This is a genomic window from Comamonas sp. UBA7840 (assembly GCF_002501455.1).
Lineage (GTDB): Bacteria > Pseudomonadota > Gammaproteobacteria > Burkholderiales > Burkholderiaceae_C > Comamonas > Comamonas jiangduensis.
In genome coordinates this window covers 156,788-214,100 of the sequence record NZ_DLTI01000026.1, presented here as the reverse complement: position 1 = coordinate 214,100, position 57,313 = coordinate 156,788, and the positions used below count along the sequence as shown (strand labels likewise).

49 protein-coding genes, 4 tRNA genes and 2 pseudogenes (1 of these 55 only partly in view) are annotated in these 57,313 nt (G+C 58.4%); 21 read left to right on the top strand and 34 right to left on the bottom strand.

The window, feature by feature from the left end; all coding sequences use genetic code 11:
- On the bottom strand, positions 1–796 hold the 5' portion of the coding sequence (locus tag B3R00_RS10420) for an amidase (protein WP_286998950.1). It extends 521 nt beyond the left edge of the window; the window shows 796 of its 1,317 coding nt (coding positions 1–796); the start codon lies at positions 794–796; its stop codon lies off the left edge, out of view.
- A 420-nt stretch (positions 797–1,216) separates the two neighbouring features.
- On the opposite strand from B3R00_RS10420, the gene B3R00_RS10415 reads away from it, so the two are divergent.
- The 5 genes from B3R00_RS10415 (at position 1,217) to B3R00_RS10395 (ending at position 8,037) form a co-directional block, all read left to right on the top strand.
- Positions 1,217–2,155 (top strand): LysR family transcriptional regulator, encoded by a 939-nt coding sequence (locus tag B3R00_RS10415; RefSeq protein ID WP_286998949.1) that lies wholly within the window; start codon positions 1,217–1,219, stop codon positions 2,153–2,155.
- A gap of 90 nt (positions 2,156–2,245) precedes the next feature.
- Positions 2,246–3,670, top strand: a complete 1,425-nt coding sequence (gene tcuA / locus B3R00_RS10410) for an FAD-dependent tricarballylate dehydrogenase TcuA (RefSeq protein WP_286998948.1) — start codon at positions 2,246–2,248, stop codon at positions 3,668–3,670.
- 3 nt (positions 3,671–3,673) lie between these two features.
- On the top strand, positions 3,674–4,894 hold the full coding sequence (gene tcuB, locus B3R00_RS10405) for a tricarballylate utilization 4Fe-4S protein TcuB (protein ID WP_376747692.1): 1,221 nt from the start codon (positions 3,674–3,676) through the stop codon (positions 4,892–4,894).
- Between the two features lie 40 nt (positions 4,895–4,934).
- Complete coding sequence (locus tag B3R00_RS10400) at positions 4,935–5,912, top strand: Bug family tripartite tricarboxylate transporter substrate binding protein (RefSeq protein WP_286998947.1); 978 nt, start codon at positions 4,935–4,937, stop codon at positions 5,910–5,912.
- Between the two features lie 199 nt (positions 5,913–6,111).
- A complete protein-coding gene (locus B3R00_RS10395; protein WP_286998946.1) occupies positions 6,112–8,037 on the top strand; it encodes a B12-binding domain-containing radical SAM protein in 1,926 nt (641 codons plus the stop codon).
- A gap of 184 nt (positions 8,038–8,221) precedes the next feature.
- Here the strand turns inward: B3R00_RS10395 and B3R00_RS10390 are convergent, their stop codons facing one another.
- The 3 genes from B3R00_RS10390 to B3R00_RS10380 form a co-directional block, all read right to left on the bottom strand.
- Complete coding sequence (locus tag B3R00_RS10390; protein WP_286998945.1) at positions 8,222–9,598, bottom strand: cytochrome c; 1,377 nt, start codon at positions 9,596–9,598, stop codon at positions 8,222–8,224.
- 18 nt (positions 9,599–9,616) lie between these two features.
- Positions 9,617–11,296 (bottom strand): GMC family oxidoreductase, encoded by a 1,680-nt coding sequence (locus B3R00_RS10385; protein WP_286998944.1) that lies wholly within the window; start codon positions 11,294–11,296, stop codon positions 9,617–9,619.
- An 85-nt stretch (positions 11,297–11,381) separates the two neighbouring features.
- Positions 11,382–11,924, bottom strand: a complete 543-nt coding sequence (locus B3R00_RS10380; RefSeq protein WP_286998943.1) for a sugar dehydrogenase complex small subunit — start codon at positions 11,922–11,924, stop codon at positions 11,382–11,384.
- A 386-nt stretch (positions 11,925–12,310) separates the two neighbouring features.
- On the opposite strand from B3R00_RS10380, the gene B3R00_RS10375 reads away from it, so the two are divergent.
- A complete protein-coding gene (locus tag B3R00_RS10375) occupies positions 12,311–13,216 on the top strand; it encodes a LysR family transcriptional regulator (RefSeq protein WP_286998942.1) in 906 nt (301 codons plus the stop codon).
- Positions 13,217–13,401: 185 nt separating this feature from the next.
- Here the strand turns inward: B3R00_RS10375 and B3R00_RS10370 are convergent, their stop codons facing one another.
- A complete protein-coding gene (locus B3R00_RS10370) occupies positions 13,402–15,615 on the bottom strand; it encodes a hypothetical protein (RefSeq protein ID WP_286998941.1) in 2,214 nt (737 codons plus the stop codon).
- 177 nt (positions 15,616–15,792) lie between these two features.
- On the opposite strand from B3R00_RS10370, the gene B3R00_RS10365 reads away from it, so the two are divergent.
- The gene (locus B3R00_RS10365) at positions 15,793–17,094 is read left to right on the top strand and encodes an SPOR domain-containing protein (protein ID WP_286998940.1); all 1,302 of its coding nucleotides are present in this window, start codon (positions 15,793–15,795) and stop codon (positions 17,092–17,094) included.
- Positions 17,095–17,183: 89 nt separating this feature from the next.
- Positions 17,184–17,516: an I78 family peptidase inhibitor gene (locus B3R00_RS10360; protein ID WP_286998939.1), complete on the top strand. Its 333-nt coding sequence runs from the start codon at positions 17,184–17,186 to the stop codon at positions 17,514–17,516.
- Between the two features lie 131 nt (positions 17,517–17,647).
- On the opposite strand, the gene hemW is transcribed toward B3R00_RS10360, so the two are convergent.
- The 4 genes from hemW to B3R00_RS10340 form a co-directional block, all read right to left on the bottom strand.
- Positions 17,648–18,898, bottom strand: a complete 1,251-nt coding sequence (hemW, locus tag B3R00_RS10355; RefSeq protein ID WP_286998938.1) for a radical SAM family heme chaperone HemW — start codon at positions 18,896–18,898, stop codon at positions 17,648–17,650.
- 5 nt (positions 18,899–18,903) lie between these two features.
- Positions 18,904–19,506, bottom strand: a complete 603-nt coding sequence (rdgB, locus tag B3R00_RS10350) for an RdgB/HAM1 family non-canonical purine NTP pyrophosphatase (protein WP_286998937.1) — start codon at positions 19,504–19,506, stop codon at positions 18,904–18,906.
- A 152-nt stretch (positions 19,507–19,658) separates the two neighbouring features.
- Positions 19,659–20,579, bottom strand: a complete 921-nt coding sequence (locus B3R00_RS10345) for a PP2C family protein-serine/threonine phosphatase (protein WP_286998936.1) — start codon at positions 20,577–20,579, stop codon at positions 19,659–19,661.
- Complete coding sequence (locus B3R00_RS10340; protein ID WP_286998935.1) at positions 20,576–21,589, bottom strand: serine/threonine protein kinase; 1,014 nt, start codon at positions 21,587–21,589, stop codon at positions 20,576–20,578. Before B3R00_RS10340 ends, B3R00_RS10345 begins: the two co-directional genes overlap by 4 nt.
- 90 nt (positions 21,590–21,679) lie before the next feature.
- Between B3R00_RS10340 and B3R00_RS10335 the strand changes: the two genes are divergently transcribed.
- From B3R00_RS10335 to B3R00_RS10320, 4 genes are all read left to right on the top strand, one after another.
- Positions 21,680–22,573: a YicC/YloC family endoribonuclease gene (locus B3R00_RS10335; protein WP_286998981.1), complete on the top strand. Its 894-nt coding sequence runs from the start codon at positions 21,680–21,682 to the stop codon at positions 22,571–22,573.
- Positions 22,574–22,642: 69 nt separating this feature from the next.
- Positions 22,643–23,263 carry a guanylate kinase gene (gene gmk / locus B3R00_RS10330; RefSeq protein ID WP_286998934.1) on the top strand — a complete coding sequence of 207 codons (621 nt, stop codon included), beginning with the start codon at positions 22,643–22,645 and terminating at the stop codon, positions 23,261–23,263.
- A gap of 19 nt (positions 23,264–23,282) precedes the next feature.
- Entirely contained in the window at positions 23,283–23,486 is a 204-nt protein-coding gene (gene rpoZ / locus B3R00_RS10325) for a DNA-directed RNA polymerase subunit omega (protein WP_219162602.1), read from the top strand.
- Between the two features lie 110 nt (positions 23,487–23,596).
- Positions 23,597–25,861: a RelA/SpoT family protein gene (locus B3R00_RS10320; RefSeq protein ID WP_376747691.1), complete on the top strand. Its 2,265-nt coding sequence runs from the start codon at positions 23,597–23,599 to the stop codon at positions 25,859–25,861.
- 743 nt (positions 25,862–26,604) lie between these two features.
- Here B3R00_RS10320 and greB read toward each other — a convergent pair.
- The 6 genes from greB to serS form a co-directional block, all read right to left on the bottom strand.
- Positions 26,605–27,168, bottom strand: coding sequence for a transcription elongation factor GreB (gene greB / locus B3R00_RS10315; RefSeq protein WP_286998933.1), 564 nt, complete (start codon positions 27,166–27,168; stop codon positions 26,605–26,607).
- 92 nt (positions 27,169–27,260) lie between these two features.
- Positions 27,261–27,337 (bottom strand) — tRNA-Arg (locus tag B3R00_RS10310).
- A gap of 136 nt (positions 27,338–27,473) precedes the next feature.
- A tRNA-Arg gene (locus B3R00_RS10305) sits at positions 27,474–27,550 on the bottom strand.
- A gap of 132 nt (positions 27,551–27,682) precedes the next feature.
- Positions 27,683–27,759: transfer RNA gene (locus B3R00_RS10300), tRNA-Arg, on the bottom strand.
- 2 nt (positions 27,760–27,761) lie between these two features.
- Positions 27,762–27,852, bottom strand: a tRNA-Ser gene (locus B3R00_RS10295).
- A 61-nt stretch (positions 27,853–27,913) separates the two neighbouring features.
- Entirely contained in the window at positions 27,914–29,230 is a 1,317-nt protein-coding gene (gene serS / locus B3R00_RS10290; RefSeq protein WP_286998932.1) for a serine--tRNA ligase, read from the bottom strand.
- 173 nt (positions 29,231–29,403) lie between these two features.
- Here serS and B3R00_RS10285 point away from each other — a divergent pair, with 173 nt between their 5' ends.
- Positions 29,404–30,066: an HPP family protein gene (locus B3R00_RS10285; RefSeq protein WP_286998931.1), complete on the top strand. Its 663-nt coding sequence runs from the start codon at positions 29,404–29,406 to the stop codon at positions 30,064–30,066.
- A 163-nt stretch (positions 30,067–30,229) separates the two neighbouring features.
- Here B3R00_RS10285 and ispH read toward each other — a convergent pair whose 3' ends face one another.
- A complete protein-coding gene (gene ispH, locus B3R00_RS10280; protein ID WP_286998930.1) occupies positions 30,230–31,222 on the bottom strand; it encodes a 4-hydroxy-3-methylbut-2-enyl diphosphate reductase in 993 nt (330 codons plus the stop codon).
- A gap of 1 nt (position 31,223) precedes the next feature.
- Entirely contained in the window at positions 31,224–31,700 is a 477-nt protein-coding gene (locus tag B3R00_RS10275; protein ID WP_286998929.1) for an FKBP-type peptidyl-prolyl cis-trans isomerase, read from the bottom strand.
- A gap of 91 nt (positions 31,701–31,791) precedes the next feature.
- Here B3R00_RS10275 and B3R00_RS10270 point away from each other — a divergent pair.
- Together B3R00_RS10270 and B3R00_RS10265 are read left to right on the top strand one after the other, a co-directional pair.
- A pseudogene (locus B3R00_RS10270) lies at positions 31,792–32,247 on the top strand (UPF0758 domain-containing protein); the annotation flags it as partial.
- Positions 32,248–33,050: 803 nt separating this feature from the next.
- A complete protein-coding gene (locus tag B3R00_RS10265) occupies positions 33,051–33,857 on the top strand; it encodes a hypothetical protein (protein ID WP_286998928.1) in 807 nt (268 codons plus the stop codon).
- Between the two features lie 243 nt (positions 33,858–34,100).
- Here B3R00_RS10265 and B3R00_RS10260 read toward each other — a convergent pair whose 3' ends face one another.
- From B3R00_RS10260 to B3R00_RS10235, 6 genes are all read right to left on the bottom strand, one after another.
- A complete protein-coding gene (locus B3R00_RS10260) occupies positions 34,101–35,741 on the bottom strand; it encodes a DUF2326 domain-containing protein (RefSeq protein ID WP_286998927.1) in 1,641 nt (546 codons plus the stop codon).
- Positions 35,731–35,955: an ABC-three component system middle component 7 gene (locus B3R00_RS10255; protein ID WP_286998926.1), complete on the bottom strand. Its 225-nt coding sequence runs from the start codon at positions 35,953–35,955 to the stop codon at positions 35,731–35,733. Before B3R00_RS10255 ends, B3R00_RS10260 begins: the two co-directional genes overlap by 11 nt.
- Complete coding sequence (locus B3R00_RS10250; protein WP_349682256.1) at positions 35,952–36,584, bottom strand: ABC-three component system protein; 633 nt, start codon at positions 36,582–36,584, stop codon at positions 35,952–35,954. The genes B3R00_RS10255 and B3R00_RS10250 overlap by 4 nt, the downstream gene beginning before the upstream one ends.
- Before the next feature lie 655 nt (positions 36,585–37,239).
- Entirely contained in the window at positions 37,240–37,707 is a 468-nt protein-coding gene (locus B3R00_RS10245; RefSeq protein WP_286998924.1) for a hypothetical protein, read from the bottom strand.
- 235 nt (positions 37,708–37,942) lie between these two features.
- Positions 37,943–38,275 (bottom strand): Qac-pB8 family quaternary ammonium compound efflux SMR transporter, encoded by a 333-nt coding sequence (qac, locus tag B3R00_RS10240; protein ID WP_043008326.1) that lies wholly within the window; start codon positions 38,273–38,275, stop codon positions 37,943–37,945.
- Complete coding sequence (locus tag B3R00_RS10235; protein ID WP_286998923.1) at positions 38,276–38,809, bottom strand: TetR/AcrR family transcriptional regulator; 534 nt, start codon at positions 38,807–38,809, stop codon at positions 38,276–38,278. It lies immediately after the preceding gene.
- A gap of 413 nt (positions 38,810–39,222) precedes the next feature.
- Here B3R00_RS10235 and B3R00_RS10230 point away from each other — a divergent pair, with 413 nt between their 5' ends.
- A complete protein-coding gene (locus B3R00_RS10230; protein WP_286998922.1) occupies positions 39,223–40,071 on the top strand; it encodes a hypothetical protein in 849 nt (282 codons plus the stop codon).
- Positions 40,072–40,412: 341 nt separating this feature from the next.
- Here B3R00_RS10230 and B3R00_RS10225 read toward each other — a convergent pair whose 3' ends face one another.
- Both B3R00_RS10225 and B3R00_RS10220 read right to left on the bottom strand, forming a co-directional pair.
- Complete coding sequence (locus tag B3R00_RS10225; RefSeq protein WP_286998921.1) at positions 40,413–41,165, bottom strand: PaeR7I family type II restriction endonuclease; 753 nt, start codon at positions 41,163–41,165, stop codon at positions 40,413–40,415.
- Positions 41,166–41,168: 3 nt separating this feature from the next.
- Positions 41,169–42,884: an Eco57I restriction-modification methylase domain-containing protein gene (locus B3R00_RS10220; protein ID WP_286998920.1), complete on the bottom strand. Its 1,716-nt coding sequence runs from the start codon at positions 42,882–42,884 to the stop codon at positions 41,169–41,171.
- A gap of 490 nt (positions 42,885–43,374) precedes the next feature.
- On the opposite strand from B3R00_RS10220, the gene B3R00_RS10215 reads away from it, so the two are divergent.
- Together B3R00_RS10215 and B3R00_RS10210 are read left to right on the top strand one after the other, a co-directional pair.
- Entirely contained in the window at positions 43,375–44,151 is a 777-nt protein-coding gene (locus tag B3R00_RS10215) for a hypothetical protein (protein ID WP_286998919.1), read from the top strand.
- Between the two features lie 194 nt (positions 44,152–44,345).
- Positions 44,346–46,052: a replication endonuclease gene (locus B3R00_RS10210; RefSeq protein WP_286998918.1), complete on the top strand. Its 1,707-nt coding sequence runs from the start codon at positions 44,346–44,348 to the stop codon at positions 46,050–46,052.
- A 221-nt stretch (positions 46,053–46,273) separates the two neighbouring features.
- Here B3R00_RS10210 and B3R00_RS10205 read toward each other — a convergent pair whose 3' ends face one another.
- The gene (locus tag B3R00_RS10205; RefSeq protein ID WP_286998917.1) at positions 46,274–47,884 is read right to left on the bottom strand and encodes a recombinase family protein; all 1,611 of its coding nucleotides are present in this window, start codon (positions 47,882–47,884) and stop codon (positions 46,274–46,276) included.
- Between the two features lie 34 nt (positions 47,885–47,918).
- Between B3R00_RS10205 and B3R00_RS10200 the strand changes: the two are divergent.
- From B3R00_RS10200 to B3R00_RS10190, 3 genes and pseudogenes are all read left to right on the top strand, one after another.
- A pseudogene (locus B3R00_RS10200) lies at positions 47,919–48,158 on the top strand (JAB domain-containing protein); the annotation flags it as partial.
- Entirely contained in the window at positions 48,155–48,817 is a 663-nt protein-coding gene (locus B3R00_RS10195; RefSeq protein ID WP_286998916.1) for a Smr/MutS family protein, read from the top strand. The pseudogene B3R00_RS10200 and the gene B3R00_RS10195, both read left to right, overlap by 4 nt.
- 69 nt (positions 48,818–48,886) lie before the next feature.
- A complete protein-coding gene (locus B3R00_RS10190) occupies positions 48,887–49,873 on the top strand; it encodes a Bug family tripartite tricarboxylate transporter substrate binding protein (protein WP_286998915.1) in 987 nt (328 codons plus the stop codon).
- Positions 49,874–50,060: 187 nt separating this feature from the next.
- On the opposite strand, the gene B3R00_RS10185 is transcribed toward B3R00_RS10190, so the two are convergent.
- The 8 genes from B3R00_RS10185 to B3R00_RS10150 all read right to left on the bottom strand — a co-directional run bounded on the left by B3R00_RS10185 (position 50,061) and on the right by B3R00_RS10150 (position 57,007).
- Positions 50,061–50,375, bottom strand: coding sequence for a DUF4148 domain-containing protein (locus B3R00_RS10185; protein ID WP_286998914.1), 315 nt, complete (start codon positions 50,373–50,375; stop codon positions 50,061–50,063).
- A 156-nt stretch (positions 50,376–50,531) separates the two neighbouring features.
- Complete coding sequence (locus B3R00_RS10180) at positions 50,532–51,230, bottom strand: Crp/Fnr family transcriptional regulator (protein WP_286998913.1); 699 nt, start codon at positions 51,228–51,230, stop codon at positions 50,532–50,534.
- Positions 51,231–51,260: 30 nt separating this feature from the next.
- Entirely contained in the window at positions 51,261–52,277 is a 1,017-nt protein-coding gene (locus tag B3R00_RS10175; RefSeq protein ID WP_286998912.1) for a M48 family metalloprotease, read from the bottom strand.
- A 27-nt stretch (positions 52,278–52,304) separates the two neighbouring features.
- Positions 52,305–52,892: a LemA family protein gene (locus tag B3R00_RS10170; RefSeq protein ID WP_219162616.1), complete on the bottom strand. Its 588-nt coding sequence runs from the start codon at positions 52,890–52,892 to the stop codon at positions 52,305–52,307.
- Positions 52,893–52,969: 77 nt separating this feature from the next.
- The gene (locus B3R00_RS10165) at positions 52,970–53,281 is read right to left on the bottom strand and encodes a monooxygenase (RefSeq protein ID WP_286998911.1); all 312 of its coding nucleotides are present in this window, start codon (positions 53,279–53,281) and stop codon (positions 52,970–52,972) included.
- Positions 53,282–53,377: 96 nt separating this feature from the next.
- Positions 53,378–53,782 carry a group II truncated hemoglobin gene (locus tag B3R00_RS10160; RefSeq protein WP_286998910.1) on the bottom strand — a complete coding sequence of 135 codons (405 nt, stop codon included), beginning with the start codon at positions 53,780–53,782 and terminating at the stop codon, positions 53,378–53,380.
- A gap of 124 nt (positions 53,783–53,906) precedes the next feature.
- Positions 53,907–54,287 carry a TraR/DksA family transcriptional regulator gene (locus B3R00_RS10155; RefSeq protein WP_286998909.1) on the bottom strand — a complete coding sequence of 127 codons (381 nt, stop codon included), beginning with the start codon at positions 54,285–54,287 and terminating at the stop codon, positions 53,907–53,909.
- 197 nt (positions 54,288–54,484) lie between these two features.
- A complete protein-coding gene (locus tag B3R00_RS10150) occupies positions 54,485–57,007 on the bottom strand; it encodes an ABC transporter permease (protein WP_286998908.1) in 2,523 nt (840 codons plus the stop codon).
- Positions 57,008–57,313 lie beyond the last annotated feature (306 nt).

Below are 57,313 nucleotides of genomic sequence, written 5' to 3'. Positions count from 1 at the left end.
GCTTGACACCACGATTTTCCAGTCTTTGGAGCGCTTGCTCAAATGCAAGCAGCACGGCTTGATCGGCCTGCGTAAAAAGCAAACCACGGGGGATGCCGATGCGCAAGCCCTCCAGCCTGCGCGCTTGCAAAGGCACCCATTTTTCACCGGCTAAAACGCTGTCTGCCTTTGCACAGTCAAGCACATTGGCAGCCAGAGGCCCCACCGTGTCGAGCGAATAAGACAGCGGGAATGCCCCTTCCCGCGTTACGCGCGCTTGCGTGGGTTTAAAGCCGGTCACGCCATTCAGTGCAGATGGAATGCGCACAGAGCCCCCGGTATCAGAGCCAATCGCAATTTCACACATACCGCGCGCTACCGCGACCCCTGCGCCTGACGACGACCCACCAGGAATGCGGGTGACATCCTTGGCATTTCCCGGAGTTCCATAGTGTGGATTGATACCAATACCGGAAAACGCGAACTCCGTCATATTTGTCTTACCGATGATGACCGCCCCTGCGGCACGCAAGCGCTGTACAACGACCGCATCTTGCGCTGCCGCTGGCGCATCGCACATGACTTTGGAGCCTGCCGTGGTGGCTTCACCAGCCACGTCGAACAAATCTTTGATCGAAACGATTCGTCCATCTATAGGACTCAAAGAAATTCCGAGTGCTGCGCGGGCATCGGCCGCTACGGCTTCTGCGTGCGCCGATTCCGTATAGACCTTCGTAAAAATTCGAGCACCCTCGTCGCCAGCCGCTGCAATTTTTTGTAGCGCCGTTTGGGTACGCTGAACACAAGTTTGAGACATAGCGACAAACTCTATCACGCGACTTCGGTCGAGATTTCAACCGGATTGCGGTGACGCCAAAAACGCCCGCTTACCGGGTCATGCCACAGCATCCCCAAACTTGGACAGGGGCGCAGCCCCCCCCGTTAGCTACCGCCGCCGCACAGGCCATCACACCATCTTGGGTGAATGCACCAGCATGCTTCCGAATCAAGCTATGGAGTGTGTATAGCGATGACATGGCTTCATCATGGTGGAGCTGCAGCACCGCGTTTTCCCGAAGCCAAGAGCGCGCAATCAGTGCACGAGTTCGTGCACACAAGATTTCTCGCATGCCTGAATACGCAAAACTCACATCGGCAAAGATAGATAAACCGTCTATCGTCGGCGGTTATCCGATGAACACTGCCACTTGGCTGGCAAAACAGCGAGTGATTGATGATGGAATTGCGCCAACTGCGCTACTTTGTGCGTGTAGTAGAACTGGGCTCCATGAGCCGCGCTGCCATGGAACTGAACATGGTGCAGTCTGCGCTGAGCCAGCAAATCAGCCGACTAGAAGGTGAGCTCAGCACCCGGCTACTGCAACGCAGCAGCAAAGGCACCACCCCTACCGAAGCCGGGTTGGCCTTTTTCCACGAGGCCCAGCTCACGCTGCGGCACGCCGAGCAGGCCATCCACGCGGCACAACTGGCACGGCTGTCGGGGGCCGTGAGCATTGGGCTGTCACCCACAATTGCCTCTGTGCTCGGCCTGCCGCTGATGCAGGCCATGCGCCAGCGCTACCCCGAGGTGCGCCTGCACATGGTGTCGGCGCTGTCGGGCCACCTCACCAGCCTGCTGAATGCGCGCCAGCTGGATCTGGCCATCCTGTTCGATGCGCAGAGCGCCCGCCGCTGGAGCGTACAGCCGCTGCTGGAGGAAAAGCTCTACCTGATCCAGTCCAAGCGCAGCCCAGTGTGCCCGCACACGGCCACCACCACCATGGCGCAGATGGGCGGCGTGCCACTGATCCTGCCCTCGGGCAGTCACGGGCTGCGCAACGCCATCGTCACCGCGTTTGCCCATGCGGGCCTGCCGTTGAACATGGCGCTAGAAATTGACGGCCTGCCACTGCTGATGGAGGCCGTGATGGCAGGTATGGGTGCCACGGTACAGCCCTGGTCGGCCGTCAAGCTGCACCACGCCACGCAGGGCGAATTTCTGTGGTCGGAAATCGTGGACGGCCAAGTGCGCCGCCCGGCCATGCTGTGCGGCCTGTCGGAAGATGAGCTATCACCCGCTGCGCTGGCGGCCCGCGTGGTGCTGCGCGACTGCGCTGAACAGTTGGTGACCAGCGGCACCTGGGCCGGTGCCACGCTGAGCCATCACAAAAACTGATACCCCCATTCCCTGCCCCCCCTACCCAGGGCCGGGCGCGCTCCCTACAGTCGATCTTCCCTACGAGTGAGACTGCAAGGAGAGAGATTGATGGACACCGATGTTTTGGTCATCGGTGGTGGCAACGCCGCCCTGTGCGCCGCGCTGATGGCGCGCGAAGCAGGTGCCCGCGTGCTGCTGCTGGAGTCAGCCCCGCGCGCATGGCGCGGCGGCAACTCCGCCCACACCCGCAACCTGCGCTGCATGCACGATGCACCGCAGGATGTACTGGTGGAGGCCTACCCCGAAGAGGAATACTGGCAAGACCTGCTCAAAGTGACGGGGGGCATCACCAACGAGCACTTGGCGCGCATGGTGATCCGCGCCTCCTCCACCTGCCGTCACTGGATGCGCCAGCACGGCGTGCACTTTCAGCCCCCGCTGTCGGGCGCGCTACACGTGGCCCGCACCAATGCGTTCTTTATGGGTGGCGGCAAAGCACTGGTCAACGCCTACTACCGCAGTGCCGAGGCGCTGGGTGTGGAGGTGCGCTACGAATCGCCCGTAGATCGGCTAGAAATCGAGAATGGGGTGTTCAAAGCCGCCTATGTCAAAGGCCAGCGTATTAAGGCCAAGAGCTGTGTGCTGGCTGCGGGTGGCTTCGAATCGAACCGTGAATGGCTGCGCGAGGCATGGGGCCAGAACGAGCGCGGCGAATGGCCGGCCGACAATTTCATCATCCGTGGCACCGCCTTTAACAAAGGGGTGCTGCTCAAGCACCTGCTGGACGACCACAAGGTTGACGGCATTGGCGACCCCACCCAGGCCCACATGGTGGCGATTGATGCCCGCGCGCCGCTGTATGACGGCGGCATCTGCACCCGCATTGACTGCGTATCGCTGGGCGTGGTGGTCAACCGCGAGGCCGAGCGCTTTTACGACGAGGGCGAAGATTTCTGGCCCAAGCGCTACGCCATCTGGGGCCGCTTGGTGGCCCAGCAGCCTGGCCAAATTGCCTATTCGATCATAGACAGCAAGGCCATTGGCCGCTTTATGCCGCCCGTGTTCCCGGGTGTGAAGGCCGACAGCCTGCCCGAGCTGGCACAAAAGCTGGGCTTGGATGTAGACACCTTCATGCAAACCATGACCGCCTACAACAGCGCGTGCAAGGTGGGCAAGTTTGACCACACCGCGCTGGACGATTGCCACACCGAAGGCGTGGCGCCCGCAAAAACGCACTGGGCACGCCCCATCGATACTGGGCCGTTCTATGGCTACGCGCTGCGCCCCGGCGTCACGTTTACCTATCTGGGCTTGAAGGTGGATGACACCGCTGCCGTGCGCTTTGCCGACCAACCCAGCCGCAACCTTTTTGTGGCGGGCGAGATGATGGCTGGCAACGTACTGGGCAAGGGCTACACCGCAGGCGTGGGCATGTCGATTGGCACGGCCTTTGGGCGCATTGCAGGGCGCAATGCCGCACTGGCTGCAGCCGGCAAAGACGCCGAACACGGCGCTGTGAAAGACGAGGCTTAAGCCATGAGCATGCAATCTTTTGAAAAGCTGGGCCAGGAAGCCCAAGCGCTGGCATCCGGCACCAGCGGCAAAGTCATTCCCATCGTCCCCGTCAGCGATATGACGCAGGCCGAAGGTGAAGTGGCGCGCGTAATGCAAATTTGCAATGCCTGCCGCTACTGCGAAGGCTTTTGCGCCGTGTTCCCGGCCATGACGCGCCGTCTGGAATTTGGCAAGGCCGATGTGAACTATCTGGCCAACCTGTGCCACAACTGCGGCGCTTGCTTGCACGCTTGCCAATACGCGCCACCGCATGAGTTTGGTATCAATATCCCCAAGGCCATGGCCGAGGTGCGTGGCCAAACTTATGTGGACTACGCTTGGCCACCCGCTTTGGGCAAGCTGTACCAGCGCAATGGCCTGACGCTGTCACTGGCGCTCGTTGCCGCACTGAGCTTGTTCTTGGTGCTGGGCGCAGTGCTGCAAGGCGGCGGCTTGGGCGCACTGTGGGGCGCTGACTTGGGTGCCAACTTCTACAGCCTGTTCCCGCACAACCTGCTGGTGAGCATGTTTGCCCCCGTGTTTTTGTTTGTGGTGTTTGCGCTGTCCATGGGCGTGCGCCGCTTCTGGAAAGACATCAAGCCCGCCACCAGCGGTGCCGATGTCAGCGGTGCTGCAGCTACTGAGGCCACGGGCGATGTGCTACGCCTGAAGTATTTGGACGGCGGTCACGGTGATGGCTGCCACAACGAAGACGACGCCTACACCTTAAAGCGCCGTCGCGCCCACCACCTGACGTTCTACGGCTTCTTGCTGTGCTTTGCCGCGACATCGGTGGCCACGCTCTACCACTATGTGCTGAACCTGCCCGCGCCGTATGACTTACCCAGCCTGCCCAAGATTTTGGGCAGCGTGGGCGGCGTGATGCTCTCCGTGGGTACGGCAGGCCTGTGGTCTCTCAACCGCAAGCGCCACCCGCTGCACGGCGATGCAAAGCAAAAGCCGATGGACCTGGGCTTTATCGCCTTGCTGTTCTTGGTCGCTACCAGCGGTTTGGCGCTGTGGCTGGGCCGCGGCACACCCGCACTGGCTTTGCTGCTGTGCCTGCACTTGGGCGCGGTGATGGCCTTGTTTGTGACCTTGCCCTATGGCAAGTTTGCACACGGCATCTTCCGCACTGCAGCTTTGCTGCGCCACAACACTGAAAAGCGCCAGCCCAACCCTATCGGGCTGGGTGCTGACTGATTTCTTCCTGCGCATATCCATACCAACAAGGAGACCTTCGATGAAAAAGCGTACTTTGATACAGGCTGCAGTGATGGCCACAGCCGCCTTGGCTTTGGGCAGTCCTGCTGCGGCGCAGGATTTCCCGCCCAAGAAACCCGTCACCATGGTGGTGGGCTTTGCCGCCGGTGGCGCGGCCGACGCCGCTGCACGCCTGATTGCCAAGAAGCTGGGAGAGAACATCGGCCAGTCCGTGGTGGTGGAGAACAAGGGGGGCGCGGGCGGCAACATCGCCCACGGCCAAGTGGCGAATGCTGCCACCGATGGATCGGTGATCCTGTTCGGCTCGGTCGGCCCGCTGACCATTGCCCCACACCTGATGAAGCTGACCTACGACCCGTTCAAGGATCTGGCACCGCTGTCCGGCGGCGTCAACTTCCCGAACGTGCTGGTGGTGCACAAGGGTGCGGGGGTGAAGAACCTGAAGGAGTTTGTGGCGCTGGCCCAAAAGTCGCCCGGCAAGGTGGACTACGCCTCCACGGGCGCAGGTTCGGCCTCGCACTTGGCGGGCGAGCTGTTCAACCAGCGCGCCGGCGTGGAAATGGTGCACGTGCCCTACAAGGGCGGCGCGCCGGCACTGCAGGACTTGCTGGGCGAGCGCGTGACCAGCTACTTCGCTGCCCCGCCCACCGCCATGCCGCATGTGCAGACTGGCAAGCTGATCCCTTTGGCCACTACTGGCCTGACACGCCCGGCCTACATGCCGGACATTCCTACCGTGGCCGAAGCGGGTTACCCCGGTTTTGAAGCCCTGAACTGGTACGCATTTGTCGCGCCCAGCAAAACCCCCACGGCCATCCTGGACCGGTGGAACGTGGAAATCGTCAAGGCACTGAACGACGAGGGCGTGAAAAAGGCGCTGAACGACCATGGCCTGACCCCCCAGCCCACCACGCGCCAGGAACTGGCAGCGTTCATGAAAAAAGAATATGAGCAGTGGGGCCGCGTCGTACAAGAGCGCAAGCTCTCCGCCAACTGAGGCCGCACAGCACCAACTTCCTTCTTGACAGCCACCTTCGGGTGGCTTTTTTGCGCCCGCACAGGCACTGCAGCCGCACCGCCAGAAACCCGGCACGGGCGCTTTTTTACCAAGCCAGCGACAATATTGCCCCACCCTGCTGCCCAGCCGGGCTTTTGTTGTGCGACCCCGCGTGCCGCCGCCAATCTGCTAAATCTTCATGACTGCTCCTGACACCCGCGTGCTGTCGCTCATCCCGCCGATGACGCAGCTCAACACGCCCTACCCTTCTGCGCCTTATCTGACGGGCTTTCTGCGTTCGCGCGGTGTGGATGCGGTGCAGGAAGACCTGGCCCTGGCCCTGGTGCTCAAGCTGCTGTCGCGCGATGGCCTGGCGCAGATCATCGACCTGGTGCAGGCCCAGCACGACGCTGACCCCAGCCGCCTGTTCAGCCCTGCCGTGCAAAGCTTCATGGGCCAGCGCGACCAGTACCTGGCCACGGTGAACCGCGTCATCGCCTTTCTGCAAGGCAAGGACAGCACCCTGAGCCACCGCATCGTCAGCCGCGCCTGGCTGCCCGAGGGCCCACGCTTTGATGCGCTGGAGCACTACATGGACGATGGCTCGGGCGACCCCGTGGGCTGGGCCTTCGGTGCCCTGGGCCAGCAAGACCGTGCCAAGCACTACGCCACGCTGTACCTGAACGATCTGGCCGACGTGATCCGCGACGCGGCCGACCCGCGCTTTGAATTTGTGCGCTATGCCGAGTCGCTGTCAGGCAACCAGCCCACGTTCGATCCACTGGCCGATGCGCTGGCCGCCGCCCCCACCCTGGTCGATGACGCGCTGGCCGAGCTGACGCGCAAGGCCGTCTGGCGCCACCGCCCCACGGTGGTGCTGCTGTCCACGCCCTTCCCGGGTTCGGTCTATGCGGCCTTTCGCATTGCCCAGACCATCAAGGCCGAGTTTCCGCACATCACCCTGGTGCTGGGCGGCGGCTTTGTAAACACCGAGTTGCGCGAGCTGGCCGAGCCGCGCGTGTTTGACTACTTTGACTTCATCACGCTGGATGCAGGCGAGCGCCCGCTGCTGGCCCTGCTGGAGCACCTGCGCGGCGAGCGCGGCCGCTCGCGCCTGGTGCGCACCTTCGTGCGCAACGACGAGGGCGCGGTGCAGTACATCAATATGATGGAAGCCGACATCGCCTTTGCCGAGGTGGGCACCCCCACCTGGGATGGCTTGCCGATTCACGACTACCTGTCGCTGCTGGACATGCTCAACCCCATGCACCGCATGTGGAGCGACGGCCGCTGGAACAAGCTGACCATTGCCCACGGCTGCTACTGGAAGAAGTGCAGCTTCTGCGACGTCAGCCTGGACTACATCGGCCGCTATGAAGGCGCCAGCGCCACCGAGCTGGCCAACCGCATCGACGCCATCGTGGCCGAGACCGGCCAGACCGGCTTTCACTTTGTGGACGAGGCCGCGCCGCCCAAGGCGCTCAAGGCCCTGTCCCATGAGCTGATCGCGCGCGGCACCGACATCAGCTGGTGGGGCAACATCCGCTTCGAGAAAACCTTCAGCCCCGAGCTGGCCCAGCTGATGGCCGACAGCGGCTGCATCGCCGTATCGGGTGGGCTGGAAGTGGCCTCAGACCGGCTGCTCAACCTGATGAAAAAAGGCGTCAGCGTGGAACAGGTAGCGCGCGTGACCAAGGCGCTGACCGATGCGGGCATTTTGGTGCACGCCTACCTGATGTACGGTTTTCCCACGCAGACGGTGCAAGACACGGTGGATGCGCTGGAGTACGTGCGCCAGCTGTTTGAAAACGGCTGTATCCAAAGCGGCTTCTTTCACCGCTTTGCCTGCACCGTGCACTCGCCCGTGGGCCAAAACCCTGCCGAATACGGCGTGACCCTGCCCGAGTTGCCGCCCGCCACGTTTGCGCGCAACGACATCCCCTTCATCGACCCCACCGGCGTGGACCACGACGCGCTGGGCGTGGGGCTGAAGAAAGCCATCTACAACTTCATGCACGGCATTGGCGTGGAAGAAGACGTGCGCAACTGGTTTGACTTCAAAGTGCCCAAGCCCACCGTGCCGCGCAACAAGATTGCCAAGGCACTGGCCGCCAAGGGCTGGTAAACAGCATTAAAAATAAGAGCTGCTTGCGCTTGGAAAACAAGCTTTTCAGATATTTATGTACCTGAAGTGCTTGTAAAACAAGCGCCAGCAGCTATTAAAAAAAAGCCCGCAGTCTGCGGGCTTTTTTTTGGCGCCGGCCGCAGCGCAAGCACCCAGCTGTGCCGCGGCCGACAAGGGCCGATGCTTAGCCCTTGCGGCGGCGTGCAAGCAGCCAGCCCACCAAGGCCAGCAGAACCACCATGCCCACTGCCATGCCCGCGCGGGCCAGGGTCAGCAAGGTGGTGTCGGCACTTGCGGTGGCAGGGTCACGTAGCTGGGCCACTTGCTGCTTGGTCACCTTGGCATCGGGGTTGCCGTAGCTGGTCAGCAGATAGTTGCTCAATTCGGTCACTTGCTGGTCGCTCAACTCATGGGCAAAGCCGGGCATGACGGAGTCCGTGCCCACCCGGTGAATGCCGTGCAACACCACATTCACCAAGTTGTTGCTGTTGGCATGGCCCAGCGAGGTGTTGTGAAACAGCGCGGGCAGCCCGTCGCCATCACTGCCCTGGCCTTGCACCTGGTGGCAGCTGGCGCAGTAGCCGTCGTAGATTTGCGCGCCGGTCATGGCGTCGTAATCCTGGGGCAAGTCCACGCCGCGAATGCTATCCAGCGCATCCACAGGCTGGCCGAACTGGTCCGCGCCTTGCTTGACACGGCCATCGCCCACCGCGGGCACCGACTTGATGTAGACCGCAATCGCCTTCAAGTCTTCGGGTGTCAGGTGCTTGAGGCTGTGGTCAACCGCTTCGGCCATGGGGCCAGCCGCTGGGCCTTTGCCGGGCACGGGCTGGCCGCTCATGTACTGCACCAGCTCTTGCACCGTCCAGTTGCCAATCCCGCTTTGCGCATCCGAAGTGATGTTGGGCGCATACCAGCCGCCCACTTCACCACCGCCCAGACTGCGCTTGCTGTCTTCAGCCATCAGCGTTGTGCGTGGTGTGTGGCAGGTGGTGCAGTGCGCCAGCCCTTGGGACAGGTAGGCGCCACGGTTCCACTCCGGCGTTTGCGAGGCATCGGCCTGGTACGGTGTGACGTCGTGGAACAGCGCGTTCCACACACCCAGCGAGGCGCGAATGTTGAAGGGAAATGGCAGCGCCGTGGTGTGGGCCGGTGCTGCATCCACGGCTTCTACGCCCTGCATGAAGTAGGCGTACATGGCGGCAATGTCTTCGTCCGAAGTTTTGGCGTACTCGGTGTACGGCATGGCGGGGTACAGGTTGGCCCCGTCTGCACGTTTGCCGTGGCGCAATGCGTTGCTGAACTGCTCCAGCGTGTAGTTGCCAATACCGTGGGTTTTGGACGGTGTGATGTTGGTCGAGTAAATCGGCCCCAAGGGGCTGGCCAGCGCCAAGCCACCCGCCATGGGCTTGCCGCCCGGCGCCGTGTGGCAGGCCACGCAGTCACCCGCCGTGGCCAGGTAACGGCCGCGCTCAATGTGCTCGCTATCAGCAGCGAAGACCGAGGTGGATGCCAGCATCGCGGCAGCCAACCCCACAGATTGCATGAATGTTGTGCTCATGGTGTCAGTCCTCCCGCTTTAAACCGCTGGCGTCCACAAGGGCTGCAAAGGCTTAAAGCCAGCCAAGGTGTTGCTGCGCGGCAGCATGGCGGGTCCACCGTTTTCGGCAATCAGGTGCGCACCGGTGCGCAGCGCCACGGCAATGCCGTTGAGGGTGGAGTTGCAGGTGGATGAGGTGGGTAGCACACCGGTCGAGGCGAAATACAGGTTCTCGTGGTCCCACGCACGGCCAAACTCGTCACACACCGAAATTTTGCGGTCGGTGCCCATGCTGAGCGTGCCGCAGATGTGCTGGTTGTTGGCAAAGTTGTCGTCCTTGGTGTAGCGCAGGTTGCTGCCCCCCATCAGCTCGGCAATCTTGGCAAAGTCTTTTTGGGCGCGCTTGTGGCCCCGGAAGGTGTAGTCATCAATGCTGTAGTGCGCGCGCGGCTTGGGCAGGCCCACGCTGTCTTTTTCGTCCGCCAGGTCAATGCGGCGCTCTGGGTCGGGCAGGACTTCCAGCACGCTTTTCACGTTCATTTCGCGGGCCGCGGCGTGGCGCAGCTTTTCAGCGAATTCCTTGCCGTAAATACCGGCCTTGAGCAAGCCGGTGGTGGCACCATCCACGCGCGAGATGTTGGTGAAGTCCAGGCGGTAAGGCGAGTATTCACTGCGGAATGCCCCATCGCGCATGGCATTGATGGACACCGGGCTTTGCGGGCCACGGCCCAGCCAGACGTCTTCGTCGGCATCAAAGGTCAGCGAGGTGCTGGGGTGGTCCATCAGGTGGCGGCCCACCATGTCGTTGTCGTTGGCAATACCGTTTTTGAACTTGTCGCTCTTTGACAGCAGCAGCAGGCGCGGCGACTCAATGCCGTTGGAGGCCACAATAAAGGTCTTGCCCGTGACACGGTGCACGTTCTTGTCGGGATCGTAGTAATTGGCGGCGACGATGCGGCCCTGTGCATCGTGTTCCAGCTGGAACACATTGGCACGGGTTTGCAGCTTCACGCCTGCGGCCAGCGCCTGCTGCACGGCAATGCCGCCGTGGTATTGCGCATCAATCGGGCAAATGGGCTGGCAGCTGTTGTTGCCGCAACATGGCGGGCGGCCATCAAAATTGCGGCTGTTGCGGGCCACGGTGTTGCCCACCACCTCGAACGTGCCGGCCAAGCGCTCTTGCGCACGCTTCATGGCGTACGGCATGGCCACTTCCCCCATGGGGAAGGGTTTGCTGCGCGGCGAGCCTGTATGGGTCGAGCCGCCCACGCCCATGATTTCTTCGGCTTCTTGGTAGTAGGGCTCCAGGTCGTCGTAGTCAAACGGCCAGTCCACGCCTACGCCGTAGAGGCTTTTGATCTTGAAGTCACCCGGCACATTGCGCCAGGCGTGCGCCGCCCAGTGCCAGCTGGTGCCGCCCACCATGCGGATGTATTCGGCCTTGTAGGGGTAAGGGCCAGCCTGCACCAGATAGTTGTTGTCTTGCGGCTGGTAGATGGGGTGGGGAGCAGTGTCCAGCGATGGGTAGGGTGACATCCAGTCGCTGCGGCGGGCCGAGTTGCGAAAACGCCCCACGATTTCGCCACGCTTGACATGGGCACCCGCTTCGAGCATCAGTACCGAGGCGCCGGTTTTGGCCAACTTGGCCGCCAGCATGGCGCCGATGATGCCGGCGCCGACGATGACGTAGTCGGCAGAGAGTTTGTGAGAATCAGCCATGGGGATGGTGCTTCCTAAGCAGTTTTTTATGTAATGGGGTTCAAGACGCTTGTGTGCGGGCTGGCAGCTGTACGCAAGGCCGCGCTCAGGCCGGCACGGGAATACGCTGTAGGTTGAACGTGGTGGGGTTGGCCGTCCAGCTGCCATAGACGCCATACGCATAGGTCGGCGGCTTGAGCTTGTCGCTCACCGTTTGCGCATTCAGGGCAAATTCATAGGCCACCACACGGGTGCGGGGGCCACTGCCTGCAATGCCCAAATACCAAACTTGCATCACCTGGGCGGGCACGGCTACCAGCTCGGGCTTTTCAGCCTTCAAGCGGTCGTTTAACTGCTCCAGCGCGACGTTCTGGCTTTGAATCCAGCTCCACAGGGCGTCTGCCTGTGCGTTGAATTGGCCATCCAAAGCCTGCAGCGCAGCTTGCATGCGCGCGCCCAGCTTGGCGTTGAGGTCATTGCGGGCAGTCAGGTAGTGCGACAGCGCCATAAAGCTGCTGCTTGCAGCAGTGGCCGGTGCCGTGGCTGCCCAGGTCAGCGGGCTCAGCTGCACCACGCTTGCCGCCAGCGCACCACCCAAAAGGTGGCGGCGCTGCAGACCGAACGATGGAAATTGAGGGGTAGATGTCATGGTGGGACGTGGTTAGAGATAGACATGCACAACACCATCCATTGGCGCGCTACACCGCTGTCCAACGCCTAGGAAAGCACGATGCGTTGCACTTCCATTCAGCGCCATCCCAGTGCGCGATCTGGACTACAAGCACCATAAAAAAGAGCGGTGTGTCGGGGCTATCAGCCCGTCGACACACCGCCTGAGGGTGCTCGGTGAGACGCAAATGGCAGCGCCGGCCGTTGCGACAGCCAGCTGCAATGTTTGCACTTGCTCTCACTGTAAGTCTTATAGAAGATAAGAAAAATAGACCCAGCAGGAATGCTCTTTTACCTACGCCGTAATAATTGCACCCTTTTTTGACGTCCACTGCTGAGGTATTTGTGCTCGACCGTTTACACGCCATGAAGGTGTTTTTAGCCGTAGTGGATGAAGGTGGCTTTACGGCCGCGGCACGGCATTTGTCGATGACCGTGCCGCATGTCACCCGCCATATCGCGGCGCTGGAAACGCAACTGGGCACGCGGCTGCTGCAGCGCACCACGCGCAGCGTCAGCCTGACCGATTCGGGCGAGCGCTACGCTGCACGCGTGCGTGAAATTCTGGAGTCGGTCGAAGCCGCCGTCGCAGAGGCGCAAAGCACCACTAGCGCCTTGCAAGGCGTGCTGCGGATTGTGGCGGCCCCCGCGTTGACTGACGCGCTGATTGCCCCACTGGCTGCAGCGTTCAATCAGCAGTACCCCGGCATTGCGCTGGATGTGTACGTTGACCCGCAGCCCGTGCCCGACCTCAACCGCTACGACCTGGGCTTTTTGCAGGTGCCCGAAGGCTTTGACGCCGCCATCGTCGCGCGCACCCTCTCCACCTCTGAAGCCATTTTGTGCGCCTCCCCCAGCTATATCGCACGGCACGGAGCGCCTTCCACGCCGCAAGCGCTGGCCGAGCACCTGTGTGTGCTGCGCCGCACACCCCATCTACACCGCAACAGTTTTGCCCTGTGGCGCAGCCAGCAATCCACGCTGGAAGCGCCGGTGCACGAGATTGAGGTCAGGCCCTCCATCACCCTCAACCCAACGGCCAGCATCTTGCAAACCGTACTCGATGGTGCGGGCATTGCCACCTTCACCTACGACGCAGCGCGCCCCTTTCTAGAGCAAGGCATGCTGGAACAGGTGCTGCCCGGCTGGATCACCGCCCGCATGCGCGTGCTGGCGGGGCTGCCCAGCCGCAAGCACTTGCCACAGCGCACCCAGGCATTTCTGGACTTTGTGTTTGCCGCGCACAAGGCCGGAAAAATTGACCGCTGCTAGCCAGCGCAGATGCAGTCCACAAAAAAAACCATAGCTGCCAGCGCTTAATTGACAAGACATTCGCCTAAAAATACATGTGAAAACTTTGTATTTCAAGCGATAACAGCTATCAAAAAAAGTGTTTCATCCCCCCAAAAAAAGAGCCCGCTTCCAAGCGGGCTCCTGGGCATGCCAAGCCGTATTTTTTAAGGTGCAGCGGGTGCGGGAGCAGGTGCCAGCGCTGCAGGTGCAGCGCCCCCATCCACCGCGACGGAGGCTGTGTAGCCGTAGTGCATGCGCTCGGGCAGCACGCGGTTGACCCAGCCCCAACGCCACGCCAAAGCAGCCAGCACGACCAGCGCCAGCACGCCCACCACCCAGCGGGCTGTATGGCTTGCCGCAAATGGGTCATGCAGCATGTGCTTGGCATTGGCGGGCACCTTGGCCGTTTGCGACAGCGAGTTGCCCAGTTGCATATTGATCTTCATGCGGCCATTGATGGCCCAGCCGCTGGCATCCAAGATGGGGCCGAGGCTGCGCTCGCGCAGCTTCAGCCAGGCAATCAACATGCTGGGGCCAGAGATGGCCAAAATCAGGCCCATCAAACCCACAGGAATCCAAGGCCCCAGTTCCACAAACTTGCTGAAGATTCCCACCAGCACCGTGCTGATGGAGCCCAGCGCCACCCCAATGGCGGCCACAGTGCCGACATCCGTCTTCTTGGCCGGTGCAGCGGCTGCGGCAGCGGTGCCCGCCGGAGCCGTCACCAAGGCTGCGGCCTTGGCATTCAGGCCTTCGGTCACGCTGGCGTCTTTGGCAGCGGCGCGCTTGGCCACCTGCTCTTCAATCATGCGCACAAACTTTTTGTACGGCGAGAAGAAGGCCTGGCCAATGCTGGTGGGATTTTCAATCAGCTTGGTGATGGTGGCATCCCAGTCCTTGCCCTCACGGTCGTAGAACACACCGTTGCGGCCCACAAACAAAAAGTCCACATCGCCCGCCGTGAAGGCGGCCACGATGTGGCGCTTGTCGCCACCACGTTTGCATTCGCAGTACGCCAGATACACCTTGGCCATGCCAGCCAGCGTGGCGTGGGCTGCGGGGTTGGCCACATCCACCGTCAACTCACAGCTGCGGCCATCCAGGTACAACGTGCCGGCCTGAAAGGCAGCGCCTTGGCGGCTGTAGAACTGCGAGAACGAGACAAAGTTGTTGAGCAGCGCCAGCAAATCGCGCTGCAAGCGAATGAGCTTTTCCAGCGCCACGGCATGCTCGCTGTGCTGCTTTTCGTCTTCATCGTGCTGAATCATGTCTTGCAACTGCTGCTGCATGCCGCTGGCCAGCAAGGCTTGCGCTTCCTGCAGCCCCATCTCGCCCAGGGGCGACGCCGGGAAGGAGGCCAGCCACGCCTGGCAAGGCTGCAACTGCGCTTTCAGCTGCTCCCACTGCGCGGCGCTCAGGCTGTCCAGCTCCCCCAGCAAGGGGTGCACCGCGTGTTGTTGCAGCGCGGCCATGGCGGCTGCCCATGCCGGGTTCACGCCACTGCCTAAGGGCAGCACACCATCGGCCACCACGGTCGCCAAGGGCAAAGCCGCGATGGCTGCATCTTCCTTGCTGAGCACTTGCGTGCCCAGCGCGGCGTAGCCTTCTACGCTGGGGCTGATGGGCGCCAGCGCCTTGGCATCGAAAGCGGCCAAGCGCGTGCGGGCAAAAAAGTCTTCCACCTTCACCTGCACTGCATTCAGCGCTTGCACCGCCGCCACGGCCTGCGCTTCTGTCGGTAAGCTGCAGGTGTTGTTGCTGGCCAAGGTGTGCCAGTCGGCCAGCGACTGGACGTCGGTGAAAAAGTTGTCCAGCTGCGCGCGGCCCAGGCCGGGTTGCCCATCACAGCCCTGGGCGCTGCCATAAGCCTCCATGATGCGCGACACCAAGGCAGACAGCGCCGGCTGATCGCTCAAGGTGGCAGGGTTCAAAATGCCATCGCCATTGAAGGGCATGGCATTGAGTGAGGCCAGACGCCCCTGCACGTCCGCCAGCGATACACAGGCCGCGCCCTCTTGGCCGCTCAGCGCCAAAATGCGCCGTGCTTCATCGGCCAAGGCCTGGCCCTGCTCGGTACTTTCGTTGATGCTGGCCAGCTGCAGCACATCCGAGCCCGAGGTCAGCACATCCGGGTCATTGACCATGGATACCGCCCACTCGCAGGCCTGCACCAGCTCAGGCGCGCGAATGCGGCCATCGGCGTCTTGGTCGATCAAGTCCAGCGTGGCACTGTCAAACTCAATACCCCGGGTGGGGCAGGCCAGGGCCACCCACAACTTTTGGTCCAGCTGGCCAATGTTGGCGATATCGGCACCGGTGCGAATCTGAACCTGATCCACCCCTCCCGCACGGAAAAACTGCCACTGATGTTGTTGCATGAATGTGTTGTGAGAGCCTGTTGGTGGGCATGCAAGAGCGAACCGCCCGCACCCCATGAAAGCCGCCTAGTGTAAAAGCGCCCCCAGGCAGCAATCGGCGAAAACACCGCGCCCAAGCGTGTATGAGAAGTTACACACATTCTTTGACAATCTGCGGGGCATGCCAAAATGCGCCGCATGCCTGCGACGCCCTCACGCTCTAACGCTTTCACACCGCCGCCCAGCTCTGGGGAAACCGGCATCATGCCCGACCTGTACCGCCTCAGCGTTGGCCCGCTCAACGCCGCGTACTACCAGCAGCAGTTCAGTCGTTTTGAAACTTTGGGCAAAGCCGTTCCCTCCTGGAACCATGGCGCCGCTTTCTTTACCCTGGCATGGCTGGTGCTGCGCAAGCTGTGGCGCCCGGCAGGCATCTATGCCGGCGTAGTGCTCGCGCTGGTACTGCTGTGGGCTTTCGGCCTGCACGCGCGCGTGCCCGTGGCAATGGAAGCTGCTGGCTGTTTATTCACCCTGGGGCTGCTGTGCGTGGTGCCGGGTTTTTTGGCCAATGGCTGGTACTACCAGCAAGTGCGCAGCCAAACCCTGTCCACCTTGACTGCGGCCAGCTCCATTGCCCAAGCACGCGCCAAGCTGGGGCATGGCGCACCCAACAAAGCGCGCCTGTACCGGGTCGCCGCCGTGCAAGCGCTGGGCAGTGTGGCATTCGCTGCACTGGTCTACAGCCAGTGGGACCACGCGAGCCGTGGTGCGCCCTCTACCCCTGCACCATCTGGCCCGCCTGATTTGGTGATCCCCCAGGTATCCAGTCTGTACAGCCCTGCCCCCAGTGCGCCCTGGATGGAGCCTGTGCTGCCGCAAGCTGTAGCAACACCGGTGTCGACCTCCATGGCTGACAAGGCCGCCTTGCCAGAAGCTTTGCCCGCCGTGCAGCCAACCCCTTTGCCTGAAGCACGCACCGCTGCGCCCCCAGAACCCGACACACTAGCAGCACCGCTGGCCGCTGCCGCCACTACTGCCGCAACAGCTTCAGCCGCAGCCAGTGCGCCGCCCATTCCTGCAACGGTGCCTGCGCCATCTTCGGCGGCCCCCCCACCTGCTGCAACCCGCAAAACTGCGCCCAAGCAGCCTGCACCCCCTGCAGCCCCACCGTCCGCGCCAAAACCCACCACCAAAGCGGCTGCTTACAGCAAAACCAAAGCAGCAGCAGAGCCTGCACCTGCAGCACCTGGCCGCCTGATTCCTGGCAAGTACTACCTCAACGCAGGCGTGTATGCCCAAAGTGCGAATGTGGATCGCGCGGCCAAACAGCTGCAAGCGCTCAAGCTCAACCCCTTGCGCCAAGCCATCAGCAGCAGCAAAGGCGATCTCACCCGCTTGCGCATCGGACCTTTTGACACGCGCAAACAGGCAGAGCAAGCAGCGGCCAAAGCCAAAAAACTGCGCATGGATACCACCGTGTTCCAGCAACCCAAGCAGTAACCACGAAACAATCCGTCACACACCCAACATCACGGTGACTTGTGCGGCTGGTAAGGTGGTCGCTTGTTACATATAAGGAGTAATTACGCATGCGCCCTTCCCTGCAAATGCTGGCCCTGGTGGCAACCTCTGCCGTGATCGCCGGCTGCGCCATGCCACCACCTGCTGGTTCTGGCTCATCACAGGCAGGCGGTAACCCCCAAGCCCCGCGCCCCCAGCAGCGCTGTGACACCAACGGTGCGCAATGGGCCGTCGGCAAAACCAATACCGAGCACAACGTGAACGAAGCACGCAAGCGTGCGGGTGCCTACATGGTGCGCGTGCTGCGCCCCGGTCAAGTCACCACCCGCGAGTTCAACGCGGAGCGTTTGAACCTGGAAGTGGACGCCACCGGCCGCATCATTGCGGCACGATGTGGTTAATTTTTGTAGCTGTTTGCGCTTGATAAATCTGCACTTCAGACTGTTATCGCTGTGAAAGCAAGAAAGCACCCACGCAGGGTGCTTTCTTTTTTGCATCTACGCGGGGCCCCGCAAGGCACAGCCGCTGCGTTTTACGCGTCTCCCAGAAAGAGTTCTTGCAGATCGCTGAGGAAGTCAAACCCGCGCTCGGTCGGCACGATGCGACCGGCCTCCTCCACCACCAAGCCTTTGCGCTGCGCTGCGTCCAAAGCCGGACGAATGGTGCTGATGGGCAGACCTGTGCGGTCCAAGTAGTCCTGCAGCGCGAACCCGCCACGCAGGCGCAGCGCATTGAGCATGTATTCAAACGGCAGGTCTTTGCGGCGCACATCGTCATCGCTGGCCAAGGCACGGCCCGCCAAGGCGGCTTCCATATAGCGCTGCGGGTCACGCAGCTTCGTCTGCCGCACAATGCGGTGCGCAAAACTGAGCTTGCCATGCGCGCCTGCGCCAATGCCCAGGTAGTCGCCAAACTGCCAGTAGTTGGTGTTGTGAAAGCACTGGTGGCCGGGCAGCGCATAGGCCGAGATTTCATAGCGCTGCATGCCGGCCGCGCCTGTCATGGCGGTGATGCGGTCCAGCATGTCATACGCCGTGTCATCCTCGGGCACCACGGGCGGGAATTTGGCGAAGTAGGTGTTGGGCTCAATCGTGAGGTGGTAGATGGAAATGTGCGGCGGCTGAAAAGCCAGTGCCGTCTCCAAGTCCTTGGCCACATCCGCCTCGGTCTGCCCAGGCAGGGCATACATGATGTCGAGGTTGAAAGTCTCGAACGATTCGGCCGCCTCCTGCACCGCTGCCCGCGCCTGCGCACCGTTGTGCACGCGGCCCAGGGCACCCAAGAACCGGTCATCAAAACTTTGCACGCCAATCGACAAGCGCGTGATGCCCGCATCGCGGAAGGCCTTGAAGCGGTCTTTTTCAAACGTGCCGGGGTTGGCCTCCATGGTGATTTCGCAGTCCGGCTCCATGCGCAAGCGCGCACGCAGGCCGCTAATCAGGCGGTCGATACTCTGCGGGCTGAACAGGCTGGGCGTGCCGCCACCAATGAACACGCTGTGCACGGTGCGCCCCCAGATCAGGGGCAGGCTGGCCTCCAGATCGGCCATCAGCGCATCGATATAGCGCTGCTCCGGCACGCCGCCTTCGTGGCTGCCGCGCTGTTCGTGCGAGTTGAAGTCGCAGTACGGGCACTTTTTCAGGCACCAGGGCAGGTGGATGTACAGCGACAGCGGCGGCAGCGCTGGCAGCCCCAAGGTGCCCGCGCGCATGTAATGCTGCACGTCTTTGGGGGCTTGGCCCACTTGCAGCAGTGCGCCTGCAGGAACAATGGCAATACTCATGGGCGTCAGGCCAGCCAGCTGTTTTGGAGCAGCTCCATCATGGCGCGGGTGCTGCGCCCCCGGTGGCTGTGGTCGTTCTTGAACTCCGGCGCCATCTCGGCAAAGGTCTTACCCATTTCCGGAATGATCAGCACCGGGTCAAAGCCAAAGCCGTTGCTGCCACGGCGCTCGGTGGCGATTTCCACATTCACACGGCCCACTGCAATCAATGGCTCCGGGTCTTGGGGGTTGCGCACGCCCACCAAAGTACTCACCATGGCCGCCTTGCGGTTGGCATGGGGCGCCAGGTTTTCCAGCAAGCAGGTGACGTTGTTGGCATCACTTTTCTCGTAACCATAGCGGGTGCAGTAGTACGCGGTGTCCACGCCAGGCTGGCCACCAAATACATCCACACACAGGCCAGCGTCATCGGCAATCGCTGGCAGGCCGGTTTTTTCCGCAGCAAAGCGGGCTTTGCTCAAGGCGTTTTCGACAAACGTGCCATACGGCTCGGGCGCCTCCCCCTCAAACAAATCCCCTTGGCAAATCAACTCCACACCCAGCGGCGCAAACATGGACTGCAATTCGGCCAGCTTGCCGCGGTTGTTGGAGGCGAGAACAATTTTCATAAGTCAAATCAAGCGCTAACGCTTGTAGAGCATGCGCTAACAGCTATTTATTTTGATGAATACACCACAGGCCAATGGCTGTGCGTGCCAGCAATAAGCGCTAAGTGTGCGCCAAAGTGCAAGCCCATACGGGCTGCTGCAGTGCCTGAAAACTAGCTTTTGCTCGCGGCAGAGCGACGGATTGCTGCGTTGATCTCGGCAATATTGCGCTCTATTTCCTCTTCATCCAGCGCATCGTCCAGCGACTCCAGATCATGCGAAGACTGGATGGTAGAGGCGAACAACTCACTCACAGATGCCGCATGGGTGCTCACGTCGTACTGGCTGGGCACGTGCTCGGGCATCTCCCACTCCAGCGCCAGTGCCGTCACGTTATCGCTGCTAGCCCCTGCTATTTGCAACGCAGAATCCACCAGCGCAGGAATGGCTTCATTGACTGGCTGGGCGCAAAGCCCATGCAACAAAGCGGGTTCTTTCAAGGCGCCCCACAGCCCATCGGAGCACAAAAGCAAGCGATCGCCGCTGTGCAAGATATGGGGCCCGCTCACATCCACAATCGGCTTGCTTGTCGCGCCCACGCAGGTAAAGAGCACATTGCGATTGAGCAGCTTGTGCGCCAGACGAATGGGGGTGGAGGCGTTGCGCTCCATCTCCAGATAGGAGTGATCGCGCGTACGTGCCAGCAACTGCCCTTGGCGCACCCAGTACAGGCGCGAATCCCCGCAGTGCAACCAGGTGGCCGCCCCGTTTTGAATGACCAAGGCCACCACCGTGGTGCGCGGGGAGTCTGGCATGCGCTGCAATTTGGCATAACGCTGAATATGCTGGTGCGCGTGCAGCACCGCCCGGTGCAGAAAATCGGTAGGGTCTACCAAAGCAGGCTGCGCTTCACGCTGAAACTGCGCAGCGATGCTTTGCAGGGCCAGTTGCGCCGCAACCTCTCCTTCCGCATGCCCGCCCATGCCGTCAGCCAGCAGAAACAGGGCGGCCTCCCGGGTATAGCAATAGCCCATGCGGTCTTCATTGACAGCACGGCCCCCACGGCGACTCAATTGAAAAATAGAAAATTTCATGGCGTTTTCACGCGCACCGAAGTCTCACCGGGTGTCTGCGTTTTTCGCCCTTCTCCAATCAATGCATCCAACTGCAGGCGGACTTTTTCCGACATGCTCAGCGGCGTATAGCGTCGCTCTGGCTCATGGCTCAACGCTTTGTGAAAGGCAAACACCGACTGCGGGCGCGCCATGGGATCGAGCTCCATCGACCACTGCACCAACTCCAACAAATTGTCGGAGTACACGCCGCGCAAGCGGGCCAACGCCACCATCAAACGGTCTTTGTCGCGGCGGCCGGGTACATCTGCCGGTGGTTGCCCCGTCATACAGGCAAACATGCAGGCACCCACGGCATAAATGTCCGTCCATGGGCCCATGCTGCCGTTGCGCTTGTACATCTCGGGCGCTGCAAAACCAGGGGTGTACATCGGGCGAATGAAGTTGCCCTCTTTATTCAACACCTCACGGGCCGCGCCAAAATCAATCATGACGGCCCGGTCTTCGTCCGTGATAAAAATGTTAGCCGGCTTGATATCCAGGTGCAGCATCTTGTGCTGGTGCACGATGCGCAAGCCCCGCAGTACTTCATCAAACAAGGCGCGAATGGTGGATTCGCGCAGCACCTTGGCGCGTTTTTGGCTGCGGGCTAAAACGATGTATTCCTGCAGTGAGGCGCCGCGCAGAAAATTCATCACCATGTAGACGGTCTCGTTTTCCCGAAAGAAATTGAGCACACTCACCACCGAGGCATGGGAGATTTGCGTCAGTGCACGGCCTTCTTCAAAAAAACTTTTGAGACCTAGGCGATACAGCGAGACCTTCTCTTGCGCTACCTTGGGCACCAGTTCACCTTGTGCCCGTGTGGCCAGTGCAGCGGGCAAGTATTCTTTGATGGCCACTTCCTGACCTTGTGCATCTTTGGCCAGATAAACCACACCAAAACCGCCCGATGCCAGCTTTCGCACAATGCGGTAGTCACCTATCAGGGTATCAGGAGGCAGGGGAGCAGGCTTGATCCTGGAAGACATTTTGTTCAGGTAAACCTCAAGGTCGAAGCGGAAACTGGATAATCACCAAATTGCAAGTAACCAAAGAAAAGTCCAATGCCAGTTTACAGCATGACCGGATACGCCAGCGTACAGCACGCACCGGCGTCGACTGAGGACAACGCCTCTGCACAGAACGTGCGTTTAGGGCTTGAAATCCGCGCAGTTAACAGCCGTTTTTTGGACCTTACTTTTCGCCTGCCCGATGAATTGCGCAGCCAAGAGCCTGCGTTGCGTTCCCTGCTCACCCAGCGCCTCAAGCGCGGCAAGGTGGAAGTGCGCGCGGCAATTGATGTAGACGCCTGCGCATCTTTACCCCAGCCTACGCCTGCTTTGCTGCAACGCATGCAGTCGATCCAAGACTTGGTACAAGCTTGGCTGCCCACCGCCAAGGGTCTTTCCGTGTCGGATGCATTGCGCCTGGCCGGCAGCGGCAATGCGGTGCAGGTAGATTGGCAAGAAGTTGTGCCCGCTCTGGCTGAGACTGCCGTCACTGCACTGATTGATGCCCGCGCCCGCGAAGGCAAGCGCTTGGCAGACATGCTGAAAGACCGCTTATCCCAACTGCGCGATCTGGCAGCGCAAGCCGGTCCTTTGGTGCCGCAACTGGTAGAGCAGCAACGCCAGCGCTTTTTGGAACGCTGGCAAGAAGCCATGGGCCTGACCGAAGGCCAGGTCACGCCGGAAGCCGCCCGCGAACGTGCACTGTCCGAAGCCACCGCCTTTGCCATCCGCATTGACGTGGCAGAAGAAATCACCCGCTTGAGTTCACACCTCGACGAAGTCGAGCGCCTGCTGAAAAAGGGGGGAGAAATCGGCAAGCGCTTGGACTTCCTGATTCAGGAAATGCACCGCGAAGCCAATACGCTGGGTTCGAAGTCTGCAGCCTTGGATCTGACACGCATCAGCGTGGACATGAAGGTGCTGATCGAGCAAATGCGCGAACAAGTCCAAAACATCGAATAATCATCGTTAAAACCACAGGGCGCGCAAGCGCCCTTTTTGCAAGGTCGCCACAAGCACCCGAGTTTTCTTATGGAACAACCTGGAAATCTTTTTGTTGTCGCAGCTCCCAGCGGAGCCGGTAAATCTAGCCTGGTCAAGGCACTACGCTCGTTCGATGCGCGCGTGTACCCATCGGTCTCACACACCACACGTGCGCCCCGGGGGCAGGAAAAACATGGCCGCGAATACTTCTTCGCATCAGAGCAAGAGTTCGACGCCATGGTTGCCAACAATGCCTTCGTTGAATGGGCCAACGTGCATGGCAAACGCTATGGCACCTCCAAAAAAGGCATCCAAGACCGTCTGGCCAATGGTGAAGACGTGCTGCTGGAGATCGACTACCAGGGTGCCCTGCAGGTGCGCGAGTCCTTCCCCCAGGCGATACTGATCTTCATCCTGCCACCCAGCTGGGAAGAGCTGCGCTCGCGCCTGGAAAACCGTGGCGAAGATGCACCGGAGGTGATCGAGCTGCGCATGAAAAACGCCGAAGAAGAAATGGCGCAGGTCGGAGAATTCGACTTCGTTATAATCAACGAGTTATTTGAGAGCGCACTGTTTGACCTGAAGGCAATCATTCATGCCCAGCGTCTGAAAATCGCGTCGCAGCGCCGCTTGCGCTCCGATGTATTTGAATCGCTCAACCTTTCCTGAATTCCCCCGGAGTACCCACATGGCACGCATTACTGTTGAAGATTGCCTGGAGCAAATCCCTAACCGCTTCCAGCTGGTGTTGGCGGCCACTTATCGCGCCCGCATGCTGAGCCAAGGCCATACCCCCAAGGTGGAATGCCAAAACAAGCCTGCCGTCACTGCCCTGCGCGAAATCGCTGAAGGCAAAGTGGGCCTCGAAATGCTGAAAAAAGTGCCCGGTTAAATCTGAGCACATGCGAGAACTTGCTCTAACTGGGCAACAATAGAAGCACCGTATCGCGGTGCTTTTTTTTTACTATGTCCATAGCAGCTTTCCCGCGATACATTTAGGGTATGAACGCGGCCTTTAATTCAAAAACAGAAGACTCCCCCCGAACATCACCAGACGTGAGCTTAGAAGCACGTCTGGAAGCTGCGGCTCGCGTTTCTGCCGCGCACTTTGAGCGCATGCTGGACTACTTGTCCTATCTGCCAGCCTCAGACATCGAACTGGTGCGTCAGGCCTGGCACTACGCCGACAAGGCGCACACCAATCAATGGCGCAGCAGCGGTGACCCCTATATCACCCACCCTATTGCTGTCACTACCATTTGCGCGCACTGGAAGCTGGATGCCCCTGCGCTGATGGCCGCTTTGCTGCATGACGCCATGGAAGACTGCGGCATCACCAAGCAAGACTTGGCCGACCGCTTCGGCCCTGTGGTGGCAGATTTGGTCGATGGACTGACCAAACTGGACAAGCTGCACTTCAACACCCGCGAAGAAAGCCAGGCCGAATCATTTCGCAAAATGCTCTTGGCCATGGCCAAGGATGTGCGCGTCATCCTGATCAAACTGGCTGACCGTACCCACAACATGCGCACCATGGGCGACATGCCCCGCAGCAAATGGGGCCGCATTGCCAGCGAAACACTGGAAATTTATGCGCCGATTGCCCACCGCCTAGGCCTGAACCAGACCTACCGCGAACTGCAAGACCTGTCTTTCCATTATCAAAACCCTTGGCGTTACGCCACGCTTGAAAAAGCCATCACCAAATCCCGGGCGCGCCGCCACGACTTGGTACTGCGGGTGCAAAACGAAATTGCCGCCGAGTTTGACCGCGTCAACATGTCGGTACGCTTGGCAGGCCGTGAAAGCACGCTGTATTCGCTCTACCAAAAGATGCTGCGCCACCACCTGACCTTCGCGCAGGTGACCGACATTTACGGCTTTCGCATCATCGTACCCACCGTGACCGACTGCTACACGGCACTGGGCATCTTGCACCAGATGTACAAGCCTGTACCGGGCAAGTTCAAGGACCATATCGCGATTGCCAAGTCCAATGGCTATCAGTCGCTGCACACCATGCTGGTCGGCCCTTCGGGCGTGAACATTGAGTTTCAGATCCGCACCGAGCCCATGCACATCGTGGCAGAAGCCGGAATTGCCGCGCATTGGCTGTACAAGTCACAGGGCAAGCAAGAATCCCTCAATACCAAGTGGCTGCAGTCGCTGCTCGATATCCAAACCGAGACCAACGACGCCACCGAGTTCTGGGACAACGTCAAGGTGGATCTGTTTCCCGACTCCATCTACGTATTCACACCCAAGAGCAAGATCATGGCCATGCCGCGGGGCGCCACGGTGGTGGACTTTGCTTATGCCATTCACAGCAACATCGGCCACCATACCGTCTCGGCGCTGATCAATGGCGAGCCCGCATCGCTGCGCACCGAACTCAAAAGTGGCGACGTGGTGCAAATCATCACGGACGACAATGCCACACCGAACCCCGTGTGGCTGGGCTTTGTCAAAACAGGACGCGCGCGCTCCAAGATTCGCAATTACCTGAAAACGGCCGCCCACAGCGAATCTATGGTACTTGGCGAAACCTTGCTCACCCAAGCGCTGCGCGAAGAAGGCATCGCTGCCATCCCTGCCAATGACGAGGCCAACCAGCCCCTGTGGAATGCGGTACTGCTCAAGGCCAACAGCCCCAGCCGCGAAGACTTGCTCACCGACATCGGCATGGGCCGCCAAGCTGCGGGCTGGGTGGCCCGCCACTTCATGGCACTGCTGGCTAGCCAAGGCCAGCGCCCAGATGCCGTGCTGCTGAGCCAAGAACGATTTGCCAGCAGCAGCCAGCGCAGCCGCAGCACGGTCGCACTGGATGGCAATAGCAACGCTTCTGTACGCTATGCCGCTTGCTGCCGCCCTGTGCCGGGCGATGCCGTGGTGGCCTACCTGGGCCGTGGCGATGGCCTGCATGTTCACAATGCACAGTGCATCAACGCCAAACGTCTGCACGCAACCGACAGCGAGCGCTTGGTGCCCGTGGAATGGGCCGAAGACAGCAGCCAAAAACTCTATGACAGCGGCCTGAGCGTCACCATCCACAACCAAAAAGGTGTGCTAGCCCGCGTGGCTACAGAACTCAGCGATGCGAATGTAGACATTCGCCGCCTGGAGATGGACGACGAAGCCGCCATGCAAACCACCGAGCTGCGCTTTATCGTCTCCGTGCACAACCAGCAGCAGGTAGAAGCAGCGCTACGCAGTTTGCGCCGCATACCCACGGTGGTGCGTGCCTCACGCATTCTGCCTTTGGAATAAAGGCCGTAAAGCATCCAACGCGGCTTAGAGGCCGCGTTTTTTATGCCTGCTTAGTGTGGATCTGTGGATTGAAGAGACTGGTAACGAACGTGCTACTGCATGGCAACACATCAGCGCGCCATTTTTGTCAGTGGGCGGGGCAAATCCATCTGCTTGTATTCATGTGCCGCTGCCAGTGCAGCTGACATCCAGCGTGCTGGCATACCCACTGATGATTGCCGTTTGTAGGTGGCGGAGGCGGCACAAACTCACCCGTATGCCCAGTCTTAGCAGTGAGATGCCAGACGCACTGAGGCCACCTGCACCTGTGCTTAGCTCTGCAGATTGAACGCCATCAGTCATCACGCAACGCCAGGGCATCGCACATGCCTTGCCAGCGTTTTCAGTGCCTTTTCAAGTCGATGCGCTACAGCACACTGGGCGCTTCGGGTATGAACCGTAGCCAAGCGGAGCGGCCTGAGACGATCCCGCGCTGTGATGTAAACCGCTTGAAAAAATTCTGAATGCAAGGGCACAGTGCTTTTCTCCATCCAGGCCTCGATCCAATTCATGGCTATCTGTAGCGGGATGCACACCCACCCAATTACCTACGTCTTGGCAATCTTGCTATCTGTGACTGCAATCCATACGCCTTTATTAAAAAATGAGCTGCTTGCGTTTACCAAACAATGATTTCAAATAGTTTTCTATTCAAAGTCTTTGTTTTAAAAGCGCCAGCAGCTCATTAATTCATAGCTCACATTTCACTGTGCAGGCTCCGGGTACACCACATCCAGCACTTCCAGCATGCGCACGCCCGCAGGTGTGGGCAAGGCTACTTCATCCCCAATTTTGGATTTCAGCAGGGCACGCGCTACGGGGGCAATCCAGCTCACCTGCTGCTTGCTGCTGTCGGCCTCATCGATCCCCATGATGGTGATGGTGCGCTCCACACCCTCATCATCGGCATACGTTACCGTGGCACCAAAAAACACCTGTTCGCTGCCGTGGTGCACCGAGGGATCCACCACCTCGGCAATTTCCAGCCGCTTGGTCAAAAAGCGAATACGGCGATCAATTTCACGCAACCGCTTTTTGCCATACAGGTAGTCGCCATTTTCCGAGCGGTCACCATTGCTGGCCGCCCAGTGCACCACCTCGACGATTTTGGGTCGCTCATTGTCGATCAACTCCAGCAACTCATTTTTGAGCGCCTGGTAGCCTTGCGGCGTCATATAGTTTTTGCTGCCCTTGGGAATGGCGGGCAAGCCGGGCAGATCGTCGTCATCGTCTTGCCCATCGGTTTCCTTGGTGAAAGCCTTGTTCATAGGCAGCAATCTTCACACAAAAGCGGCGCTGCAAATCTTTGCAGCACCCAAACCAAAAAGTCCTGATACCTTGCGATATCAGGACTTCCAATTGGTGCGGCTGGCAGGAATCGAACCCACGACCCCTTGGTTCGTAGCCAAGTACTCTATCCAGCTGAGCTACAGCCGCTAAGTCATCGATTATAGAGTAAGCAATTACCCTTAATTTCCAAAACGATGAAAAATTCTTTTCATCGCAAAAATATGCTTCCAAGACATCCACAAAGACAAAAGCCTCAGAGATTTACATCTCTGAGGCTTGAATCTGGTGCGGCTGGCAGGAATCGAACCCACGACCCCTTGGTTCGTAGCCAAGTACTCTATCCAGCTGAGCTACAGCCGCTAAGCCATCAACAACCGAGGTTGTCGACTGCATCCAATTACTTAGATACAAACCTTGCCGTTGACGAATCAAAAAAACAAGGCTTTCATAAAAAGAGAAAAGCCCTAGAACTTACGTTCTAGGGCTTCAATCTGGTGCGGCTGGCAGGAATCGAACCCACGACCCCTTGGTTCGTAGCCAAGTACTCTATCCAGCTGAGCTACAGCCGCATTGGCGGAGAGGGTGGGATTCGAACCCACGGTACGTTATTCACGTACGCCTGATTTCGAGTCAGGTACATTCGACCACTCTGCCACCTCTCCTGCGTGTCGAAGCTGCTATTGTAGCAGCGTTTTTGACCGCTTCCGGCAAACCCGGAGTTTTTTAGGCCTGCAGGCGTTCCAGGCCACCCATGTAGGGGCGCAGCACCTCGGGAATGACCACCGAACCATCGGCCTGCTGGTAGTTCTCCAGCACGGCGACCAGGCAGCGGCCCACGGCCAGGCCGGAGCCATTGAGCGTGTGCACCAGTTCGTTCTTGCCCTTGGCGTTCTTGAAGCGCGCCTGCATGCGGCGGGCCTGGAAGGCCTCGCAGTTGGAGATCGAGCTGATCTCGCGGTACTTGCCCTGGCCGGGCAGCCACACTTCCAGGTCATAGGTCTTGGTGGCGCCAAAACCCATGTCACCGGTGCACAGGCTCATCACGCGGTACGGCAGGCCCAGCTTCTGCAGGATGGCCTCGGCGTGGCCGGTCATCTCTTCCAGCACTTCGTAGCTCTTTTCGGGATGCACGATCTGCACCATCTCGACCTTGTCGAACTGGTGCTGGCGGATCATGCCGCGCGTGTCACGGCCGTAGCTGCCGGCTTCCGAACGGAAGCACGGCGTGTGGGCCGTCAGCTTGATGGGCAGCTCCGCCTCTTGCACGACCACGTCGCGCAGGAAGTTGGTCAGAGGCACTTCCGAGGTGGGGATCAGGTACAGCGCCTGGTTGTCCGGCACGGGTTCGCCCTCTTGGCCGCCCTTCTTGGCAGCGAACAGGTCGCCTTCGAACTTGGGCAGCTGGCCGGTGCCACGCAGCGAATCGGCGTTCACGGCGTAGGGCACGTAGCACTCGGTGTAGCCGTGCTCGCCGGTCTGCACGTCCAGCATAAACTGCGCCAGCGCGCGGTGCAGGCGGGCGATGCCACCCTTCATGACGGTAAAGCGCGAGCCCGACAGCTTCACGCCCATGTCAAAGTCCAGGCCCAGGGGCGTACCCACGTCCACGTGGTCTTTGACTTCAAAGTCAAACGTCTTGGGGGTGCCCCAGGTGCGCACGACCACGTTGTCGTCTTCGCCGGAGCCCACAGGCACGCTCTCGTGCGGCAGGTTAGGCACGGCCTGCAGCATGGTTTCCAGCTCGGTCTTGATCTGTTCCAAGCGCGCATCGGACTGCTCCAGTTCGGTCTTGGAGGCAGCCACCTGGGCCTTGGCGGCTTCGGCACCGTCCTTGTCGCCCTTGCCCATCAGCATGCCAATCTGCTTGGACAGCTGGTTGCGCTGGGCTTGCAGCTCCTCCGTGCGGGTTTGCAAGGTCTTGCGCTCGGACTCCAGGGCCTGGAAGGCTTCCACATTCAGGAAGGCTTGGGGCTTTTTGCGGGTTTCCAGGCGCGCGATGGCGGAGTCGAGGTCTTTACGAAGAAGGAGGATGTCTAGCATGGTCGCAATTTTAAGGGGGCGGGCCAACACAGGCGCTGGCACCGCAATCTATCCGCCATTGTGCGGCAGTTGGTGTTCAGTTGCAGGCTTTGCTGCCGATAGATAGAAAGCTGCCCCCAAAAACACCAGGATTTTTTCTGCGCTTTGCGCGCACAGACCAAGGAGACTCGCGCATGTTCTATGTCTTTGGCATCAACGGCCCCATGTACCAAGGAGGCGCTGATCGCCTGAGCCACATCACCGCCGTGCGCGGCGTACAACGCCCCAGCGGCCTGCGCGCCGGGGCTTCCGGGGTGGAGGGGCAAGAAGCCCAAATCCGCAACCCTACCCCTCCACTGTCTGCACGTGCGCAGGGCGCCGTCTCGGCCTATCTGGGCACCGAGCAAGGCCCCAAGGAGGAGCGCCGCCAACTGTACGTGGTGCGCGATGTGATGACGCGCGGTGCGGTCACCCTCACCCCTGAGCTGCGGGTGGAGCAAGCCTGGCAGCTGCTGGCCACCAAAAAGATTGCCCAAGCCCCGGTGCTGGATGCCCAAGGGATTGTGGTGGGGCTGTTGCTGCGTGCGGACATGGCACCACTGGCGCTGCTGCCCGAGCCCGGCGCGGTGCGCGAGGCGATTGCCCTGGCCAAGCGCCCGGTCAGCGAGGTGATGATTACGCCGGTGCCTGCGGTGGCGGAAGACACCGATTTGCGCCGCGTCACCCATGTGCTGCTGGAAACCGGCTTGCCCGGTCTGCCCGTGACCGATGACTTGGGCCACCTGAGTGGATTTATCAGCCGCACCGATATCTTGCGCTCCGTGGCCAGCGACCCACCGCTGGATTTGTGGAGCTAAACCGCCCCACCCTGCTACCTTGCACCTATGCTTTAAACAAAGCTTCAAATAAAAAAAGAGCGCCTGGCGCTGGCATTTCAAGCACTTCAGACATAAAACATGCTGAAGTACTGAGATACCAAGCGCCAGACGCTCTTTGTTTTGATGATTACAGCGCGGCGCTTTAAGCGCCGGTTTCGGGGGCCTTGCGCACTTCAATCTCCAGGCCCGTGGCGGGGTCGATCATCTTCAAGCCCTTGGGCAGCGGAAACTTCATGGTTTCCTCCACGCCATCCATCTTGCGCACGGAGACTGCGCCCAGCTCTTTGATGCGTGCAATCACGCCGTTGACCAGCACTTCGGGGGCAGAAGCCCCTGCGGTCAGGCCCACGCGGGCGGCCTTATCAAACCACACTTGCTGCAGCTCGTCGGCGTTGTCCACCATGTACGCGGGCGTACCCAAACGGGCTGCCAGCTCACGCAGGCGATTGCTGTTGGAGCTGGTGGGGCTGCCCACCACAATCACCACATCCACCTGCGGGGCCAAAATTTTCACCGCATCCTGGCGGTTTTGTGTGGCGTAGCAAATGTCTTGCTGCTTGGGCTCGCGCACATGCGGAAAGCGCGCCTTGATGGCAGCCTTAATACCGGCGGCGTCGTCCACGCTCAGGGTGGTTTGCGTCACCACGGCCAGCAACTCGGTCTGCTTGGGGTTGACCCTGACCACATCCGCTTCGTCTTCCACCAGGTGGATGCCTTCGGACAACTGGCCCATGGTGCCTTCCACCTCGGGGTGGCCCTTGTGGCCGATCATGAGGAACTCATAGCCCTCTTTGGCCAGCTTGGCCACTTCAACGTGCACCTTGGTCACCAGCGGGCAGGTGGCATCAAAGATTGAAAAGCCGCGGGCCTTGGCCTCTTCCTGGACAGCCTTGCTCACGCCGTGGGCGCTGAAAACCAGTGTGGCGCCAGCAGGCACGTCGTCCAGCTCTTCAATAAAGATAGCGCCTTTTTCTTTGAGGTCGTTGACCACAAAGGTGTTGTGCACGATCTCATGGCGCACATAGATGGGGCGGCCAAATTTTTGCAGGGCACGCTCCACAATTTCAATCGCGCGATCCACCCCGGCGCAAAAACCCCGGGGCTCGGCCAGCAAAATTTCTTTGGCTTCCACCACCTCAGATCACCCCAATGATCTTGACTTCAAACGTCACCGGCTGGCCCGCCAGCGGGTGGCTGAAGTCAAACAGCACTGCACCGTCTTCGCGCACCTGCACCACCGAGCCTGCATAGCTGCCCAACCCGTCGGGGGTGGGGAACTGAACCACATCGCCGGGCTGGTATTGCTCGTGCGGATCGCCCAGCTCATTCATCAGCTTGCGGGCCACCCATTGCTGCATCTCGGGGTTGCGCTCACCAAACGCAGCGCCTGCGGGCAACTCCAGCGTGGTGTGCGTGCCTTCTGGCAAGCCAATCAGCAGCTCTTCAATCGCGGGCGACAGTTCGCCCGTGCCCAGCGACAGCGTGCCGGGCTTTTCATTGAAAGTATTGATCACATCACCAGCGGGGCCCGCCAGGCGGTAGTGCAGCGTCAGGAAAGAGCCCGCTTGTACGGAGGGCACAGAAGTTGTGGTCATAGGCGCGGAATTGGTCATGGAAGTCCCGATAAACTGGCCCACATTGTAGGAAACCGGGCATGCCCCTGTGCCCTTGGCGTCTGTTTATCCCGCTTTCAGCACCAAGACCATGGCTTTCAAAGACCTCCCGAACGACCTTCTGCCCCGCGAAAAAATTCTGGCACGTGGCCCCAACGCCTTGTCCGACGCGGAATTGCTGGCCATTTTGCTGCGCACAGGTCTGGCGGGGTGCGGTGTGCTGCAGCTGGCGCAAACCATGCTTGATGGGTATGGCGGTCTGGCGGGCCTGCTCAATGCCAGCGCCCAAGACCTTGGTCGCACCAAGGGACTGGGCCCCGCCAAGCGCGCAGAAATGCTGGCAGTGATGGAATTGGCCAAGCGCGCCACCGCCCAGCAACTGCGGGCCCGCGAAGTCTTCTCCAGCCCGCAAGCTGTGAAACACTACCTGCAATTGCATCTGGGCCACCGCCCGCATGAGATATTTGCCGTGCTGTTTCTCGACAGCCAGAACCGTTTGATTGCCATGGAAGAAATGTTCAGAGGAAGCTTGAGCCAGATTAGCATTCCTTATCTACGGAAAAATCCTCTCATTTCATCTTAGGTGGAGTCTTCTCACCCCTTGCCGAGCATGCGAGCGCCGTGAGGAAGGATCCTGGACCTCCTGTCGAGGAATCAGACCACTGGTGGCAGGATACGGGCAAGGGGCAAAGACGCCGAGGATCGGCGGATGCTCCGCGCAGGCCCCCAAGGGCCGAAGAGCACCGGAACGGCTGCGTAGGGCAAGCGCCCGTAGCAGTCCGTCAGCCCCCAGGCTGGCGGATGCACTATGGGGGAGCCGGGCAAGGTACGAACGTTAGTGAGAGGCCCCCAAAGGGCCGCTACCGCAGAGCCGGGGGACGAAGTCCCCGGTCCCGAGGCACTCGGGCAAACGTCTTTGCAAGTAGCAAGCCCCCGTCGAAGACGGTGCGAGCTGCGGTGCGCTGAAAGCGCATGCAAAAGACGTTTGCCCGAGCGCAGCGAGGACCGCGGGCATGCCGGCACTAGCCGGCAAGCACTTGGTAGGGCGTCCAGCCCGTGAAGCCAGGTGCGGTGACCAAATCGAGACAAGGACTCGATTTCAACGGCCCTTTTTAAAGGGACGGCTGTTGAGCGTTGCCTAGCAGCGCGTACCTGTGAATGCCTGCTTCGCATGCCTGATAGCGATAGGGTAGCCACGTTCTCCGACGTCTTAGTTACCCCAACCTGTCTACATGCCCGAGATTACGAATACCTAAAGGGCGCTGTTCAACAGGCCATTTTGTGGGAGGTTATTTGTTCATGTTTCCACCTCCGGAGCTATACGCAGTATCAGCGTAAGGAGGTGGATTTATGAATAAACGAGAACTAGGCGCGCATTACCGCATCAAGGCTCTGCGACTGCTATCAGCCATGGGCTATGCAACGACTCGTCAGATCGCCAAAGGCATCTGGGGTAGGTGTGACATATCGACGCGAAAAATGGCAGGCCGGACGCTGAGATGGCTACAAGACCAGCGCCTAATAGTCTCGAAACGGGACGGTAAAGGGATTAACAAAGTAAACCATGAGCTGCTGTTTGCTTTGACAGCGCTCGGCGCAGAACAAGCCAAACGCCATAACAGTCCACTAGTGGCACAGAAAGTGCACGCGAGAGACTACCTGCGTCACGCTCATGATCACCGCACTGCGTGCAACAGCGTCTACGTAGCCTGGCCTGTAGACGTGGACGTATGGTCGGAACTTGAAGTGAATACGGGAGATTCGCCTATATCCATTTTCAGCTACAGAGTGGATGGTGTGCACTACGCCAAGATCCCTGACCTAGTCATTAGCACTGGCCACGAGCGCTATGAATGGATTGAAGTGGAAAACTCATGGCGCAGCGACAAAGATTTGTCAAAAATCGTTGAATGCTTACGCGCCATGTTCAGAGACGAATCATCACACATCACCCAAGTGCACTTCGTTATCACTGTCGAAGGTGCAAAAACAATTTACAAGCGCCTTCTAAAGAAGATGACGCACGAGCCAGACTCTGGATGGTCTTCTTCAGTGAGGGCACTTGATGCGCGCATCCTCGCACAGCACATAAAAGCATGGTTTCTCGATCCTGAGACTCTTACGCTCCATGCGTATGGACTCCCCCTAGGCAGGTAGACACACCTGGTCTAGTGTCAGTTGCTGCGTGTTGCTCGTGCAGGGTTCTAGGCATGGCTGCATTGCTCGATCTCCACTCACGAGCAAGAAGACAGGCGCTTACTCGAACTGATCCGCTACCCCTACACCGCCAGCCATGACGCCTATCGCACTCGCCGTGTGTTTGCGGATCTGCGCGAGGCAGGTGCAACCGAAAAGAAGCTGTGTTCAGCCGACATCACATCGAAATATTTGCAAAGACGGTCAAACTGAGTCGGATCCAGGCGCTGGCGGGCGGCTCGGGCGCCAGTCTTTGGTATAGAGCACAGCACGGTCACTGAGCCGAATGACACTCTGCCTTTGCAGTGTTTCGGCAGCTACCGATCCATATTTTTGAATCTCGTCAAGCGCGATAAACGACTGCTTCTGGATCTTTGCGTACAGTTCAACGAGATGGGCGACGGAGTCGTTCGAAATGTTTTTGAAGAGTACGGAGTCGTGCGCAATAGCAGGAAGATTAGTTGCCAGAAAGACCGCCATGTCGAAAAGTACGAGACCGAAGTACGCCGTCCCCGTGCCGGTGTCCTCGAAAACTTCGAAGTTATAGGTGGCGTCGTCAAGCGACAAGCGCGGACTCTTGCGGTGCTCGCCAACGGTTTCGCTGACGATCTTTCGTATCCCATCATTCACGCTGGCCTCAATCTCTTTGAGGATGCGTTGCTTCACTTCCGCGAGCGCTTTCCTCGCCGTTCGCAGCGAGTCGATATGCGCTTGCTCTTGCTCGTAGCTATCTCTGCTCTTCCGTGCGATCTGAAGAGACAAAGCAACCTTGTAAACGTGGTCGACCAGCGACTCGGGCTGTTCGACTGATCCCAACGCCGCCGCCATCTCCGCGTCAATACCAGAGATGCTGATGTCAATCAGCTTCAACTCCTCTGTCAACTGCTCTTTGGACTTTTTCAACTGATCCTTGAGGATACGGGCAACGCCGTCATGAAACGCTTCAACCTCTACGAGTCTTTCGGTGTTGATCTCCGGGAAGAACCTTTGGAGATCCTGGAAATTGCCGCCATGGAGGGCACGCTTTCCTCCGAGGTTTCGGTCGACGCGCTGGAGGCGTCCGGCCACCGTCATGCGGCGTTGAAGCAAGTCATCCTTACGCTCTTTAAGTGCCAAGACCTCCTTGTTAATCACCGCGCTCAGACTAGTCGCGTAGCTTGCCAAGTTCTTACGCACTTCTTCAAGATCTCTCTCAAGACTCGCTATCTGTACCTTTGCATCCGCGTACCCCGTCTTGGTGACCTTCGGAATGAGTTGCTTGCTTGCCGCCGCCCGGATGACTTTCAGCTCGGCGTCGGCTGTTCGCGTTGCTTGGTCGCGATCTCGAATCGCTTCAAACTTGCCATAGGTTTTAATCAAGTTATCGATGCAGTCCTTGTCTCTTTGCTTAGGGAACGCATGTAACGGCTTGTCAGGTATCAGGTTAGTCTTACCCCACACGCGCAAATGAAGGCCGACAGCGGCACGGAAAGTTTGCCCGGGCTGAGCGAGTCCATACTCGTGCTTCAAAAACGCGTTGAATTCATCAAGTTGGATTGCCGACAGCACCTTGTAGTCCGCATCGCAGATGTACAAAGTTTCCGGAGTGATCGTTTCGCGCCGGAAGCGATGCAGTTCACCTGAGAACTCGAAGGCGAAGTCATAGTGATGATGACCCAACTCAGCCACGATGTCTTTGTTCCATTCCAGCAGCGTCGAGCCGCCGAACACAAAGTCCACCAGCATCAACAGCGTGGACTTGCCGATGGAGTTGGTAGCGTTGTCATCGCCCAGTACGACATTCAAGCCTGGATGAAAGCTAACAACGCCGTTGCGAAATTTATCGCAGCGGATTTCACGCAGCATAGACAACCTTCTCGGTGCTGAAATCGATCGTCAAACGATCAAGCAGAAACAGAACATCCAACGTCAACAAGAACTGGTCGATGCTCTCAAACTTGTCACCCACCTGCTGGAGCAGATCCTCCAAGCGAATCGAATCTGGCCCGACTTTCAGCACATTGGTCAGGTTCCCCAGCACGGAGGCAGACAGCGGAACGACCTTGTTGGGTGTAATCATTCGAACACCTCGCAGTTCTGAATGAAGAAGGATGCCACAGCCTCAGCCGACTCAAGGGTTTGAGCCTTCGCGCGGGCACGAATCCAAGCGACCAAGTTGGTGAACACCTGTGCCTGCGGCAGGCTTTGACGCTTCTGCATCACATAAAACGATTTGACTTGAACAAAGATTTGCTCGGAGCATCCAGGGTCGTTGCGCTCAAGCTCCAAGAAAGCGGCCTGCACATGCCGGAAGTAGTCTTCGACGGCATTGCGAACCTTCCGTTTGGTGGGCGGCGGCATCGTCGCGTCTAGTTTGTCATCCACCGCCTTTGGCGTGAGTACCAACTCAGCACTCTCCCCGCCCTCTACCGCAGCACTGTGCAAATGAGCAACGACCGCCGCAATCTGCTGCTCAAGGGGGTACTGCGAAGCCAATGATCGTTGCTGCTCTTGCTGCAAAGCGTCAGACTTAATTCGATACAGGTCAAGGTACTCAACGGCAGTCCGGGGCTTGTCGAACTTCCCATGGCAGCCGGAGCATAACGGAATGATGTTGTCCGGGTCGTTGACGTCAGCACACAGCATCGGCACATTTGCCAACTCGATGGTTTCCTCCGGACGCGGGTTCAGAGGGTAGATGTGAGCCAACTCGTAGCTCTTGTACTGCCGTCGTTGCTTCCGATAAAACAGTGGGTCGTCACATAACGGGCAGCGACTGCTGACCTGCGAAAGCAGAGCAGCGATCTCTGCGTCGTTGTAGCCACGTCTTGCGTTCGTCACTAGCCCCCTCCCCTGCCGTCGGCGCTTGGCGCTCAACGTTGATCGTTATTGATTTAAAAATAAGGTCGCACCCGACCACTTCTTATGACAGCGATTTTGGCTGATGTGGGCGTCGCCCGGTAGATTTCTCGTCAGACTGTTGGCTCATGGGCCAATCTGGTAGGGGTAGGCACTCTCTCTAAGAGTGGGATATGTCGGCACTATCGACCGATTGCTGCCATCCGAGCTTTGACAACCGATAACTGGTGTGCAGCGGTTGCTGCTGCTCATGGCCGCAGGGCGAACTACCTGTCACTACCTCATAGCGGTCATTCAGAGCGCCAAGACGGTCACTTCTCCAATGGCTGCTTTCAGGTTAGTAGCAGTCCCTCGCTCACTGACTGTCCTCGGGATGCTGGAAGTCGGCTACCTCAGCCCGCGAATAGGTGCTATCGACCCAAAGAAGTCATTGAAGTGGTTAACACCTTGATTTAAGCCGCGACGCTATGTAGCGTCTGCTTGGATGAATTGCTAGGCCGCACTACTACTTCTTCTCAGCGACCGGCCTCATTGTGATCTGTCCCGTACTTGGATCTACGAGTATTTCCCATTCCTTGGCCAGCGTAAGGTCTGTGCCCTGAAGAATTGGAACGAGATCAGACGAGGTAAGCACCTCAAGTGGCGTTAGCGAATAGAGGTACACATCGTCTAGCTTGAGTTCCAGCATTCCGCTGTTATGCGGCTTGTTGGCAAAGAAGCGCTTCAACGAGTCCTTCGACCAGTTGTAGATGTCTGTTGCTAGAAGCTCGGCGAATTTCTTGGCGAAGAGGGCCGATGGAATTCCGACTGCGGTGAGGACAATAGTCCATGTGTCCGGACCGGTGGCGCTCGGGTACCACTTCAAACCTATGCGTGTGTCGTATTCCGTTTCAAAGGGAGGTGACAGACTGTCAAGATCGCTGCCACGGAAACCGACCGAGCTCAAAAGCAATTCGATTTTTACGCTGTCCATGATTCTCCTTGTGCGACCTAATTAGATTTAGATGATGAGAGATGTGAATCTCTAGTTCGCCGGATACTGTAAGACATATGCAACTCAATAGGCTATTTCACTGTTGCAATGTTTGGAAAAACCGAAAAATACGAATCTCAGTTCTCATCTTATAAATTCTGAGATTCAAGGTCCGAAGGGCCGCTTCTGGCCGTCAGTGACCGGCAGGACGCGACCCAAAGCGGGCCTTGACGATTTAGTGAGCGCCTGACTTAGAAAAGATGTTGATGACCAGCACACCGCTAACGATCAAACTCATGCCGAGAAGTGCAGGGAGGTCTAGGGTCTGCTTGTGAATGATCCACCCCACGAGTGTGATGAGCACAATCCCCGCGCCTGCCCAAATTGCGTAGGCGATGCCGGTCGGCAATGTCCTGAGGGTCATCGAGAGGAAATAGAACGCAACCATGTATCCGGCCACGACGATCAGGCTTGGCCAAAGCCGGGTAAATCCGTCTGACGACTTCATGGCAGTGGTGGCAACGACTTCTGCAACGATGGCAACAGAGAGGGGCAGATAGGGGGACATTCAAGTTCCTTCGGCTAGTTGATGAATCAAACGTTTGAGTGCTTCGCGCTCCCCTGAGGACAGGTCATAGATGCCCAAAACTTCAGAAAGCCAAAGTCCATCTGCGGCGAGACGGGCCAGTAGCTTGTTTATGTCGGTTCCGTCATGCACGCGGTCCCCGCGCACCCAATCAACCCACTTCGAATTCACTGTCCGTTCAGAGACGCATGCCGCAAGGAGAGCCTTGCCTCTCTTAGCCGAATCAGCGCAGGGACTTTGAAGGGCTATTCGGGCATACCGCCACGCAGCCGAAGCGCCGGAACCGTCGTCTGCAACTTGCGCTTGAAACTCCTCAGCCAAATGGTCGTAGAGGGCGTGCACCAGGTCTTCACGTGTCGGAAAGTGGTGTTGAACAGCGCCCTTGGTGACACCGGCAATATCGGCGACCACACCGATGGAAAGCGGGCCTCCGCTTAGAAGTTGCTGCGCGCATGCGTCGAGCAGGAGCGCCTTGACGAGTTCGGGCCGCTTCGGCCGATGGACACCTTGAGACATGGGATAATCATAACATTACGAACGTAATGTTTAGGGTATGCCCTTGCATGAGACATAGGGCAACGTCAGGTGCGCGTGACGGTTTCTTCTTTTCGTGAGCAAGAACGCTGAGGTGTTCGCAGTGCGCCAAGGACCGCTTATGGCCGGAAGCACGCCATCGGTATCCTTCCCAAGAGCAGACACTTACAGCGTGAATCTAATCAGGCAGCGACTGCTGTCGGGAGCATGTCGAAATGGCGCTCCCGGCCAGGAGCAGACACTGACGTAAAACGAGCCTCACGTACAAAACTGACATTTGATGCTCGCCTAGCGACAGCGATCGCACTGTTTCTCTCGATTAAACTGACCGCACTCCACTAAAAGCAAGTCTGCATGCATAAGACGCATAAGGCACGCATCTACAAGAAATGAATATGCATCGGGTAATCACGCAAGATTTTCAAGAAAACCTTCATGGTGGGATCATGGTTTGCGGCATCAACTTTGGCTATTCATTGAGAGATGAGGCGCTGGAGCAATTAGGCACCCCACACGAGATAGAGGCGGCCTCCTTTTTCTCCGACCAGCAGGTCAACAACACACGCTTCCGAAACACAGCTTTGAAGTGGCTGAAAAATTGGGGGCTACCCTTCTCGCACTTGCCAGGCGACGAGACGGCATTCGACCGATCGTTCTTCCAAACCAACTGGCTCAACACGCAAACTCGAAGTGTTCAAAGCGACCAAAAAATTACTGTAAGCATGATGGTCAAAGAGGCATGCAGCATCCTACGTTTGATCGAAAAAAGAAAGCCATCGGTGATTCTGTTCTTTGGCGCACAAATGATCGAGGCACTGAACGACATTAGCATTCGTACACAGGTCATCTCAATACTGGGAGAGAGATCTGGTAATGCAGAAATTCATCGTGCTACCTTGGAAGGTTATAAAGGCACACGGTTTAAGCTACTCACCCAAACCTTTGGAGAAACGCTGATCATCAGCCTGCCTCATCCTCAAGCCCTGGGAATAACCGATGAATATATGGCAGCGCTGAAACCAACACCGGAGCAAATGGAAAAAATTCTCATGACTCCGACTAGCATCGCAACGACTGAACAAACAGGGGCCAACGATCCAGTTTTTGCAGCCGCCATCACTGCTTTACCAGTAGACGAGCCACAACCGGTCAGCTTCTTACAAAGAAAATTCAGACTGGGTTATCAACGGGCCATCCTTTTGCACGAAGCCATCAAGGTAGCGCGCTTGATCGAGACAACCTAACGAAGTCTGATGTACAAGTCTTGAAGGAAGATATCCGCGAATCTAGGGCCGCTCCATATCGCGTAGGTTGTTCACTACTAGACCAACACCTCTTGCGAACGGAATTACCGCTTTGGGTCGCTAGCACCCTTCGATGCATGCCAAAGCGGTCGCTCGGCCTGAGTTAGTTTTTAGTGACAGCTTTTAGGTGTGGAGCGGACCTACAAGGAAGACACAGTCGACTGACGGGTTTGGGCGGCAGCAGTCGCTGAACTTGCAGAACTGACCGGCTGCAACCAGCCTTAAGCCGACTTCTACTACAGAGGTCGTCTTTTCATCAATGACGGTCGTTAGTAGCGTGCCTAGAAGAGCCTGTTGGCATGGGATCGAGCAGCCTCAGCAGCGACATGACCGGCGAACGAGGTGACGAAATTGTCGAGGCTGGACAGCTCCGACAGCGATTGATATTCGCCAGTGTGCGACGCGCTCGAAGGGGTCGCCAGCAGCGCGGCTGCCGAATAGAGCTTCTCCTTGACCAGCTTTTGGCATAGCAGGTCATAGCGCTTTAAATACGACGCGCCATTGAACTCAGGAAAGACAGGGAAATGTGGCTGGTCGTTGCGCACCGGAGCACGAGACTCATAGGTGTCCTCAACCACCATGAGCCAGCCGAGGAACGGCTGAGGCTCCGCACCCAACGCACCGTCTCGATATGCCGTCCAAAGACAGTGCGCTGTACCGATAGCCTCTTCGGTGCGATTGTTGTAGTTGTTCCCAAAGCTGCCTACCTGGGACTTGAACTCGAGCGCCGCGACAAGGCGCTTTCCGTTAAGCACCAGCAGGTCCCACTGCTTAGTCGGCCGGAAGTAGCCTGGCAGCACCACCAATCCCTTGTTAACGTAGATCTGGGCATGAGCGAGTCCATTTGCCTTCACGAGGCTTTGGATCAACGCGACGAAGCCATCGAGGTTCTTCCCCGCCGTGACAGCGCCGCGGTTGCCCGCATCGATATTTCCAGTTTCGGTCTGCTTGCGCTGCGCCGCCTCCCGATTGCCCCAAAATGCCTTGACTGCGTCGCGAGCTTGATCCTTGTAGTTTGCCAATTCAAGCGCCATGGCTCAACTCCCTCTGATGATCTTCTTTTCCTCCAGCGTCAGCCCATAGAGCTCCGACACCGCCTCGTCACAAGCCGGAAGGTCAAGCACCTCCGCTGCATGGGCGAGCTTAGCACGCAGAGCACTCGGCACTCGCTCCCATTTGGGGAGCCTGATACGACGAAGATACTGGGCCTGGAACCGCAGAAAGCCACCGCGCATCTTGGTCGAATAGGTCGCAATGAAAAGCCGCGTCAGCTTCGAAAGAAGCACGGCTTGCAGCGCCTTCAATTCCCATCTGTCCGACACCACATAGTAAAGATTGTGGTGCGGATAGAGCCTCCCTCCCTCGTAGACGACTTGTGCGTCTCCCTTGATATCGGGGATGAGCAGCTTCGGCCGACTGGCGAGCGACGGCGTGATGCGGTCAATCGTGCGATACCAACGCTTCTGGTCGCGCTTGGCCACATGCCGACCTACGATCACCGATTTGTGAGCCTCAAGGTAGGCTGCGAGCTTGGGGAAGTCTTCGAGGTCAACGAGTGGCCCCTCGTCGGTGAAGGGATTCACGACGCCGTAACCGCGCCACTGCACATGTCCCCCGAGGATGTCGCGCGTCATCGCTATAGGAAGCTTTCGGCTCGGCTCAACGTCGAGCTCGTCGAGCTTGGCTATGTAAACCCGGTCAGCTCCGGTCGCCACGCCGATGCCAACTTTACAGCCCGTCTCCTCGATCGCTGGGAAGTCGCGCTCTATGCGGCGAACTAGCTCGCGGACGCCCGAGAATTGCAACACCCATGGCTCGTCGCCGTTAGTGACGTCCTCGAGCTTGTGGACAGTAGCAGGTAGCGACTTTGCATCTCCGCGCAGCGCCTTCGCCAAGTCGCGCAGATACTTGCTCTCGACCTGTGGTGTCGCAGCGACCAGCGTGGGACCTGGGGGCGCCCTCTCGATCACGGTGATAGACGGGTAGGCGGCCACATCTACGTGGAAAGCCTGAGTGTCGACCATGTCTATGTAGGACTGCAAATGAAAATCGCGAGCAATCATGGCGCGCAGCGGGCCGCCATATTTGTTCTTTGTCCAGCGATCGGCGCAGATAAACGAGAGCTTCCCTCCCTCGTTCAAGAGCCTCAGGCTCCGTTCGATGAATGGGATATAGAGGTCGGCGCGGTCGTAGAGCGTCGAATACAGGCGTCGGTATTCGCGCAACAGCGCCTCTGGGATCAGCTCCTGGCGCACGTAAGGCGGATTACCAATCACGAAGTCGAATCCCTTCGGCAGCGACTCCAGAAGAAAGTCGCCTTGGATCAGCCACTTGCCCGCGAGCCGCGACGCTTCGGCCGGCTCGACGCCACTCTGTTTCATCATCGCAACCAGTTCGTCGCGGGCGTGCTCGAACGAGTCTATGTGCAACTCCACGGCCCGGATACAGTCATCCAGCGGAGGAACATTGATTCCGCGCTTGCGCGCAGCGCATACCGAAGCCAGCAGGCGGGAGACCGCCGCAATTAGAAATTCGCCGTGCCCACAGGAAGGCTCCAACAGCGTCTTGCGATAGAGTGCCGAGGAAGACGTATAGCCGACCAAATCAAGGATGAACTCGACCACTTCCGGCCGCGTGTAGATCGCGCCGCGCTCCTCGATGCCTGATTCCCGGGCCAGGGCTTCCACCGCGTTTGTGACCGGGCACATCTTAGGCTGGAGCGGTTGGTCTAGTAGCAGTGTGGACGGTGTCATGGGAGTCTTTGTAGTCACCCGAGCATTATCCCAGCTTGCCGCTGCGACCTCGACTGCCCGCGCTGACCAGTATTCGAAGGGCAAACCCCGGCAGTTGTTGCCGAAGCGCAGTGTAGTTTGTCGCTTCGTTAAGGGCAGCAGACGACCATGCGGACGGTCTCCGCAAGCAGTTCGCTTGGCAGCATTGCTCCATAGATTACCGCCATGCCCACGACGCCCCCGACATCAAGTACCTAACCCGTGAAGGAAAAGCACACCCTTGAGTGTGCTGGCAATCGATGTGGCTTCAGCCATCCACTCCAAACGTGTGATTGAGGCCCTGCACAGGCCATCTACCAAGAAGTCACGTCGACCGGAACCATCTTAGCCCTTAGCTTTAGGCGAAAAAAATTCACGAAATCGTTAATAAGACACGACATGAGTAGGTCAGCTTGCATATACATGGATGTGAGCAAGGCACTCACTTTCACCCACACCAAGGAGACCCTCTATGACCAAAGAGCTTTTCGACGACAATCAAGCTGCGGCTATCAATGCAGCAACTGCTGCCACTGCTGCTCTTCAGATTGAGCTTCACGCTGCTATTGCTTTATTCAATAAGTCCAAAAATTCAGTTGATCTTGATTCAGTTCTCGCACTAGGCGAGAAGTCCAACGCTTTGTTTAAGCGTGTTTACTCTGAGACTTTCGAACGCCTTGAACATGAATCTCTCATCTCAGAGCTCGAAGCCGATTATCGTGCAGAGTCTGATGCGCTCTCAAAGTTCAATGCAGATAAGCAGACTCATACATCTGCTATCACTAGCCAACTTCGTGAGCTGTTCAATTCAGGTTGCCGAATTGCACTCTTGAATCCCGTCAATCATACGGGCGAGTTCACAGTTCGTGTTTCTACGGCTCACGACCAGCTTATGCTGCAAGCCCCATCATGTGGCGGCCTGTATTCAGATATCTACTGTGTCCTTGAGCCTGACGAATTCTCTCTCCGCCACTACACTCCGGCTCCTGGCAAGCGCTTCTCACTTGCTGCTGCCGCTTACGTCCGCCGGTGCTTATACAAGCTTGCATTTAGGCATCGCACAGGACAGAAAAGCTCCGAGAATAGTAAAGGGCAGGATGGCACTTCCCTCTACAACGCTAATCTGGCAACGTCGGCGGACACGCCACCCCTAAGTGCAAACGAGGATACCCACTTCCTCACAACTCATGTCGCTCTCATGCACAGCAAAACTGAGATCGGCACAGTGCTCAACCATGAGCCAAGGTAAGCAAAAAAGCCCGCCAGGATGGTCTGGCGGGCAAGAGGACACTACTTACTAACTAGGAGGAAAGATCATGACGAGATGATCACTCCAGTATATGTAAGCATTCACCCCCATGTTTTGACTAATTGCCCGCTTCAGGCCATTTAATTTGATTTCTTGAGGACATATTCGCGCGGGCACTCCCTTTCGGAGTGCACATGTTCAGCGAATACCCTACATCCCTTACTGCCACACCTTCTCATCTTCTCGAATCTGCACTTACCTCCGCTGGCCTGGCTTCTGATGCAGTTCGCGGTCTCCCTCTTCTTGCTGAAGCAGCTGATCGCTTTACCGCGGACTACACCAGCTCGCTTAATGCCTGCATCTTCAATCTGCCCCTGCGTGAACTCCGCGATGCTGCCTCGGCTCGTTCCGACTGGTATGCAGGCTTGTCTCGTGCTGTAAGCATCGACCACGCAGTTGCTATCGCATCTCGCGAGTTCCAGCGCGAGATCCCTGGCGACTCGTCCGCCTCCAAGTTTGCGCGCATCACTGATCCCTCGTTCTGGAAGCGCTACTACTCTACTAACGCTAAGCGTGCGCATGAGTTCGCTTACATTCGCGCCGGTTTCGTTTCGGGCGCAAAGGAGCGGTATGTATCTGACTCTACGCTGCGCCTGTATCGCAACTACCGCGAGTCTCAACAGCAATTCCTCAACTCTTACTACGTCGTCGACCGCAAGCCTAACGCTCTTGGCGAGCACTCTCGCCGCCTGCTCGTAGACTTGGCCAAGTCTGAAGAAGCCAAGCGCGCCAAGTTATGGGCGTTCCTTTCTGGCATCGAGCAGTTGAGCGTCGAAGCGGGCCTGTCTTGCGCTCTCCTTACTCTTACGCTTCCTGCTTGCTTCCATGCCAACCCAATGTCTGGCGGCTCTTCGTATGACGGCGTTAGCACTCCTCAAAATGGCGGCCGCCACCTGGCCATGCTCTGGAACAAAATTCAGCGCGATCTGGACAACGACGGCATTGCAGTCTCCGGCGCTCGCTTCGTTGAGCCACATAAAGACGGTACCCCCCACTGGCACTTGTGGCTGCACTATCAAGAAGCCCACTTGCACCGTATTCTGTCTGTTATCGCTCGCTACTTCCCCGGCGACGCTTCGAAGCGTGTCGCTGCTGTTCGCGTTCGCACGGTTGAAGCTGCCCCCCGAGGCAAGCTCTGCAACAAGAAAGACGGTTCTCGCTTCACTGAGTGCTTCCAGCGTTTCGACCCTTCTACCGGCTCCTTACATCCTGCCTCTGCCCGTTTCAAGGCTCAAGTTGATCTTTCGATCATCAACCGTGCTTACGCTAATGGGGCTACTTACGCTTCCAAGTACGCCATGAAAACACTTCAGCCCGGCGAGGGCTCCGAAGCTGAGCGTGTGGCGGCTTCTCGCTGGATCTGGCGCCTGCGTTCGTTTGCTTTCTTTGGCATTCGCAACTGCCTTGGTGCCTGGGACGAGCTTTACCGTGCAAAAGAAGTACCCACCAACATCACTGTCCGTGCGCTCTTCGATGCTGTTCATGAGAAGCCTGGTAAACACACTAAACACATTCGCAACCGCGCTACAGGCAAGGTCGAGGTGATCGAGGTAGAGGGCGGCACTGCTGCCTTCCTGCGTCTCCAAGGAGGTCTTGCCGCCGCTGACGGCTTGGTGCCTTCTGACCGCATCCGTGTCAGCCTGCTGTACAAGCCTCGCATAAATCGCTATGGCGACGCTGTACGTGTCAAGGTAGGTCTCATGGTAGCCTGTGATGGTGAGTACCTTTACTCTGCCAAGACTCGCGAGCCCGGCCGCTTCGTGCTGCTCTCTGAGCGCAACATCGATGCTGCTATCGCCAGCCTCGCGCCCTTCGACCCTGACCCGTTCCTTTCGGTCTAGCCTTGATCAGAGGATCCCTCGGTACCCGCCTCTGGCGGGTAGCGGTGCTGCTTGCGGCTGCACGCTTTCTCGGTTTACCTGTTTTTTCAGCCGCCACCCTGGGTGCGCTGGCAGCCACAGGCAACCTTTTGGGGCTTACTACCCAGTCTCTGCGAGCGAAGCGCGCGCCCTTAGGGGCCGCGCTCTTGGATAAATCTGTTTAACTTTCTATTCGACTACTTTCAGGGTAATTCAAGTGTTCCCGCTTGTGCCGCCTCCCAAGCTGCTTGCTTATCTCCTTTTGCTTTTCTAATAAGGGGGATTGTTAGCAATACATTATTCCCCTTGAATTTTACTGCTGCTAGGTCATACGACCATAACCATATGCATTCTACGGCTCTTCTTAGCTTTGCGTTGCATTCTGCTCTTTTTATCATTGCTTCATTTGATTCTGTGTATAGCAATTCTATTATTTCGTCTGCGTATTTAGTGTCAAACATTGAATTTGGTTCAAGTGCCAAGGTTTGATTTATTTCTTGTATACCTGCTTCTAGATCACTTCTTTCTTTTGTTAATTTTTCTATCTCTTTAAGCACTTCGGGTATAGCTCCTACTGCTCTGCTTAGAGCTATTACATTCTCTAATTCTTTTTTTATATCTTCCAGTTTTCCTTTTGCTATTGTTATTTTATCAATAGCTTCTTGCTTGTCGTAGCCTAGACCTAGCTGCTCTCCTGCTGCTGCACACATTGTTCTTAGTATTGTTGCGTCTGTTTTTAGGGCTGATGCTGTTTTGCATTTTGTTAATCCAGCCATTTTGGATTTGCAAATTATTTGCGCCCTACTATATCCTTTTGTTTCAGTTTTTCTTTCCATATTTGCACCGCAGCATCCACATTTCAAAAGTCCCGCCCAAATATTGAAATAATTTCTATCTCTTTTCATTGGCACGGTTTTTCTGCTTTGTATGCTTCCTTTAGCTTTATACCAAAGCTCATCCGATATTATTCTTGGGTAGTAATTTTTTATTGGCGGCCCAGCGGGTACCGGCTCTTCAACTCCTAACTTTTTAAGTGCATTTCTGCCTCTTATTACATGTTGCGTCTCACCAAGCACTGCCCTATTTCTTAAAATTATTTGTGGCATTTTCGAATGCCAAATTTTTGTGCTAATTTTTGTTTGTCTTGTAGGTATTGGCCATCCTTCTTTATTTGCTATTTTTGCTATAGATGGCCCGCCTAATCCTGATGCTGCTAGCTCAAAAACTTTTATTACCACAGCTGCTAGCTCAGGAACCACTACCCATTCTCCGTCCTTTCCTTTCTCTCCTCTTTCCAACCAGCCTGGTGCAGCTCCGAACACTCGTTTACCTTCAGCTCTTTTCTTTTTAAACGTATCTGAAACACGTCCGCCTTTTCTGAAGCTTTCTTCATGTGCTTGGCCGAATGCCAGGATCATGCTTATAAGGGCTGCTATATTGTTTAGACTCTTTTGCGTGTATATATGGCCATCGAGTAGGGTGACTATGTTCACCCCTTTTCGCAGTATCGACTTTACTAACGTGTCTGCTTCGTCGATCTCTTCTCGCGTTAGTCTGTCGAAGTGCTCTACCAATAGGTAGCTTCCTTTTTGCACTTTCCCCGCTTCGACCTGCTCCAGGAACGCTCTTAAATTTCCTTTTTTTCTGTGCTTTCCAGTGAACGCACTTATCCCTAGGTCTTGTATGTTCTCGTCAAGCTCCAGACCATGCTGCTCGCACCAGTCTCGTGCCGCGTCTGTTTGCCTTTCTTCTGATCTTCCTTTGGATTGTCTTTGTGATGAAAAGCGCGTGTAGCTTATGACTCTTGGCTTCATGATCAACACCTTGTTATTTCTCGGATACAGAATGCTAACCCAGACCTCGGTTTACCCCCGCGAAGTTGCACTGCGCGCATTGCACCACCATGCAGCGGCGGTCATCCTCACGCACAACCACCCCAGTGGCAGCGTGCAGCCCAGCGTGGCCGATCACGCCTTAACGCGCAACCTCAAAAGCGCGCTGGGCTTGCTGGATGTGCAAGTGCTCGATCACATCATCGTGACCCAAGGCGCCAGCCACTCGATGGCCGAAGAAGGGCAACTGGAATGAGCCAAGCTTTCCGCCACCAAGGCTTGCATGCTTTGGGTGGTATTGCCAAAGAGCTCAAGCTGCAACGCGAACGCCAAGAAGCTGCAGACCAAGCCCGCAAAGCCGCAGCAGTGGCCGCCGAGCGTGAACGCAACCTGTTCACGCACTTCGTGGGCGCCGTCACGCCGCTGCCGCGCACGGATCGCATTGCTTTGGAGCAAGCGCCCCCCACGCCCCGCCGCCTGCAGCATGAGCTGGATGAGGAGCGGGTGCTGCGCGAGGCCATGAGTGACGAATTTGACGTGAGCACCCTGCTGGATGTAGATGACCAACTCAGCTTCCGGCGCCCCGGCATTGGCCTCGATGTGACACACAAACTGCGCGGCGGGCACTGGAGCATCCAGCGTCAGCTGGACTTGCACGGCCTGCGCTCGGATGAAGCGCGTGAGGCGCTGGGCCAATTCATCCGCCTGTCGCACCGCACCGGCTTGCGCTGCGTGCGCGTGGTGCATGGCAAAGGGCTGGGTTCACCGGGAAGAACCCCCGTTCTCAAATCCAAGGTACAGCGCTGGCTGGTGCAGAAAAAAGAAGTACTGGCCTTTGTGCAAGCGCGCCCTGCCGATGGTGGAGCTGGCGCCTTGGTCGTGCTGCTGCAGCCGGGCAAGCGCAAGCTGTACTGACGGCACCCTTTTTTGATGCCTACGACGCGTTCCCACCCACATCTTCCAAACACGGAGTCCCTGTTTGCCATGAGTTTGCTGAATCGACGCCACGCTGTGCTGGCATTGGGTGCTTTTGCCGCCAATCCTGTGCTTCGCAGCCAAGCGGCAAACCCCACTTGGCCCAGCAAACCTGTGCGCATCATCAATCCTTTCCCGGTGGGCGGTGGCCCCGATGGCACGGCACGCATCGTGGGCGAAAAACTCGCGCGCATGTGGAATCAAGCTGTCGTGATTGAAAACCGCCCCGGAGGCAACGGTTTTATTGCAATTGACGCTTTCAAACGAGGGGCGCAAGACGGCACCGACATGGTGCTGCTGGACAACGTGCACCTTGCGGCTTACCCGCATCTGTTTCGCAAACTGCCGTACGACCCTGTGCGTGATTTTCTGGTGCTGGCCCCGCTGTTTCGCACCTTCTTTTTTGTCTGCGTGCCCAACCACAGCCCATACCGCAGCATGGCTGACTTGATTGCAGACGCCCAAGCGCGCCCCGGCCAGCTCAACTATGGCTCTTGGTCGATTGGCAATGCCGTGCACCTGGGTTCCTTGCAGCTGGCAGCGCTGACTCGCACCCGCATGGAGCACATTGTTTTCAAGGAAACCGGCCAGCTCTACCAAAGTGTGGCGAATGGGGATCTGGACTTTGCGCTGGGCTCTTCTGGCACCGCAGGCCCACTGGCTCGCGCTGGCAAGCTACGATTTCTGGCGGTGATGGCACCACAGCGCTTGCAAGGCTTTGAAGACATTCCTACCGTGGCTGAATCCGGAGGCCCCGCCCAAGCCATTGTGACGGGGTGGAATGCACTGGCAGTTTCACCCCGCACACCATCCTCGACGGTCATACAACTGCGGCGGGATCTCACCACCGCCCTGCGTGAGCCCGACATACAGCCCAAGTTTCAAACTTTTGGCTATGAGCACTACTTCCCTACGTCCGCAGAATTTCAGCAGTTCATCCTCGCTGAAAGCCGGCGCTTTGGCTCCGTCATTGCCGCTGCTGGCATTCAGCTCTGAAGCACGCATCGTGCTCGTGCAGCGTCAGGCTCGGTAAAAATAAAGGGCAAGCACAAGAATGTGCTTGCCCCCAATCCATGGGCTTTCTACTTCATCCAGCAGCGATCAGCTGTGCATCCTGAATCTCAGAAGACTGGCGCATGAACCATATGCCCGGCGGGCTGTTTTTTCGTCGTTATTCCAATATTTAGGGCTGCTTTGCAGGTGCCTCAGAGGCCACAGTCTGTGTAGCATCCGCCTCTGCAGCTTTGGCCTGCGCTGCGGCCTGCCTTTGCTGCAGGTAGCGCTGGTACTCGGGGCTTTGCGCTGCATCGCTGTAGCCGGACGGATGGGGAACAAAGGTCATGCCTGACGCATGCCACTGCTGCAAATCTTCCAGCACCTGTTCACGGGTCAGTCCTTGCGTTGCGGTGTTTGCAGCAGCGTCATTGTGGGCTTGGGCCACAGCACTCACACCCAAGGCCAGCGCTGCACAGGCCAAAATTCGGTAATACATGGACATGGTTAACTCCTTCTCTGTCAGCAGCAGGCACCGGATAAGCCGGCACCGGCTGCAGTTCATGGAGCAGGAGTGTCAACCTTAGCGGCCGGGAATGTCTGTGCGTTTTCTCACTTTTGCCAGGCAAAATCCCGTTCCAGCAAAACCTGCGGGGTGCGATTACTGGGCCTCGGCCAACGCGATCAAACCATCCACATTGATCAGCGCAATATTGCGGCCCTGTCTTTGCAGCAGCCCCAGCCGTACCAAGCGAGACATTTCACGCGCTACTTCTTCGCGGCTGGTTCCTAAGTAGGCAGCCAAACTGGCTTGCGTAGGGCTAGGGGCCAGCACCACTTGGTTGTTACGTATGCCTTGGCGTTGCGCCAGGGCAAGCAAGCGCATATGCAAGCGGCTGCGCACATTGAGTGTGCCCATCTCCACAACGCGATTGACCAGTTGCCACAGCAAATTGGTCACGTTGTTCAGAATGCCCAAAACCGCGCTGACATCGGTCACCAGCCACTCTTGGGTAGATACCTTGTCCATCACCACCAGCAAGGTCGACTCTGCCGCAACCAGAGACATCCCTGGCGGAATGGATGCACAGAGCAAGATATTGCCAAACATTTGCCCCGGCAGCAGCTCCCCCAGCAGCAGCTCTTTGCCCTGCACATTCGTGCACAACACCTGTAGCTGCCCCGACAAGATGACATGCACACGTGCATCGCAAAAAGGCTCTTTCACCTCTTGCCCTTTGTCCAGTGAGCTCCAGCGCATCTGCTGCGCCAACCACGTCAAACGCTCAGTGTCCAGATGCGCAAAAGCAGGCACTGCACGCAACAACTGCCAAGACGCGGGCTGTGAAGAGGTGGACATGGCTCAAGCCTTTGCAGCGCTGCGCTGCTTTTAGGGGTTGGTTGCGCAAGCGTGCAAAGGCAAACCACGCATCGGACGGCCATAAATGCGCTCCACGCGGGCCTCCAGGGGCGGGTGGGCGTCCAGCCAGTGCTCCAGCTTGCTGCTGTCTGGGGTTTCAGCCAGCAGCATGTGCTGCACCAGCGGGTGGTTCAGCCCGGCATGGCTGCGCGCATCACCAAGCCAGCCGCCCCGAAACTGTGCTGCGGCCTGGCGCTGCGTCATCACTTTGCGCAGCACGCCGCCCAATGCATCACGGCTGCGCGTCCATTGCACCGCACGCGCATCGGCCAGGTATTCACGCTGGCGCGAGACTGCTGCTTTGAGTAAACGCCCACTGCACCACCCAACAAAGCCTGCCGCCATGACCACAGTACCAAACCACCAGGCCAGGCCACCGCGCTCGCGCACCGTGTCACCAAAGTTGTAAACCAGCTCCAAGCCGCTGACCATGCCCGCCAATTGCATATTCAACAGGGTGTCGCCTTCTTTGAGGTGCGACAGCTCATGCGCCACCAGCCCCTGCATTTCATCGCGCGTGAGATAGTCCAGCGCCCCTTGGGTCACCGCCACAATCGCGTCGTCCTGCGTCCACCCGGCAGCGAAAGCATTGATGGCATCGGTGCGCGCCAAGACCACCACTTGTGGGGGCTGCATCTGGGCAGCGACGCACATTTCTTGAACAATGTTGCACAGTTGCTGCTCTGCCTGCCCCTGCGCAGGGCGCGCCTGCCGGGCACCAATGCGCTGCGCCAATTTCTGGCCCCCTTGGCTCAGCTCTTCGCGGGTGAGCCACCAACCACCCAAAATCAGCATCAAGGTCACACCCACATTGGTCAAGACAAAACCTTTGGGATAGTCCATGCCGGCGTGCGAAAACAGCAGCCACCACGCCAACGTCAAGCCACCATGCACAGCGGCCAGCGACACCAGCACACACCCCGCAAAAAGCAGCAGCAACCAGCGCGTGGTGCGACGCGCATCGGCTTGCCAATCCCAAAAACGCATGGATTGCAACCGTTTCTTGGGCTGTACTTAAAACCGCACCTGGGGTGCAGTGCGCTCTTGCGCGCTGGTGGTGGACTCGAGCATGCCCATGTGGGCAAATCCCAGCAACCTTGCCACGATCAGGTCCGGGAACTGGCTGGCTCGGTCATTGAACGCCAGCACTTGGTCGTTAAAGGCTTGGCGAGCAAAACCGATGCGGTTTTCGGTGCTCGCAATTTCTTCGCTCAGGCTTTGCATTTGCGCATCTGCCTTGAGGTCCGGGTACGCCTCTACCGTCATCATCAACCGCCCCAAATCACCACCCAGGGCCTGCTCTGCCGCAGAAAAAGCGGCCAAGGCTTTGCCATCGCGGGCATGGCTGCGCAAGGCATCGCTGGCAGCCACTGCTTGATTGCGGGCGCGCGTCACAGCCTCCAAGGTGCTGGCCTCATGCTGCATATAGCCGCGCGCAACTTCGACCAGGTTGGGAATCAAGTCATAGCGGCGCTTGAGTTGCACATCAATCTGTGCAAACGCGTTTTCCACCTGATTTTTTTGGGTACGCAGGCGGTTATAGACCCCCACCGCCCACAGCGCGATGACCACCACCAGCCCCAGCACGATATATGCAGCCATTTTCACCCCCTCTTGGTATAGATGCCTGCATCATACCGAGCGCGTGAGGCACACCCTAGGGCGTTGCAAGTGCTGTTTTAGCCAACCGTCACAGGGCCGTGGTTGATGGTGCTGAGCGCCTCATTCACCGCAAAAATTTTGGCGCGCAAATTGCGCACACCCGCCTGCGTCAGGCGCGCCGTATGCATGTGCAGGTATTGCTGCGCGTGGGCATGGATATCAAACAGATAAACGCCCCCGGCCTGCTTGTGGTCGGGGTCTTCGGTCCAGATTTTCCACAGCATGCCCGGTTCTTGGTTGATGCTGTGGGCCAAGCCTTCAAAGGCTTGCACCATAGCCTCACCGTAAGGGCCATCCATTTCAAAATCGACTTGCAGCAAAAAAGGCATGACGCTGTCCTTGTTGAAAACAAACTCAAAACCAACAAGCTTCCACCATACCGGCGAAGGCTTGTCCGCGTGCGCAGCAAGCGCTTGGCCGATGGCTTACACGCCTTTGTTGCGCATCCAGTCGGCAGTTTGCATAAAGCTGTTTTTCAGGCGCTCGCGCAAGGCAGGCGGCACCTCGGTTTCGGCCATGGCTTGGTCCATGCAGGCCACCCATTGGTCGCGCTCCAAAATACCAATCGAAAAAGGCATGTGGCGCATGCGCAAGCGCGGATGGCCAAAGCGCTCTACGTAATGGTCAGGGCCGCCCAGCCAGCCGCACAAAAACCAGAACAGTTTTTGGCGCGCATCTTCCAGCGTGCTGCCATGGCTGGCGCGCAGTTCGGCATAACCGGGCTCCAGATCCATCAGGTCGTAAAAGCGGTCTACCAAACGGCGCACGGGCGCTTCCCCGCCGATCCATTCAAACGGGGTATCGAAAGGGGGCTTTTCTTCAATCTGCATGCTTCGCTCTGCACAAAATGCCTGCGACATGCGCAGGCGTCACACCACACAAAACGGTGAGTGTGCCAGCCGTGCAAAGCAGTGCGTTGCCCCAAGGTTAAAAACGCGGCATCGCACTTTGATTTCAGGCGCGGCGCTTTTTGTCCTCGTGCAGCGTCTGGCAGGCAATGCAGCGCTTGGCCGAAGGAAAAGCCTGCAGCCGCGCCAAGGCAATGCCTTTGCCGCAATCCATGCATTCACCGTAGCTGCCGTCTTCCATGCGCTGCAAGGCAGCACGCACGTCTTTGAGCTCTTGCTGATCGCGCATTTGCTCTGCGTGGCGTACCTCGCGGTCCGAGGTATCGCGGCTCTGGTTGGCATCCGGCTCAGGCGGCAAATCTTCGGTGTCGTGTACGCTTTGCGCCTGTTCACTGCGGGCAGTGTCCAACTCTTGCAGCAGTTGCTGCGCACGCTGCTGCAAATGGGTTTTCAGGGCTTGGAGATGGGTTTGGGTGATGGTGCTCATGCGTTAAGCATGCGCCGGCCCATGCGGACTGGCAAGAGGGTTGCAATGGGCGGGTCACACATATCCGCGTTCGTCTGACACAACGCAGCCCACACACTGTTTTTCTAAAAAATGAGCTACTAGCGCTTGATAATGAATGGCTTCGAATATAAAACCATCTGAAGCCATTCATTTGCATACGCTAGCAGCTATCTTTTTTACTCAGCTGCAGAGCGCAAGGTGTGCATGACTGGCCGCTGCAACACTTCGCGCAGGCCCCACCAGCCAGCCAGCAACGCCAGCACAGCGCCCGTCAAAGCGCCTGCCACAGGCACCCACCAGGCGGCCGTCCACGCAAACTCAAACACCCAGCGGGCCAAGGCCCAGCCGACCGCCATGGCCACCGCGCTGGCCAAAAAGCCGGCCAGCAAGCCCACACCGGCCAGTTCGGCCCGCTGCACCTGGCGCAGCAAGCGGCCTTGGGCCCCCATGGCGCGCATGATGGCGTATTCGCGGGCGCGCTCTTCGCGCGTGGCTGTGACCGCAGCAAACAGCACCACCAGCCCCGCTGCCAGCGTGAAGGCGAACAAAAACTCCACGGCGCGAATCACCTGATCAAGCACGCGCTGCACCTGGGCAATCGTGCTGTCCATGTCCACATTCGTCACATTGGGGAAGGCGCGCAGCAAGCCGTTGTCAAAGCCCGCTTGGGTGGGGGCACGGTAGGCCGCCATATAGGTCGCGGGCACATCGGGCAACTGCGCCACGGGGAACATGATGAAGAAGTTGGCGCGCATGCTGCCCCAGTCCACCTTGCGCAAACTGGTGACTCGGGCGCTGTGGCGAATGCCGCCCACATCAAACACCAGTACATCGCCCAGCTTCAGGCCCAAGGTTTCGGCAATACCTTCTTCGACGCTGGCGCCATCGGCTTCACCAGGCACCCAGGCGCCCGCTGTCACGCGGTTTTTATCGGGCATGTGCTCGGCGTTGGAGAGGTTGAACTCCCGATCTACCATGCGCTGTGCGCGATCATCCGCATAGTCGTCCGGGCTGATTGCGCGGCCATTCACTTCCACCAGACGCCCGCGAATCATGGGGTACCAGTCGTACTGGCTCACGCCTGCTGCCCGCAAATGGGCCTGAAATGCATCCGCTTGATCCGGCATGATGTTGATGACAAAACGGTTGGTGGCATCGGCAGGCGTGGCTTGGCGCCAGCTGCTCACCAAGTCCGTGCGCAACAACACCAGCAGCACCAGCGCCAGCAGCCCCACCGCCAAGCTGCTGACCTGCACCACGGCATAGCCGGGGCGTGCTGCCAGTTGGCGTGTGGCCAAAATCAGCCAACGCGGTGCAGTGTTTTCTTGCACCACACGGCGCAGCAGCTTGACTGCCAGCCACGCCATGGCCGCAAACAACAGCGTGGCCACGGCAAAGCCCCCCACGGCAATGCCGCCCAGCTTGGCATCGCGGCTCACCGCCATCAGCAGCGCGGCAAAACCCAGCACCCCCACCAGCAGCACACCGGCAGACATGGGCTTGATGGCCCCCACATCGCGGCGCAGCACGCGCAGCGGTGGCACTTGGGCCAGCTGCAACACCGGTGGCAGACCAAAAGCCAGCAGCAGTGTCATGCCCATGCCCACGCCAAAACCCACGGGCCACAGATTGGGCGGCGGCAGCCCATCGGCCACCAAGCCCGCCAGCAGCCAGACAAAACCGTGGTGAACACCCCAACCCAGGATCACGCCCAGCACACTGCCAAACAGGCCAACCAGCGCAAACTCCAGCACATAAGCGCAGGCAATGCTGCGCTGGGGCAGCCCCAGCACACGCAGCATGGCCGCCGCATCCAGATGGCGCTGGGCAAAGGCACGCGCGGCCAAGGCCACGGCCACCGCAGACAACAGCGCTGCCAGCAACGCTACCAAGCTCAAAAATTTCTCACCGCGCTCCAGCGTGCGGCGCATCTCGGGGCTGCCGTTTTCCAGGGATTCGACCCGGCGGCCGTTGCGGCCTTTGTCGCCCACCTGCGCTTTGGCCCAGGCTTCATAACGCGCCAGCGCCCGAGCATCGTCACCTGCCACCGCCAAGCGCCAGGTGATGCGGCTGGCCGGCTGCACCAAGCCTGTTGCATCCAAATCCTGCTGGTTGATCATCACGCGCGGGGCAAAGCTCATAAAGCCCGCGCCGCGATCGGGCTCGGCCGTAATCAGCCGATCAATGCGCAAACTGGCGTCGCCCAGCAGCAAGGTGTCGCCCACTTGCAGCTCCAGCCCGGAGAGCAAGGCCGCATCCACCCACGCGTTACCGGGAGCAGGAATGGCATCGGTGCTGGCATCCGGCTGGCCCACGCCTGGCGACACGCGCAGCGTGCCGCGCAGCGGGTAGCCGTCCTCAACCACTTTCAGCGCCACCAAGCGGGTATTGCCACCACGCTCATCGGTGCCGCGCCCCATGGTGGGAAAGACCAGCGTGATCACATGGCGCAGACCCTCTTGCTGCGCCTGCTGCACAAAGCTTTGCAAATTGCCATCGTTGCTGGCGATCACCACATCACCGCCCAGCAACTGGCGTGCATCGCGCTCCAACCCGGCTTCCAAGCGGTTGGCAAAAAATGCCACCGACGTCAGCGCCGCTACGGCCAGCGTGACTGCCAGCCACAGCAGGCGCAGCTCACCCGCACGCGCATCGCGCCACAGTGTGCGCCACCCTAATTTCCAAAAGCTCATCGTCATGCTGTGCACGATACCGCATGCTTTCCATAACAGCTGCGCTTGGGCGAAACCCCTTGCGGGGTAATGCAATCATTTCCAAGTGCATGAAATTTTCTCTTCGCCCCTTGGAACGCGGGTTAAACGCCTAAGGCCAGACAACCGTCATCACGACCATTGCTCGGCTTTACACGCTTTCACAAAAAAATTGAGAAAAGAATCAAAACGGTTTGGCAACAACTCTACGACCCAATGAACAACATGTGGATCTCCACATGGTTGGCGGCCATTCCTGTCGTGGTCATGCTGGTGGGCTTGGGCTTGGGCTTG

Bases quoted from the DNA above. Each gene is read 5' to 3' on its own strand.
- B3R00_RS10260 (WP_286998927.1), bottom strand. From the start codon at position 35,741: ATGCTGCGTGAAATCCGCTGCGATAAATTTCGCAACGGCGTTGTTAGC.
- hemW (WP_286998938.1), bottom strand. From the start codon at position 18,898: ATGAGTATTGCCATTGTTCCTGCAGGCGCACTGCTGCAAGTGGGCCAA.
- B3R00_RS10235 (WP_286998923.1), bottom strand. From the start codon at position 38,809: ATGTCTCAAGGTGTCCATCGGCCGAAGCGGCCCGAACTCGTCAAGGCG.
- B3R00_RS10390 (WP_286998945.1), bottom strand. From the start codon at position 9,598: ATGAGCACAACATTCATGCAATCTGTGGGGTTGGCTGCCGCGATGCTG.
- greB (WP_286998933.1), bottom strand. From the start codon at position 27,168: ATGAACAAGGCTTTCACCAAGGAAACCGATGGGCAAGACGATGACGAC.
- B3R00_RS10210 (WP_286998918.1), top strand. From the start codon at position 44,346: ATGTTCAGCGAATACCCTACATCCCTTACTGCCACACCTTCTCATCTT.
- B3R00_RS10230 (WP_286998922.1), top strand. From the start codon at position 39,223: ATGCATCGGGTAATCACGCAAGATTTTCAAGAAAACCTTCATGGTGGG.
- B3R00_RS10400 (WP_286998947.1), top strand. From the start codon at position 4,935: ATGAAAAAGCGTACTTTGATACAGGCTGCAGTGATGGCCACAGCCGCC.
- B3R00_RS10245 (WP_286998924.1), bottom strand. From the start codon at position 37,707: ATGGACAGCGTAAAAATCGAATTGCTTTTGAGCTCGGTCGGTTTCCGT.
- B3R00_RS10220 (WP_286998920.1), bottom strand. From the start codon at position 42,884: ATGACACCGTCCACACTGCTACTAGACCAACCGCTCCAGCCTAAGATG.
- B3R00_RS10375 (WP_286998942.1), top strand. From the start codon at position 12,311: ATGAAGGTGTTTTTAGCCGTAGTGGATGAAGGTGGCTTTACGGCCGCG.
- B3R00_RS10380 (WP_286998943.1), bottom strand. From the start codon at position 11,924: ATGACATCTACCCCTCAATTTCCATCGTTCGGTCTGCAGCGCCGCCAC.
- B3R00_RS10160 (WP_286998910.1), bottom strand. From the start codon at position 53,782: ATGCAGATTGAAGAAAAGCCCCCTTTCGATACCCCGTTTGAATGGATC.
- B3R00_RS10360 (WP_286998939.1), top strand. From the start codon at position 17,184: ATGCGCCCTTCCCTGCAAATGCTGGCCCTGGTGGCAACCTCTGCCGTG.
- B3R00_RS10170 (WP_219162616.1), bottom strand. From the start codon at position 52,892: ATGGCTGCATATATCGTGCTGGGGCTGGTGGTGGTCATCGCGCTGTGG.
- B3R00_RS10415 (WP_286998949.1), top strand. From the start codon at position 1,217: ATGGAATTGCGCCAACTGCGCTACTTTGTGCGTGTAGTAGAACTGGGC.
- B3R00_RS10370 (WP_286998941.1), bottom strand. From the start codon at position 15,615: ATGCAACAACATCAGTGGCAGTTTTTCCGTGCGGGAGGGGTGGATCAG.
- B3R00_RS10175 (WP_286998912.1), bottom strand. From the start codon at position 52,277: ATGCGTTTTTGGGATTGGCAAGCCGATGCGCGTCGCACCACGCGCTGG.
- B3R00_RS10190 (WP_286998915.1), top strand. From the start codon at position 48,887: ATGAGTTTGCTGAATCGACGCCACGCTGTGCTGGCATTGGGTGCTTTT.
- tcuB (WP_376747692.1), top strand. From the start codon at position 3,674: ATGAGCATGCAATCTTTTGAAAAGCTGGGCCAGGAAGCCCAAGCGCTG.
- B3R00_RS10320 (WP_376747691.1), top strand. From the start codon at position 23,597: ATGAACGCGGCCTTTAATTCAAAAACAGAAGACTCCCCCCGAACATCA.
- B3R00_RS10285 (WP_286998931.1), top strand. From the start codon at position 29,404: ATGTTCTATGTCTTTGGCATCAACGGCCCCATGTACCAAGGAGGCGCT.
- B3R00_RS10275 (WP_286998929.1), bottom strand. From the start codon at position 31,700: ATGACCAATTCCGCGCCTATGACCACAACTTCTGTGCCCTCCGTACAA.
- B3R00_RS10150 (WP_286998908.1), bottom strand. From the start codon at position 57,007: ATGACGATGAGCTTTTGGAAATTAGGGTGGCGCACACTGTGGCGCGAT.
- B3R00_RS10345 (WP_286998936.1), bottom strand. From the start codon at position 20,579: ATGAAATTTTCTATTTTTCAATTGAGTCGCCGTGGGGGCCGTGCTGTC.
- qac (WP_043008326.1), bottom strand. From the start codon at position 38,275: ATGTCCCCCTATCTGCCCCTCTCTGTTGCCATCGTTGCAGAAGTCGTT.
- B3R00_RS10205 (WP_286998917.1), bottom strand. From the start codon at position 47,884: ATGAAGCCAAGAGTCATAAGCTACACGCGCTTTTCATCACAAAGACAA.
- gmk (WP_286998934.1), top strand. From the start codon at position 22,643: ATGGAACAACCTGGAAATCTTTTTGTTGTCGCAGCTCCCAGCGGAGCC.
- B3R00_RS10215 (WP_286998919.1), top strand. From the start codon at position 43,375: ATGACCAAAGAGCTTTTCGACGACAATCAAGCTGCGGCTATCAATGCA.
- serS (WP_286998932.1), bottom strand. From the start codon at position 29,230: ATGCTAGACATCCTCCTTCTTCGTAAAGACCTCGACTCCGCCATCGCG.
- B3R00_RS10225 (WP_286998921.1), bottom strand. From the start codon at position 41,165: ATGGCGCTTGAATTGGCAAACTACAAGGATCAAGCTCGCGACGCAGTC.
- B3R00_RS10155 (WP_286998909.1), bottom strand. From the start codon at position 54,287: ATGAGCACCATCACCCAAACCCATCTCCAAGCCCTGAAAACCCATTTG.
- tcuA (WP_286998948.1), top strand. From the start codon at position 2,246: ATGGACACCGATGTTTTGGTCATCGGTGGTGGCAACGCCGCCCTGTGC.
- B3R00_RS10395 (WP_286998946.1), top strand. From the start codon at position 6,112: ATGACTGCTCCTGACACCCGCGTGCTGTCGCTCATCCCGCCGATGACG.
- B3R00_RS10340 (WP_286998935.1), bottom strand. From the start codon at position 21,589: ATGTCTTCCAGGATCAAGCCTGCTCCCCTGCCTCCTGATACCCTGATA.
- rpoZ (WP_219162602.1), top strand. From the start codon at position 23,283: ATGGCACGCATTACTGTTGAAGATTGCCTGGAGCAAATCCCTAACCGC.
- B3R00_RS10255 (WP_286998926.1), bottom strand. From the start codon at position 35,955: ATGATTACACCCAACAAGGTCGTTCCGCTGTCTGCCTCCGTGCTGGGG.
- B3R00_RS10180 (WP_286998913.1), bottom strand. From the start codon at position 51,230: ATGTCCACCTCTTCACAGCCCGCGTCTTGGCAGTTGTTGCGTGCAGTG.
- B3R00_RS10165 (WP_286998911.1), bottom strand. From the start codon at position 53,281: ATGCCTTTTTTGCTGCAAGTCGATTTTGAAATGGATGGCCCTTACGGT.
- B3R00_RS10195 (WP_286998916.1), top strand. From the start codon at position 48,155: ATGAGCCAAGCTTTCCGCCACCAAGGCTTGCATGCTTTGGGTGGTATT.
- B3R00_RS10335 (WP_286998981.1), top strand. From the start codon at position 21,680: ATGACCGGATACGCCAGCGTACAGCACGCACCGGCGTCGACTGAGGAC.
- B3R00_RS10265 (WP_286998928.1), top strand. From the start codon at position 33,051: ATGAATAAACGAGAACTAGGCGCGCATTACCGCATCAAGGCTCTGCGA.
- B3R00_RS10365 (WP_286998940.1), top strand. From the start codon at position 15,793: ATGCCTGCGACGCCCTCACGCTCTAACGCTTTCACACCGCCGCCCAGC.
- rdgB (WP_286998937.1), bottom strand. From the start codon at position 19,506: ATGAAAATTGTTCTCGCCTCCAACAACCGCGGCAAGCTGGCCGAATTG.
- B3R00_RS10185 (WP_286998914.1), bottom strand. From the start codon at position 50,375: ATGTCCATGTATTACCGAATTTTGGCCTGTGCAGCGCTGGCCTTGGGT.
- B3R00_RS10385 (WP_286998944.1), bottom strand. From the start codon at position 11,296: ATGGCTGATTCTCACAAACTCTCTGCCGACTACGTCATCGTCGGCGCC.